Genomic DNA, 57,671 nt, shown 5'->3' on the forward strand with positions numbered 1-57,671 from the left:
AGATACCCTGCCGCTTAGACTCTATTCAATCTAGCTTTAATCCCGCCTTCGGGACGCAAGGTCACGGTCATTAATGGGCGCGGAAAACAGTCATCAGCTACAGTAATATCATATTCTGCCATCAAGCTGGCTAGTCCCATAACGGATTCCATCAGCGCGAAGCTGGCGCCCACGCAAACCCTCGGGCCGGCGCCAAAAGGCATGAAAGGCGCAGCTTTGCTTCGCAGGTCGGGATTGCGAATGAAGCGGTCAGGATCAAAGGCCAGCGCATTCTCCCACAAGGCGTCGCGCCGGTGCATAATATAGGGACAGAGCAGCAAGATATCGCCCGGATTAATCGCCCGCCCCAAAACCTCACAGGCTTCATGGCATTCCCGGTTAATGATCGGCGCGGGCGGGAATAGCCGCATGGTTTCGTCAATCACGGCGCGCGTAAAGGGAAGCTGATCCAGAGTCTCGAAGCTGATTTTGTCTATCCCAACCGCGCGGGCCTCCGCGCGGACGCGGGTTTGCGCGCCTTTATCCATAGCCATCAAATAGAGCGCCCATGTTAAGGTCAGCGCGGTCGTCTCATGCCCCGCAATGAAAAACCCGATCAGATTATCGCGCTGCTCGCGGCGAGACAGGCGCTGCCCCGTTTTGGGGTCCTGCGCGCCGATTAACAGTCCGACCAGATCATCACCGGCGTCACTCTGCCGCGAATTGATCAGGTGGTCAGCAGCAGATTTCAAGCGCCGCAAAGCCGCATATCCGCGCGGCCCGATAGGGCGCGGCGTGCCGCGTGGCCATGGGATCAAGTCATCAGGCCGCAATGTTCCTGCACTGGTCACGACGCGCCGCGTCGCTTTTTTCAAACGATCCCGATCTAATCCTTTGGGATCACCAAGCAAAGCTTTGGCCAGAATGTCAAAGGTCAAATCGGCCATAGCGCCGTTCAGTTCAACATCGCGCCCCGCCCCGAGTCTGGACTTAAATCCGTCAACAACGGTGTGAACGAGCGGGGAGAGGTCCGCCATGTGACGGGCGCGAAATATTGGCGCAACGGCGCGGCGCTGCATCTTCCACTGCTTTCCATGCACTGAGAGCAGGCCTTCTTTAGTGGCGGGGCCAAGGATGCGCGCATCGATCGGGCTTTTGGTAAATTTAGCCGTATGTTTGACCAGAATATCATTCATGCCTTCGGGTGCGGTCACGATATGCATTTGTGTGCCCAGATGTTTTACGCTGGTTATACCCTGTCGGTAAGATAAGGGCCCGAAACCTTCCAGAGGATTACGCATGAACTTCCATGTGGCGTAGGCCAGATTTTCAGTGCCCTTTAAAGGCTGTGCATGCGGAGCAATGAAAAGATCGGTCATAGACACCCAGCGAGAATAGCGTTGAAAAAAAGCAGGCCCGAAAGCCTGCTTATCAATCTTTACTGTTTCGGGGTCAAACGGAGCAGCCGCCCTTCGTCATCTTCGAGCACATAGAGCGCGCCGTCCGGTCCGGTTTCCACTTCGCGTATACGCGTGTCCCACTCATAGCGTGCGGCCTCGACAGGGCCGTCTTCGGCGTCCATGTCAACACGAATCAATGCTGTGGAGCTCAGCCCGCCAATAAAGCCGTCCCCCATCCAGTCAGTGAACAGCGCGCCGTCATAGAGGGTGAATCCGGCCGGACTGATCGCGGGAACCCAGGAAACAGCGGGAGCCTCATAAATCGGAATGTCTTTGTGATCGGGAATATCGACGCCCGAATAATGCTTGCCTTCAGAGACATTCGGGTAGCCATAGTTTTCCGAACGCACGATTTTATTAAGCTCGTCGCCTCCGCGCGGGCCCATTTCATGCACCCAGAGCTGTCCGGCCGCATCGAAATCAATGCCGAGCGGATTGCGGTGCCCTAATGTCCAGACCTGAGCCGCCATTCCGCCATTGTCATAAAAGGGGTTGTCTTCCGGAATGCTGCCATCTTGGTGAATACGGATCACCTTGCCGAGATTCATGCTCATATTTTGCGCAGGTGAGAATTTCTGACGCTCTCCGCTTGTGATAAAGAGATGTCCATTAGGCGAGATGGCGAGGCGGTGTCCATAATGGCCGTTTCCGGTCACTTTTGGATATTGCCGCCAGATGGTTTCGCGTCCGCTCAGCGTTCCGCCGGTCTGCGTTAAGGTCAGCGTCGCGCGCTCAACGGCGGCGCCGGACAGGGCGTCATTACCGCTATCGCGTTCGACATAAGAGATAAAGACTGTGCCATTAGTGGCAAAATCCGGATGAGCAATGATATCGCCCAACCCGCCCTGCCCGCGCGCATCCACGCTTGGGGCATTATCAATTGTGCCCAGCTTCGCGCCATTCGCGCCGAGCAGCCATAAATTACCAGATTTTTCTGTCACAAGCATATGACCGTCGGGCAAAAAGGTCATGGCCCACGCATCGTTGAATTCTGCCAAAGTTTGCGCGTTCAGGCTAACGCCGTCAGAGCCGCGTATCGTCTCGTCCGCCATGGCCGCAGGCGTTACAGCCGCTGCAAAAAAACCCGCCAGAAGCGCTCTTGAAATTTTGGTCATAATCTATCCTTAAATTTATCTATATTTATTATACGGATGGGACGTAAGCAGAGTTCCTATACACTGAAATTTACAGGCAAAACGCAAAATCTTAGGGTTGGGCTTCGCAAGAGTATTGACCCCCGCGCGCCATGGCTTAGGGTAAGGATATGAGTCAAGACTTGATGAAATACGACCAGATGACACAACTCGCGCTTCGCGGCGTTGTCCGCGATGCGATTCGCCGCGTTATCCGTGAGGACGGCCTTCCGGGGGCGCATCACTTTTATATTACCTTCCTGACCCGCTATCCGGGCGTGGATATTGATGAGAGTTTGGCCGGTAAATATGCGGACGAGATTACGATTGTGCTTGAGCATCAATATTGGGACCTCAAAGCGCATGACGAAACATTCGAAGTTACGTTAAAATTTGCGGGCGTGCCGAAATATCTTTCCGTCCCTTATACGGCCATTACACGCTTTCATGACCCTTCTGTCGGCTTTGCCCTACAATTTGACCCGCCGGAGCACATGCAGGAACGTCCACCCACACTCGCGCAGATCAAACCACAGACAAAAGACACCGCGCCGGCTCTGAGACCTGCAGGAAATGCCCCAGCTGCGCCAAAATTGCAGCCTAAACCAAAATCTGTCAAAACTGATCCAGTCAAGGCTGGTGCTAAGGCCCCGCCGTCAAAATCAACTGATAAGGTGTCTGACAAATCAGATGAGAGCAAAGTCGTCAGTTTGGATAGCTTTCGCAAGAAATAATGCGGCACTTGCTAACCCGCTCTAAAAACGCGCATATGACGCTTGTACCGTTAGGCGCGCTGGGCATTTTCATATTTCTATCGCAGATGGGATGTATTTTGCTGGGCACAATTATGCTGATGACCCAAAGTAGACCTGATGAATTTCCCGCTGCGCTTAATTCACCCCGAACAGGCATCATGCTGATCGCTGTAGGTATAGCGCATATTTTTTACTCTTTAATTTTCAAAACGGACTACGCTTATCATGACTAAAATGAGAACTGAAACCGACAGCTTTGGCCCTCTAGACGTGCCCAGCGATAAATATTACGGCGCGCAGACAGCGCGCAGTCTGATCAATTTTCCGATCGGCAATGAGATCATGCCCGCGCCGCTTATCCGCGCGCTGGGCATTATTAAAATGTGCGCGGCTATCACAAATGAAAAACTGGACAATCTTGATAGCGCGCGCGCAGACGCGATTGTTGCGGCTGCAAAAGATGTCGCCGAGGGTAAGCTGGATGATCACTTCCCGCTTTCTGTCTGGCAGACCGGCAGCGGTACACAATCCAATATGAACGCTAATGAAGTTGTTTCCAACCGCGCGATTGAAATCATGGGCGGCAAAATTGGCTCAAAAGATCCGGTTCATCCCAATGATCATGTCAATCGCAGCCAGTCTTCAAACGACACTTTTCCAACCGCCATGCATATTGCGGCCGCCGAAGAAATGCATCACAGCCTGCTCCCCGCTCTGCAATATTTGCGCAATGCGCTCAATGATAAAGCGGAGCAATTCTCCGCCATTATTAAAATCGGACGCACACATACCCAAGACGCGACGCCGGTCACATTAGGACAGGAGTTCTCAGGCTATACTGCGCAAATAAGCAATGGTATCAAACGTGTAGAAGACGGACTTCAAGAACTCCTTCCGCTCGCGCAAGGCGGCACCGCTGTCGGTACAGGCCTGAATGCTAAACCGGAATTTGCCCAAAGCTTTGCCGATGAAGTGGCTAATTACACCCGCCTTGCCTTCACCACAGCAGAGAATAAGTTTGAGGCATTAGCGGCGCATGACGCCTATGTCTCCGCTCACGGCGCGATTAATACGGTTGCTGCCAGCCTTTTCAAAATTGCTAATGATATCCGTTTTCTGGCGTCCGGCCCGCGCTCCGGCCTCGGTGAAATTAGTCTGCCTGAAAACGAACCGGGCAGTTCTATCATGCCTGGCAAGGTCAATCCGACCCAGTGCGAAGCGCTAACTATGGTTTGCACACAAGTAATGGGCAATCAGACGACAATCACCATTGCCGGCAGTCAGGGGCATTTCGAGCTTAATGTCTACAAGCCTGTCATGGCGTATAATATGCTACAATCCATCCGGATAATGGCTGATAGCTGTATGGCGTTTGCCAATCGGTGCGTCATTGGCATTACCGCTAATGAGGATCGCATTGCCGATCTTTTGTCGCGCTCGTTGATGCTGGTTACGGCGCTGGCGCCCACAATCGGCTATGACAACGCCACGAAAGTCGCCAAGACGGCCCATAAAAACGGTACAACGTTGAGAGAAGAAGCGGTTAAACTTGGCTTCGTCACCGAAGCTGAATTTGACGAAGTCGTGCGCCCCGAACTCATGATAAGCCCGCGGTAAAATGAGCGGCGCGCCTATCAATCTGAACAAAGCCCGTAAGGCTAAAGCAAAAGTGGATAAAACCGTCTCGGCCAGTGCTAACCGGGCGAAATTCGGACGGAGCAAAGCACAGAAGGTTTTGGACAAGACGCGGGCTGAGAAGGCCGCATCTAAAATGGACGGCCATAGACGCAATAATGACCCGCATTAAACGCTCCGTTAGCCTGCACGGCCATGCCACATCCGTGGCGCTGGAACGCGAATTCTGGCTGATCATAGACGACCATATCGCGTCATCAGACAAATCGCTCGCGGGGTTTTTAGCGCAGATGGACGATGCACGGGTTGCGGAAAAATATGATGGCGGGCTGGCCGGATATTTGCGGGTCTGGGCTGTGCGCCGGATTATGACGGATTAAAAGCTGTGCGGGTTTTGCAGTTTAGATACGTATGAGCCGTGACGGCTTGCACCATACATCCTTTGGTCTTACACGATGATATGGCTTTAAAGTACCGCACCCGTAAAGTTGTGAAACCCGCAGATCTGAACTCCCGCAATACGCTGTTCGGGGGCCGCTTGCTTGAATGGATAGACGAGGAATGCGGTGTCTATGCCGGATGCCAGATGAGCAGCCGCACGCTTGTGACAAAATATATGTCAGAGCTCAACTTTCTCTCCGCCGCCTATCAAGGCGATGTCGTTGAAATCGGCGTAGACACAGTAGACGTTACCCGCACGACGATTGCTGTGACATGCCATGTTCGCAATAAGGAAACGAAAGAAGAGATTGTTTCTATTGATAAAATTGTTTTTGTGAATGTCGATGAAAAGGGACGCCCCGTGCGCCACGGTAATTTCCCCTATACCCCTGCACAGTCTAACGACAGATAAAAGCCTACTATTTTAAAGCCTTATAGGGGCGGGCAAAGCCGCTATAGGCCTTCGTCAATAACATCATATCTAAATTCACCTCGCCCCTAGCAAGGCCGGAATGTTTTGCCTATGTTCCGGTCATGACTCCGCCCGATTCCGCACGTAATTTATCGATTTCTCAGCAGGCCATGGTAAATATGGCGCGCCCCGCTGAAGGCGGAACACTGTCTTTACTTGATGGCCTGAACCCCGAACAGCGCCGCGCTGTTGAGACGATTGACGGGCCGGTTCTCGTGCTCGCAGGAGCCGGCACAGGCAAAACCCGCGTTCTGACCCATCGCCTCGCTCATATTTTGCGCCTCGGCCGCGCCTACCCGTCGCAAATATTATGCGTGACCTTTACCAACAAAGCCGCGCGCGAAATGCGCGCACGGGCCACCAAATTAATTGGACAGGTCGAAGGCCTGCCATGGCTGGGCACGTTCCATTCTATTAGCGCGAAAATACTGCGTATCCATGCCGAGCTTGTCGGCTTGAAATCGTCGTTTACAATTCTGGATACGGACGATCAGCTCCGCTTAATGAAACAGATCATCCAAGCCTCGGGGCTTGACCCGAAACGCTGGACCGCGCGCCATTTGGCGACCCTTATCGATGGATGGAAAAATAAAGGCCTGACTCCGGACCGTCTGTCTGCCAATGACGGATTTAGCTTTGGTGACGGCAAAGGCCGTGAGCTTTATAAGGTTTACCAAAACCGCCTGAAACAGCTCAATGCTGTCGATTTCGGCGACTTACTTCTGCATTGCGTGACAATCTTTAAGAATAATCCTGAAGTTCTCGCCAAATATCACGCCAAGTTTAAATATCTGCTGGTTGACGAGTACCAAGATACCAATGTGGCGCAATATTTGTGGCTCCGTCTGCTTGCCCAGAATACCGGAAATACGGGGTCTCAAAATCTCTGTGTGGTCGGTGATGATGACCAATCCATCTATGGCTGGCGCGGCGCAGAAGTTGATAATATTCTGCGTTTCGAGTCTGACTTTCCCGGCGCTGCAGTGATTAAATTGGAACGCAATTACCGCTCCACCGAACATATTCTAGCCGCGGCTTCCGGCCTTATATCGGCTAACCAAGGCCGTCTGGGCAAGACATTGTGGACCGAAGACGCCGGCGGTGAGAAAGTCGTCGTGGCCGGCGTGTGGGACGGACAAGCCGAAGCGCGGGCCATATCGACTGAGATTGAGACCTGGAAGAGCAAGAACGGCCACAAAAACGGGGGCCAATATAATGATATTGCGGTGCTCGTCCGCGCCTCTCGCCAGATGCGCGCCTTTGAGGAACGTTTCATCATGCTGGGCCTGCCCTACCGCGTAATTGGCGGGCCGCGTTTCTTCGAGCGTATGGAAATTCGTGATGCCCACGCTTATTTACGTCTGATCGTTTCGGAAACCGATGATCTGGCGTTTGAGCGTGTTATCAACAAACCCAAGCGCGGCATTGGCGACACCAGCGTGCAAAAGCTGCAACGCGCCGCCCGGGCTATGCGCATTCCGCTGGAGGCCGCAGCGCGCGAAGTTGTTAAGACCGACGAAATTCGCGGGCGTGCACGCACCGGTATTGCCGCTTTTATCCGTGACCTTGACCGCTGGCGGGCTGAGGTCGGGGACATTAAACATACAGAACTGGCCGAGCGCATTTTAGACGAGAGCGGCTATACCCAGATGCTCAAGGACGAGAAAGATGCCAAATCGGCGGGGCGTCTGGAGAACCTTAAAGAACTGGTTCAGGCTATGGGCGAGTTCGACACTCTGCCCGCCTATCTGGAGCATGTCAGCCTCGTCATGGATATCGAGACCGAGGAAACCGATGACAAAGTCAGCCTTATGACATTGCATTCAGCTAAAGGTCTGGAATTTCCGCTGGTGTTTTTACCCGGCTGGGAAGACGGCAGTTTCCCGTCACAAAAAAGCATGGATGAGTCGGGTCTGGCCGGTCTCGAAGAAGAGCGCCGTCTGGCCTATGTCGGCATTACGCGGGCGCGTGAAAAATGCATGATATATTTCGCCGCCAACCGGCAAATTTACGGTAGTTGGCAGAGCAGCCTGCCATCGCGTTTTATTGATGAACTACCACCGGATCATGTCACGGCGCGCGCCGAAACCGGATATTATGATAGTGGATCAACTATACAAAGCGATGTTGCCGAGCGGTTTGCGCAAAGCTTTGACAGCGCGCAATCATCTCGGACCAGTCCGGGTTGGGAGCGCTATCAATCCAATAAAAACAAAGTCTTCGGGCGGGAACCTAAAGATATTGAAGGCCACGCTATTCGCCGTCCTGTTAAAAATAAAAATGGGAAAGAGGGCAAGTTTAAAATTGGCGAACGGGTCTTTCATCAAAAATTCGGTTATGGCGCAGTCAAGGCGTCTGATGGCACAAAACTGACTGTCGCTTTTGAAAAAGCCGGAGAGAAAAAAGTGCTTGATAGTTTTGTGGAGCGGCCATGACCTCTGATACACCATTTGCCCTGACTTTAACGACTAATCATGACCATGCCTTCGCGTTGTCCGATGCGCTGGGGTTTGAGGCTCCGATGGAAGCCTTGTCCGTTTCCATATACGATATGCCGGATGGCCAAATGTCAGTTCAGGCGCTTTATAATAGCAAAGCTGAGGCCGAAGCGGCGCTCCAAGCGCTGTCCCTATCCGGCGATATTGACGCACAGGTCGCGCAATTGCCGGACGAGGATTGGGTCTCGCTCTCGCAATCAGGATTGGATCCCGTAGAGGCCGGACCGTTTTTCATCTATGGCAGCCATGATGCGCACCGGATCCCCGAAGGCTGCGCCTTTCCGATTCAGATCGAAGCGGGACTGGCTTTCGGCACCGGGCATCACGGCACGACCAAGGGCTGCCTGCTCGCCTTTGACAGATTAACGTCCCTTGGGTTTGACCCAAAGACGGTTTTAGATCTGGGGACAGGCGCGGGCGTTCTCGCCATCGCCGCAGCGATGAAGTTAAACCGGACAATACTCGCCAGCGATATCGATCAAGATTCCGTCGATGTCACATTAGACAATGCGGGCGTAAACAATGTAGCGGAACATATTGAGGCCATTCGCGCCGACGGATTTGACCACGCCGCCCTTAAAGGCCAAAAATTTGACCTGATTTTTGCTAATATATTGGCCGGGCCGCTCCTGGCCATGGCCGGCGATATAGCCGGCGCGCTGGACGCAAAAGGCCGCCTGATCTTATCCGGCATTCTTGTGGAGCAGGCCGGCGAAATGAGTGACGGTTTCGCCGCCGCAGGCCTGATATGCGAAACCCAGCCTTCGTTAGAAGGCTGGGTCACAATCATCGGACAACACGCCTAAGCGTATTGGTTTCAATTATATCGCGCGGTAAGCTCGGCGGCGCGCGCGTTCACTGCGGCGTGCGATCAAGCTTGTGCGAAATTCTCCGCCATTACGGCGTTGCGCGGTTCCGCGCGGTTGAGTGCGAGTTGCATCAGTCATAGTCATTCCTGTTCATATCATCTTCGTTCGATTGAGCTTTAGATAGGGTATGAAAACGAATTTTAGAACCGACAGCACGCGGCACGAGCTATGCATAAATGCATATGTCAGGTAATAAAGTGTAAACCTTTAGCCCGGGCTTAGCGCCAAGTGCCGTAACGGGGGATATCAAAATCCTCAGGCTTGGCCGCTGTGGAGTCTTCAATATCGACTTTTGCCTTACGATAAGGCGTCACACGAATGTCCTGCTCGACGCGCGCAAGCTTTACACCCTGCACAAGGCGATAACTGTCGTTTGAACGTGACATATTATGATTTGACATGTGAGTGTCTCTGCAAAGAGGCGCGTAAGATGTCAAATTGAAACGCATATTGTCACGTAAAAATACACATATATGCTTAGCATCGCTTTAATACATGGAGAGTGCACATGATTCAGAATTTCAACGTCCAAGGCGGCCCTAAATTTGGCCGGGACAACCTGCCTAAATTGCGCGCAGTCTTGACGCAAATGGATCTGGATGGATTGCTTGTGCCGCATGAAGACGAATATCAAAACGAATATTTGCCTGACTCTAATGAACGGTTGATGTGGGTTAGCGGCTTTACCGGATCTGCGGGCGCGGCAGTTGTTATGACAGATCGCGCGATTATGTTTGTTGACGGGCGGTATACGCTTCAAGTGCGCGCACAGACCGATGACAGCCTGTTCACTTATGAAAGCTTAGAGGGCGGCGGAGTTGCCACATGGCTGGTAAATAATGTCACGGCCGGACAGCGCATTGGATATGATCCGCGCCTGCATAGCCCGGACGCTCTGGATAAATTGCGCAAAGCTATCGAGGGCGCAGGCGGCGCTCTTGTAGCGCTGGACGAAAACCCAATCGACGCCGCATGGGATGATCGCCCGCCTGTTCCGATGGTGCAGATCACTGTGCAGCCTATGAAATTTGCAGGCATATCACATCACGACAAACGCGCGCAAATCGCGCAAAGCCTCAAAAAGGCCAAAGCCGATGCTGCGCTGATCACTGCGCCGGCGTCCGTGGCGTGGCTGCTTAATATTCGCGGCGGGGATGTCATGTGCTCGCCCCTGCCCCTGTCATCCGCCGTCATTTACGATGACGGCAAGGTAGATTTCTACGTCCATGCGCAGAAGGTCAACGATGCTGTGCGCGCCCATTTGGGCAATGAAGTGGCCCTTCGCGAAGAGGACGCTTTGCCGGACGGTCTGGCGGAGCTCTCAGGCAAAACTGTCTGGATTGATCCGTCTACGGCCAGCGCGTTTATGTTTGATACACTCGGCAAGGCGGGCGCGAAAATACACCGCGCTATGGATCCGGTCATGCTGCCTAAAGCGCAGAAAAATGAGGCCGAGATTGCCGGAACCACGCAGACGCATTTGCGCGACGGCGTGGCGCTGGCACGCTTTCTTCACTGGCTGGCGACCGAGGCGCAAAACGGCGAGCAAGACGAGATTAGCGCTGCGCAAAAACTCGAAGAATTCAGATCACTCTATAAAGGCCTTAAAGACTTATCCTTTGAAACAATATCCGGCGCAGGCCCCAATGGCGCCTTCCCGCATTACCGTGTGAATACGGACAGCAATCTCAAGCTGGAGCGCGGATCGCTTTTCCTGATTGATAGCGGCGGGCAATATCCGGACGGCACAACAGATGTAACCCGCACGGTCGCTATCGGCTCGCCCAGCGCGGATATGATCCAGCATTTTACGCTTGTGCTTAAAGGCCATATCGCGCTCGCCGCCATCCGCTTCCCAGAGGGCACGAGCGGGCATCAACTCGATGCGCTGGCGCGTATGTCCCTGTGGAATGCAGGACTGGATTATGACCACGGCACAGGCCACGGCGTCGGCGTTTATCTGGGCGTCCACGAAGGCCCGCAGCGTATTTCCAAAGGCCCGAACGCCATTGCGCTAAAGCCGGGCATGATCGTGTCTAATGAGCCCGGTTTTTATAAATCCGGCGGTTACGGCATCCGCATTGAAAATCTGCAATATGTTCACGCGCCAAAGCCGATCAAAGGCGGCGAACGCGATATGCTCGGTTTTATCAATCTGACATTTGCACCAATTGACCGTACTCTGGTCGATGTTGACCTCCTCAGCCCGGCTGAGCGCGACTGGCTCAACGCCTATCACGCGGAGGTCTTTGAGAAAATCAGCCCGAACGTACCGGATGATGTGGCCGAATGGCTAAAAGAGGTCTGCGCGCCGATTTAAGAAATTAACACGAGCCACTCATCTTCGGTCAGGGTATTCACGCCCAGATCAGCGGCTTTTTTGAGCTTGCTGCCTGCGCCCGGCCCCGCCACAAGATAATCGGTTTTGGCCGATACGCTGCCTGCGACCTTAGCGCCTAGGCTTTGCGCGCGGGCTTTGGCCTCGTCGCGTGAAAACCGCTCCAGCTTTCCGGTGAACACGACCGTCTTGCCGGATACGGGGCTGTCATGTGTAGGGCGCTCAGCATCTATCACGCTGATCTGCGACAGCAATCGGTCGATCACGGCGCGATGCTCTTCGCTCCCAAAAAACGTCGTCAACGACCCTGCCGCCGCTCCGCCGACGCCGTCAATGGATAGTAGATCCAGCCATGCCGCACTTGCGTGGTCCGAGGCTTTGATCGCCGAGTCCGACAGCGCCGCCCAGCTTATATAATGTTTAGCCAGAAGTTCGGAGGTGCCTTGTCCGATATGGCGCAGTCCTAATGCATAGAGTAATTTCGCGGTGTCAATCTCGCGCTTGGCCTTTATAGCCGCGAACAGGTTGGACGCGCTGGTCTGCCCCCAACCTTCCCATGTCTCGAGTTTAATGTCGGGATTGCGCGACTCTAATGTAAAGATATCGGCAGGTTCTTTGACAAGGTCCTGATTATAAAAGGCTTCAATTTGTTTTGCGCCCATGCCGTCAATATCAAAGGCGCGGCGGGAGACAAAGTGGATCAGACTCTCGACCGCTTGTGCCGGGCAGGACAGACCGTTTGTGCAGCGCCGCACGACGTCGATCTTGCCGGTTTTCTCGTCAATATCGCGCACGGCATCCGCGCCGCAGACGGGGCATTGTGTTGGCAATTGATAATCGGCCTCTCGAGCGGAAATATCGGCGTCCACAACGCGCAATACTTGAGGGATCACGTCGCCAGCACGCTGTATCTCGACCTTATCGCCAATCCGAAGGCGCAGGCGGTTAATCTCGTCCTCATTATGCAGCGTTGCGTTAGAGACCAATACGCCACCGACATTAACGGGAGTAAGGCGCGCAACCGGCGTCAGCGCACCCGTGCGCCCGACCTGCACATCTATATCTTCTAATACCGTAATCGCTTTTTCGGCAGGGAATTTATGCGCGGTCGCCCAGCGCGGCGCGCGGGAAACAAACCCCAGACGCTCCTGCAACGCTAAATCGTCGACCTTATAGACCACCCCATCTATATCGTAGCGCAGATCGGCGCGGCGCAATGCGATGTCGCTATAATGGTCCAGCAGTCCTTTGGCCGTCTCGAAGCGGGCCATCAATGGATTGACGTCAAATCCCCAAGTTTTAAACTTTTCAACCGCCTCCATCTGCGTCGCTGCGAAGGGCGCGCTAAGCTCTCCCCATGTATAAGCGAAAAACTTGAGCGGTCGGCTGGCCGTGACATTGGCGTCAATTTGACGAAGACTGCCTGCCGCAGCATTGCGCGGATTTTTATACTCTGCCTGCCCTGCCGCAAGCTGCGTCTTATTCATCGCCGCAAACTCGTCATGGCCAATATAAACCTCGCCGCGTACTTCTAATATTTCGGGCCAATCTGTGCCTGATAGTGTGTGAGGGATGTTATCTACCGTGCGAATATTAGCCGTAATGTCTTCACCGACTCGTCCATCTCCGCGCGTTGCACCGCGTACTAATTTGCCATTTTTATATAATATTCCGGCTGATAAACCATCAATTTTTGGTTCAGCTGTAAAGTATATCTTGTTGTTTATATTCAGATATTTTTTCACGCGGACAAGAAATTCACTTAATTCTTCTTCGGTAAAAACATTATCAAGGCTTAACATGGGTACGCCATGTTTGATTTTAGAGAACTTGGATGAAGGATTAGAGCCGATTTTTTGCGTGGGGCTGTCTTTGACTATGAGTTGTGGAAATTGCGTCTCCAGGTTCACCAATTCTTTGCGAAGCGAGTCATATTCCGCGTCGGACACATTTGGGTCATCACTTTGGTAATAGGCCTCATCATGAGCCCGAATTTCCAGTGATAGAAATTTAATACGTCCCTTCGCCTGGGCTTCAGTCATATCGGACGGACTCATAAATCAGCCCCCTTGTGTACCTATGAGCTGCTTAGCCGCTTCGCGCGCAGCGTCATTAACGCTAGCGCCGGAGAGCATACGCGCAATCTCTTCAAGACGTGTCTCGCCGCTGACTGGTGTAACCTGTGTGTGGGTGCGATCCCCGATGATAGATTTTGAGATCAGCAATTGCTGGTTTGCTTTCGCGGCGACTTGCGGGCTGTGGGTGACCACCAAAACCTGCGCGGCGCCAGAGAGATGAGCCAAACGCTGCCCGACCGCATCGGCCACCGCGCCGCCAACACCGGCATCAACCTCATCAAAAATCAGGGTCAAATCGCCGTCCCCCGCCAGAGCGACTTTGATCGCGAGAGCAAAACGAGACAGCTCCCCGCCAGACGCCACTTTATCCAACGCGCCCAAAGCCGAGCCCGGATTGGTTGCCACAACAAATCCAACCTTGTCTCGTCCAGTAGCGCTGTCGCGGGCGGGCTGGAGATCGGTTTCAAAGCGCGCCCCGCCCATTTTAAGCGGCCCGAGTTCGGCTTTCACCGCAGCGTCTAGCTTTTTTGAGGCATTTTTACGTTTCATCGTGAGGTCGCGCGCCGACGTATCATATTCTGCTGCAGCGCGGGACAGCGACGATTTAGCCTGCGCAATGGCTTCGTCAGCATTATCAATATCGAACAAATCCTGCGCAAACTTAGCGCGAATATCAATTAGCCCGTTAATTGTGGTGTTGAATTTGCGGGCCGCTGCACGCAAGGAAAATAGCCGTTCCTCTACATCATTGAGCTCGTTAGGATCAATATCAAAGCCATAGCTGGCCTCGCTTACAGCCGCGCGCGCTTCGCCCGTTTCAATTAGGGCTTTTTCGAGAGCGTCCACGGCCTTTGTGAGGTTGAGATGCACTTGACTGTCACCAGCGCCAATGCGTGATTGAACACGCTCTAGCCCCCGCAATGCGGCGGCCAAACGGTCTTCATATTCCCCGTCCTCGCCCATCGCATCTTGCGCCGCAGTCAGTTCAGTGAGCGCCCCTTGTGCGTTTTGCAAAAACCGTCGCCGGTCCGCCAGCCCCTCATCCTCGTCCGGTTTAGGCGCCAGACGGTCAATCTCCGCTATTCCGGCTTCGAAAAATTCGCGGTCATCGCTCGCTTGCTGCTGCGTGGACATCAGCGCATCAAGGCGATCCTGCGCGGCTTTTTTTGCTGCATATGCCGATGACACGTTTTGTAAGACGGATTTATACCCGCCAAAGCGGTCTAAAAGCGAGATATGGGTGCGCGGATCTAAAAGGCCGCGCCCGTCATGTTGTCCATGCACTTCCAAAAGCGCGTTGCCGACAGCAGAGAGAAGCGAAACCGAAACCGGCTGATCATTGATGAAAGCACGGCTACGTCCGTCCTCCCCGATAACGCGGCGCAGCAGAATGTCTTCGCCCAGCGGCGCATCGACATCGGCATCTTCGATCAAACGACGCGCCATATGAGAGGCCGGAACATCGAAACTGGCTGTGACTTGAGCCTTATTGCTGCCCGTACGGATCAAGCCTTTATCAGAGCGCGCGCCTGTCGCCATGCCGAGCGAGTCGAGAATGATCGATTTACCTGCGCCCGTTTCTCCGGTCAGAGCCGTCAGTCCCCCGGACAGGGACATATCCAGCGCCTGTATAAGAACCACATCGCGAATAGACAGACCTCTAAGCATATAGCGTCCGGCCCGCCGCGTTAAAACAGACGGTTACGCAGCCTGCGCCAGTATCCGTTCTCACGCGGTTTTTTAATTTCGCTATCCAGATCAACATCATAACGGGCGAGCAATTTATAACTGTCCTGATACCATCGGCTTTGCGGATAATTATAGCCTAGAACCGATCCCACCTGCTTAGCTTCTTCGATCAGGCCGATAGATACATAGGCCTCTACCAGTCGGTGAAGCGCTTCTTCGGTATGAGAGGTTGTCTCATATTGTTTTACCACATTCTGAAAACGGCCAATCGCGGCCAGACTTTGGCCCTCACGTAAATAATAGCGGCCAATGCTCATTTCTTTTCCGGCCAAATGATCATGCGTCAGCTCGAGTTTAAGCCGTGCATCGGCTGCATATTCGCTCTCGGGATAGCGGCGTATGACCTGACGCAGCGCGTTCTCCGCGCTAACGGTCGTGCCCTGATCTCGCCCGACGTCATAGATCTGGTCATAATAATTTATGCCAATCAGATAATAGGCATAGGGCGCGGAATTATTCCCAGGATGCAGGGAAATGAAACGCTCGGATGCCGCTATACTTTCCTCGTAATCGGCGCTCCGGTATTTCGCATATGCGCTCATTAACATAGAGCGGCGAGCCCATTCGCTATAAGGATGCTGGCGCTCAACTTCATCAAACAATAATACCGCATCTGTCCAGTTGCGTTGATCCAGCTTCTCGAAAGCGGCATTATAAAGCGTTTCCGCAGGCCGCTCGACATAGTTCAGCTTAGCGGCGCGCTCTTCACGAAAAGAGGCGCAGCCGCTAACTGTAATGCCGACAAGGACAGCAGCGAGTACGGAGCGAAATACGGATTTTGACAAATTCATGAGTTAACCTAACGCAAATGCAGGCGTCCGAGTCACGAGCGCCTTGAAATTCTCTGCACGGTTTACTGTTAAGCGCTGGCCTCTTCAAGCACAGATGACGGCGCAACTGTGACCATTTCGTCAGAAATCGTCACGCGGTTATTGGTAAAGCGCCATGCTGTAGGGTCTGCAAAGAGCGCAATCAACAATGCGTGGTTTATGGCATGACCGCCGCGATGGGTCGTCACCTGTCCTAAAATTGGTCCTGCTATGTAAAGATCACCCAGTAAATCCAGCGCTTTATGACGTACAAATTCATCATCGAAACGCAGGCCTTCGGGATTTAAAACTCTGTCCTCGTCAACAACAACCGCATTATCAAGCGATCCGCCAAGTCCGAGGCCTGCATCTTGCAGGGCGGCAACTTCATGTTGGCGGGCAAAGGTACGCGCGCTGGCCAGACGGTCACGGAAAGAGCGCGTATCCGGCTCAATAACAACACGTTGTTTGCCAATAGCCGCTTCGGCGTATTCAATCGCCACGTCCAAACGTAAACGGGAATGCGGCGCAATCGATGCCGTGGCGTCGCCTAATTGCACAAAAACAGGTTTGAGCACTTCGACATAACGCCGCGGTGCGTTTTGGCGCTCTATCTGTGCAGCTTCGATTAGTTTTAGATAAGGTTCGGAGCTTCCGTCCATCGCGGGAAGCTCGGGCCCGTCGACTTCAATGATCAGATTGTCAACGCCGGATGCCGCCAGCGCCGCCATTAAATGCTCAATAGTTCCTACGGTTACGCCCGCCGCATTGGAAATTTTAGTGCAATTGCGTACATCACAGACTGCGTCAGGACGCGCCATGATGCGGTTGTCTCTGTCTGTCACATCTGACCGCACAAATATAATGCCTGTTCCAATAGGCGCAGGCTTTAAAGTGAGTTTGACATGTTCGCCCATATGTAGCGCAATGCCGCCGCAAAGCGCGGGGGATTTTAATGTCGCTTGTCTGTTAATCGGGCGCATAAGGTATCTTGTTTGCGGGCGCATTTGCCCTGTGGTTAATATGGTATAACCGCATCTGCACCAATCGCCGCACAACGCTTTGTTTCAGACTGTTACTATTGGTGACGAAATCTTAATAAAAAAGGCGCCCCAAAGGACGCCTATTTAAAAGAATTGCAGAGAAGACTACCGGTTTTGGCGGCGCAGAAAACTCGGAATCTCAAGTTCTGCATCGTCCGAGCCAGGAAATAAGTCGCCATTGCCCTGCGTGCTTGTAGACGGGCGGGACTGAAACTCTGATTTCGGAGCCGGTTTCGGCGTAGACGTCTCAGCATTTTTCCTGCGGCCAAATATTGCACCAAAAGGGCCACGTATGACGCTGGATGACGGCTGTCCGTCCGCATCGCGGCGCACAGGCGCCGGAGCCGGCGCGGATGGCGGCTTGATCGCCTGTGGTCTTGATGATGATGCAGGTTTTGCGGTGTAAACTGGAGCCGCAGCGACTGGTGTTGGGTTTGCTAAAGGCGCAATTTCAGGCTCTGCTGTATGAGCGGCTGGCGTGCTTTGATAACGGTCTTCAATCTGGCGGATCTGTTGATGCACAGGTGATTGCGCAGCGGCAGGCATAATTGTTTCTTCGTCTTTATCTTCTGTAGATTTGCCTTCGCCGACACCTACGCTGGTGGTGACCGTACCGCGTGATGTCTTTACATCATAGCGCGATGTTTGCGCCGTTTTTGCATCAAAATCTTCGCTCTCGACGCCCGTGGCAACCACGGAAACGCGGACAATCCCTTGTAAATCATTATCTAATGCGGAGCCGACAATAATATTGGCATGTTCGTCGACTTGGCCGCGGATTAAACTGGCGGCTTCTTCGACTTCAAAGAGCGTTAGATCGCTACCGCCAGTGATATTAATCAGTACGCCTTGCGCGCCGCGCAAGGATACATCGTCCAAAAGCGGGTTAGAGATGGCGGCTTCGGCGGCTTCAACCGCGCGGCGATCGCCGGTGGCCTCGCCCGTCCCCATCATGGCTTTACCCATACGCGCCATAATTGTACGAACGTCGGCAAAGTCGAGATTAATAATGCCGGGAACAACCATCAAATCTGTAACGGAACGTACACCTGAATAAAGCACTTCATCAGCCATACCAAAGGCATCGGTCATAGTTGTCGTTTCCGTCGCAATGCGGAACAGGTTCTGGTTTGGAATTGTAATTAGCGTATCGACATTAGGCTGAAGGTTGGCAATCCCGTCTTCGGCAATGGCCATACGGTTTGTGCCTTCGAACATGAACGGCTTGGTGACAATTGCAACTGTCAAAATGCCGCGTTCACGAGCCGCGCGCGCAATAACGGGCGCTGCGCCTGTGCCTGTGCCTCCGCCCATTCCGGCCGCGATGAACAGCATATGCGCGCCGTCTAGTTGTTCCATAATCTCGGTCAGGCTGTCTTCGGCTGATTCTTGACCAACTTCAGGCCGCATGCCTGCGCCTAGGCCTTGGGTAATATCCGCGCCAAGCTGGATACGGCGATCTGCGCTGGACAGCGCTAAAGCCTGTGCATCTGTATTCGCGACAACGAATTCCACACCGTTCAGTCCGGAATGGATCATATTATTGACCGCATTACCGCCGGCTCCGCCAACGCCGAAAACGACGATGCGGGGTTTAAGTTCGACTGATTTGGGAATTGAGAGTGAAATCATGTGATCGCCCATAGTAAGAGTTGTTTGCAGGTAAAATGCGCTTGAAACTCTTTAACAACTGTTAACCTAAACAAGGTTTGCAGAAGATTAATTGCGATTGATGCTAAAAATTTTGCTTTAACCAATCCAGCGAGCGCTCTATCGGATTTCCGGCATATCTGCGGCGGCGATATTTACGCCCCGACAGATCCGGCGTACCGCTTATGGCTTCGGCGCGCGCCGTGAACACATGTTTGATAAGCCCCGCAGCGGTCGCGAAATCCGATCCAGCCGCATGTTCGGATAAACCCAAAAGGCCGTGCGGACGTCCAATGCGTACACGCTTACCGAAAATGCGTCCGGCCAGCTCTCCCGCCCCGCATAATTGCGCCGCGCCGCCCGTTAGGACGATGCGCCGCCCCGCAAATTCATCTACCCCGGCGCGGGCCAGACGGTCACGCAGGATTTCAAATGTCTCTTCCAGCCGCGATTGGACAATTGAGGTGAGCAAGGCGCGGCTTTCCTGATGCGGCTGCCCATGCTCGACAATCGCCGGGCATGTAATCATCTGGTAGTCATCTTTGGGACTGCTGAGCGCGGAGCCGTATAGCGATTTTATACGCTCTGCATCTTTTAGATTGGTCGCCAGTCCGCGCGCAATATCGGCAGACACATGATGTCCGCCAATCGGAACCGCATCAACCATAACCAGTGCGCGGTCGCGAAATACACTGGCCGAGGTCACGCCTGCGCCCATGTCAATAACGGTTGCGCCCAGATCCAGTTCATCATCAACGAGCGCGCCTAGGCCCGCCGCATAAGGCGAGGCTATAATATTATTAATTCTGAGATGGCAGCGCTCAACACAATGCGCCAGATTGCGCAGTGGTCCAACTGATGCGGTGACAAAATGCATATCGACGCCGAGGCGTTTACCGAACATACCGCGCGGGTCACGAATGCCGCGCGTGTCATCTACGCTCCAATTAAGCGGCAAAGCGTGCAGTATGGCGTCTTCCGGCTCGCTGAACTCGCCCAATGCGGTGGAGATAACACGCTTCAAATCGCGCTCGGCCACATCGCCGCTGGAAAACCCGGTCTCTACGGTGAGGTGCTGCGACGACAAAGAGCGCACCGCAACATTGACGGAGACAGAGCTGATGGTGAAGCCTGCGGCCCGCTCAGCTTTTTCGACGGCGCAGCGTATAGACAGTTCCGCCGAATCCATATCGACAACGGCGCCGCATTTAATGCCCTGGCTGGCATGGTGGCCAATGCCCATAAGGCGCACGCCAACATCCGGATCAAAACACCCGATAAAGCAGACAATTTTGCTTGAGCCTATATCCAAAACAGCGGCGACTTCACCGCGCTTGGCTTGGCTGGACCCCGCAATTCCAAACGCCATTAGGCTGCCTCGCCTTTACGTTTGACATAGACCGTGGAGCCGGCATCCTGACGCGGGCGCGCAATCATGCGGTCCGGTAGTCGTAGATCAATCGTCTCAATATCTAAATCCAAAATCCGGTGGCTATCGTGATATTTGGACAGGCGCAATAAAGCTTTATCTGCGCCGTTCTCAGGGAGCAAAATGCGTGCGCCACTGTCTTTGAGCTGTAAGTCCCAGCGGCGGTTACCTACGCGAATGATGAGGTCGACCTGTTCAGAAATTAAAGGCGCACTGGTCATGGAAACCAGAAAGGCTTTTGCGTTTTGCGACGCGCCTGCACCGATAAACCGCGGCAGAGCCGCAAAATCTTCGGGCAAAGCGGCTTCAATAATGCGCCCGTCTGTATCAATGACGCGGAGCTGCTGCTCGCTTTGCCACATCGCCATAGGTCTACGCTCTATAATATGGACAACATAGCGATCTGGCCACAAGCGGCGCACCATAGCATCGTTCACCCATGGCAGGCTTTGCACACGCTGCTGCGCTGCGCGCAGATCGGTTTCAAATAGATAATCCCCCGGACGAATACCAAGTGCCGCCTGTACTTCATTTTCGAGAATGCGGCCTTCACCAACCACGTCAACATGGTCAACGACAAAGCCCATCGCAATCAAACGCGTGCGGCTATATTCATCCAGATTGTTACGAATATCAGGTAAGAACCCGCCCAGCCACAGGCCTGAAAACAGAATGAACAATGTAAATGAGGCAATGACGCTAAACATGCGCAGCGCGCCGCGTCTGGAATATGTCGCCGCGCGCATATGGGCGGTGGCCCAATTACGGGCATTGCGAAGCCCCGGCTTAAGGGGGCTCACACGCCGAACCTGACCTTTGCTCGCGCGCGGAGTAGAACTCTCGCGGCGCGGGGCAGGTTTTCGGCGCATTATCGAGGCCATGTGGCATCCTCTACAATCCAGCGGCATAGCCGGTTAAAACTTAATCCTATGAACGCCGCCTGCTCCGGAGCAAGGGAGGTGGCGGTCATGCCCGGCTGTGTGTTCACTTCAAGCATTACCACCTTGTTTACGATGTCCGTTAATACCGCGTTTATATCTGCATTTTTTTCTGAGAATTTTGCCGCTGGAGGATAATTTCCGTCAGGTGCGTAGAACAAATCTGCACGGCTTAGCCCGCGGCAGCCCAGCGCAATATGGGCTTTCTCTGCCCATCGCATACATATCTGCGTAACATCATCGGGGATGTGGGCAGGCACAACATGATGAGAGCCTCCGTCGGCGTATTTGGCTTTATAGTCATACCAGCCTTCGGCGGGAATGATCTCCGTGACAGCCATGGCTTTGCCGTCCATTACTGCCACAGTCAGCTCGCGGCCTTTAATCAGCGGCTCGATAAGTACATATTCGCCCATTTGCGGCATATCCGCGATCTCATTTGGCGGAGTCTTGGCTCCCGCCTCAACCATAAAGACGCCGACGCTGGAGCCTTGGGCATTGGGCTTAATAACATAAGGCAGCGGCATGGGATGCCCGGCGGATAGGCTATCGCGCGCAACAAGCCGCCCCTGCGGTACAGTAATCCCAGCATCGGACAGAACGGCTTTGGCGCGCTGCTTATCCATCGCCAGAGCCGAGGCCATAACCCCGCTATGGGTGTAAGGTTTGCCGTAGAGATCAAGCACGCCCTGCACGCGGCCATCTTCGCCCCATTCACCATGCAGCGCGTTAAATATCACATCGGGCGCGGCGTCACGTAGCTGGTTCATCAGGCTGGTCGTCATATCGATCATGACCACATCATAGCCCTCTTCGCGCAGAGCTTTGCCGCAGGCCGTGCCGGACCTCAGCGAAACTTCGCGTTCAGCAGACAATCCACCATAAAGAACCGCGACCCGGGTCATGACGAAACTCCAATACGCTTAATTTCCCAGTGCAGGTCGACGCCTTCACTGGCTTTGACTTTGGCGCGTATATCCTCGCCTAGGCTTTCCAAATCGCCCGCCGTGGCGTTATTAGTATTGATCATAAAATTACAATGCAGCTCGCTCATCTGCGCGCCGCCCACACGATAGCCGCGTCCGCCCGCAGCGTCGATGACTTGCCATGCCCCCCGGCCGCCGGACTGTTTGGGGTCAGGATTTTTAAATGTCGAGCCGCCGGTTTTTTCGCGAATGGGCTGGCTCTCCTCGCGCTTCGCTGTGATGTCGTTCATTCGGGCCGTTATAGCGGTGGGATCATCGGCGCCGCCTTCAAATGTCGCTTCGATAAAGATCAAATCCTCCGGCGCGCCGCAATGACGATAGGCGTAATTCATCTCGGCCACTTCCATAATCTGGCGACGCCCTCGGCGGTCGAGTGCCGTTATGGTTTTGACGACGTCTTTAGTTTCCGCCCCGTAGCACCCCGCATTCATGCGCAGCGCCCCGCCGATTGTGCCGGGAATACCAGCGTAAAATTCCAGCCCTCCAATACCCGCCCTGGCCGCCGCTTTAGCTGCCATATTGTCCAGCGCCGCTGCGCCCGCCGTAACGGTTATCCCGTCACAGGACACTTTTCCAAATGACGGGCCAAGACGTATGGTGACGCCTGCCACGCCGCCATCGCGCACTAATGTATTGGACGCGACGCCCATAATGTTGACGGGAATATGCGGCGGCAAAGCACCTAGAAACAGCGATAAATCCGCAGCGTTCTTGGGTATGAAAAAGGCCTGCGCAGGTCCGCCGACCCGTAGCCATGTATAAGGCGCAAGCTCCACATTCGCCTTAAGGCTGCCGCGCACCGGCGGAAGGTTGGATATGATATTAGGGAAAGTCACGCTACCCCATCGCTTTGGTTAACGTCTCAGGGAGCTCATGCGCCCAAGCGGTAATATCGCCAGCGCCGAGACAGACAACGACATCTCCCGCCTCGACCTTATCCGCCAATATCTCTGCGAGATCATCTCGCGTTACGGCTGTTACGTCGCGGTGACCATAGGCGCGAATCCCCTCGACCAGCGAGTTGCGGTCTATTCCTTCTATTGACGCCTCGCCTGCGGCGTAAACATCAGCGACGCAAACCCCGTCAGCGGCGTTGAAACAGGTGCAAAAGTCCTCAAACAGATCGCGTAGACGCGAATAGCGATGGGGCTGCACGACCGCCCACACCTTACCTTGCGTGACTTCGCGGGCCGCTTGCAGCACGGCTTTAATCTCAACAGGATGGTGGCCATAATCATCTATAATGCGCACGCCATGAGCATCTCCGACATGGGTGAAGCGGCGCTTGACCCCGCCAAAGCTGGCCAGGCCTTCGCGGACCTGCGTCTCGCCTGCTCCCATTTCGCGCACAACGGCAATCGCGGACAGAACATTTTGAGTATTGTGACGCCCCGCCATAGGCAGGAACATATTGCTCCAACGCGTTTCCTCACGGGTAACTACGTCGCGGAACACGACTTCGAATTTTGTGCCGCCATTTTCACTGTGTAGGTTTTCGGCGCGTATATCGGCCTGCGGGTTAAACCCATATGTGATGACGCGGCGATCGCTGATGCGGCTGACCAGCGCCTGCACTTCAGGGTGGTCAATGCACAGCACGGCAAAGCCATAAAATGGCAAGTTCTCAATGAAGCTGTCAAAGGCGGCACGCAGCGTATCAAAATCGCCATAATGCTCCATATGCTCGGGGTCGATATTAGTGACAACAGCAACGGTAGAGAACAGCTTTAGAAACGAGCCGTCAGACTCGTCAGCTTCGACCACCATCCATTTCGACGCCCCTAATTTGGCGTTAGAGCCATAGGCGTTGATTATGCCGCCATTAATCACGGTCGGGTCAAATCCCCCGCCTTCCATGAGGGCAGCTATCATTGTCGTTGTCGTCGTTTTGCCGTGTGTTCCGCCCACAGCGACAGCCCATTTCAAGCGCATGAGTTCGGCCAGCATTTCAGCACGACGCACGACAGGTATCTTTTGGCGGCGGGCTTCGACCAGTTCAGCATTGTCCGGCTTAATAGCCGAGGACATCACGATCGCGCCTGCCCCCGTAACCTGCTCTGATTTTTGGCCGATAAAGATTGTCGCGCCGCGTGATTGTAGACGGTTTGTGATCGGGGTCTCGCGCATATCGCTGCCCTGCACTGTATAGCCCAGATTGAGCATGACCTCGGCAATGCCGCTCATGCCTATCCCGCCAATACCGACAAAATGAATGGGACCGGGTTCAAATGGCAGGGAGGGTGTCATAACTATCGTTTCTTTTTGGGCTCTCGCCGGAGCCGGATGAGACGCAGACCTAGGACGGGGCTCCGACAACAGCCTTGACCAAGTCGGCCAATCGGGCTGTTGCGTCGGGGCGGGCCGCATTAAGGGCTGCACGGGATGCAGTTTCGAGATAAGTCGAATCACAGAGTTTATCCAAGAGGATATTTTTAACAGTCTCTGGGGTAAACTCCGATTCCGGCAAAAGGTCGGCGCAACCAAGGTTTTTTAGTGCTTTTGCATTTTCTGTTTGATGATCGTCCATCGCTATAGCCAAAGGAACCAGCAATGATGGCAATCCCATCAATGCAATTTCGCTCACTGAACTGGCCCCTGCGCGTGCAATAATAAAATGCGCTTTAGCGAGATAAGTCTGAATATCAGCAAAGAACGGCGCGCACCGGGCGTCAACGCCTGCCGCTTTATAGAGCTTAGTCGCCTCGTCCAAATCAGCCGCGCGGGTTTGCTGCACAATATGCAGCCGCGCGCGCAAACTCTCCGGTAAAGCGCTAATGGCTTTGGGCACCGTGGTTGAAATGATCGTGGAGCCGAGACTACCGCCGACAATAAGCAAGTTAATCGGTCCCGTCTTTCCTGGCGGGGTATAAGGACGTTTCGAGGCGCTCAATACGGCGTCGCGCATCGGATTACCGATCGGCCTGATTTTGGCTTTTGCGGGTGCGCGCAACAGACAGTCAAAGCCGCAGGCGACGTATTCGGCCTTAGCGGCAAAAACGCGGTTGACCCGCCCAAGGACAGCATTTTGTTCATGGAGTATCGTTGGAATGCCCAGCGCTTGCGCCGCGCGAATGGCTGGAAAGGCGGGGTAGCCGCCAAAGCCAATGACAACATCGGGTTTCCAGCTTTTAATAAACCGCTTAGCCTGCCCCACGCCGCGTAGAAGTTTCAATATCCCGCCCGGCACTTTGTGCGGTAAGCGCGGGGAAAGTGTTGCTGCGCTCACCCTGATGATCGGATCGGCCGGAATGCGTCCGGCATGTTTTTCACCGCGCGTATCGGTCATCATGGCGATGTCCCAGCCCTGTGCTTTCAACGTCTCTGCCAGTGCCTGCGCGGGGAACATATGTCCGCCTGTCCCGCCGGCGGCAAGCAAGGCGCGCATTAATAGACTCCATATCCATAAGCGCCCGCGCGTTTACGGGTGAACGCCAGTATCAATCCCATTGAAAAGCACAGCGCGAGCATGGATGAGCCGCCATAGCTGATAAACGGCAGCGTCATGCCTTTGGGCGGCACCATATTCAGATTTACGGCCAGATTGATGATAGTCTGCACCCCGATCATAGTTGCCAAACCCGCCACGGCGAGTTGCGCGAAATGGTCGTTCAGGCGCAAAGCTTTGCGAAAGGCTTGAATCACGAGGGCCGCGAGCAGGGCAATCAAGAGAAGCGAGATGAGAAAGCCGAATTCCTCGACGGCGACGGCGAAGATAAAGTCGGTATGCGCGTCTGGCAGTTGCTCTTTGACACGCCCTTCGCCCGGACCGCGGCCAAATATGCCGCCATTCGAGATCGCTTCCAGAGCTTTATCGGTCTGGTAAGTATCACTGCCCTCGGGATTTAAAAACCGCATCAAACGGTCTTGCACATGTGGCAAAGCGAAAAACGCAACCACTGCACCTGCCATTGACACGCATCCCAGAAACAGCATCCAACCCAGTGATAAACCGGCGAAGAAGAAAATTGCGCCAAAGCATAGGGTCAGTAAGAAACTCTGACCGAAATCAGGCTGCCGGAGCAGCATTAAAACAAGCAGGATGTAAACGCCAAAAACGATTGCAATGCCGGGAAATGTTATGTCTTTTTTGCGCTGCGCAAACATCCATGCGGCAAAGACGATAAATCCGGGCTTGGCAAATTCACTGGGCTGTAGGGAAAACGACCCGATTTTGACCCAACGCGTAGCGCCTTTGACCTCGTGGCCAATAAAATTAAGCGCAAACATAACAATAATCGCCCCCAGCAAAGCCAGCACAGCCAGCCGCCGCGCATTCATCGGCGAGAACATGGACAATATCATCGCCCCGCTTATCCCGACAAAGACGAAAAACAAATGACGCGTAAAGAAATAAAAGGGATCAGTTCCGCCCAATTTCGCTGCAGCGGCAGGGCTGGCTGCCAGTGACAAAATTAAACCGGCCAAGATGAGCGTAGCGAAAATACCTATCAGGACGCGGTCTACACTGCGCCACCATTCGAGCAGAAACGAGCGGTTAGAGCGTTGGGCCGTCAAAATCATGCCGCGTGACCTTTTGCCTTTTCGGCTTCAAACATATCAATTATGGCTTGGGCTTCGCTGCGAAATGCGTCTCCGCGCAGTTCAAAATTCTTGAACTGGTCAAAGCTGGCGCAGGCCGGACTTAGTAAAATAACGGGGTCATCATCGCCGCTAGATAGCGCATCGCGCGTCGCGCATAAAACGGCGCGGCGCAGATCGCCGCTGATTTTATGGGCAATTTTCTGTTTTTTTAATACGCTGCGAAATGCTGGCGCAGCCTCGCCAATCAAATACGCTTTGCGGACGCCGGCAAGCTCAGTGGCCAACGGCGCGATACCGCCGTCTTTCGCCACACCGCCGGCAATCCAATATATATTTCTATAGGCGCGAAGAGCCTGTCTTGCGGCTTCAGCATTGGTGGCTTTGCTATCATTTATATAGCTTACGCTTAGCACTTTGCCGAGGCGTTCCATGCGGTGCGCCAGACCGCCAAAGGACAATATCGCTTTGCCGATCTGTTCTGGATCAAGGCCCAGCCCCTGCACCGCTGCAAATGCAGCAGCTGCGTTTTGCCAATTATGCTGCCCGTCCAGCGCGCGCGCCTTACGCAGATCGCAAATTTCAACGGATGTTCGGTTGATAGAGGCATATAATTTACCGTTAATGACGGAGACTCCGCGGCCTAATGCGCGGCTTCCGGAAATTGGAATAATCCGGCGTCCGTTTTTCGCTATCAGCTCCGTGGCCAGATGCTGTCCGCTTTCATCATCAACGCCGACGACCGCGATGTCATCAGTCTGTTGATTGTCGAAAATTCGCATTTTTGCAGCGCGGTAGCCCGCCATATCGCCGTGACGTTCAATATGATCCGGCGTTAAATTGATAAACACGGCGCTGTTGGCCCGCAGCGAATATGTCCTCTCGAGCTGGTATGATGATAGCTCCAACACATAATGCGTCCCGCTATGCATAGCTTCCAAATCCAGAACGCCGCGGCCAATATTGCCACCGATTTGCGCGTCACGGCCACAGCTATTGAGGATATGGCCGATCAGGGACGTCGTCGTACTTTTACCGTTTGTGCCGGTAATCGCGATAATAACAGGGCGGCGCTCCGGCGCGCGGGCGGCGATTTCTTTCGCGAATATTTCAATGTCGCAAATAATTGGAATATTATTCTCGCGGGCGCGCTGCGCCGTCCAATGCGGAGCGGGCTTATCATGGGCTATGCCGGGCGACAGGACGAGCGCGTCAATTGCGCTCCAGTCTGCCCCGTTCAAATCCGACAGCGTTAGGCCGTCAGCCTGTGCAGCGTCGCGGCTCGCCTCCATATCGTCCCAAGCCAAAACCTTCGCGCCGCCTTTGGATAGCGATTTCGCCGCAGTAATGCCGGTTCGGCCCAGCCCAAAAACGGCAATGGTCTGACCTTTATAACTTTGCGCGACAATCACAATATCCCCCTAGCGCAGCTTCAATGTGGACAGGCCAATTAAGGCCAAAATAACAGCGATAATCCAAAACCGGATCACAATCGTCGGCTCGGCCCAGCCTTTTTTCTCAAAATGATGGTGGATCGGCGCCATACGAAACACGCGTTTTCCCGTAAGCTTAAATGAGGCGACCTGCACGATCACGCTGACCGCTTCGAGCACAAATAAGCCGCCAATGATGGCCAGCACAATTTCGTGCTTAACGGCAACGGCTGCGCTTCCCAAAGCGCCGCCAAGCGCCAGAGATCCCGTATCACCCATAAAGACCATAGCGGGCGGAGCATTGTACCAAAGAAAACCGAGGCCTGCGCCCAGAAGCGCGCCCAGTACGATGACAATTTCCGCTGTGCCCGGCACATAAGGAATGCCCAGATAAGACGAATATACGGAGTTGCCGACCAGATAGGCTATGGCTGAAAAACTGGCAGCCGCAATCATCACCGGAACGATCGCCAGTCCGTCCAGCCCGTCCGTTAAATTAACAGCATTAGACGCGCCGACAATCACAATACAGCCAAAGGGAATGAAGAATATACCCAAATTTAAGGTAAAGTCCTTGAGGAAAGGAAAAGCCAGACCGGTATGATAACCATCCGCCGCCGGCGTCGACTGTACGCAGACATAAACCGCCGCCGCCGCGATTAAAAATTCGAGAATTAATTTGATTTTACTGTTCAAGCCTTGAGGATTTTGTGTCGAGACTTTTAGATAGTCATCAGCATAACCGATCGCGCCAAAGCCAACCGTAACCAACATCACGACCCATAGAAACGGATTGGTCAAATCCCCCCATAGAAGTGTTGATACAACAAGGCTGACAAGAATTAAAAGCCCGCCCATTGTCGGCGTTCCGGCCTTTGCAATAATATGGCCTTCAGGCCCGTCAAGGCGAATGGGCTGGCCTTTACCTTGCTTGGAGCGCAGCACATCTATGAGCTTTGGGCCAAAAATAAAGGCAATCAGCATAGAGGTCATCACCGCACCGCCAACACGGAATGTAATATAATTAAATAAATTAAACATCTGATATTGTTCAGATAATTCTGAAAGTAAGTGATAAAGCATGATTTATTTTCCCCGAAGTTCTTTGATGACAGATCCCAGACCCACGCTATTCGAGGCTTTGAGCAGTACACTATCATTGTCTTTGATTATGGATTTTAGCGCCGTAATAACACCTGATTTATCTGCCAGATGCGTCGCGTGGTATTTTTCGGGTAACGCATCCGCCAAAGCCTGGCTATGCTGTCCGACAGTGATGACTTGACTAAAGCCAGCATCAATCAAGGCTTTGGCTAAGCCGGCATGGAGCTGCACGCTCTGCGTTCCGAGTTCTAACATATCACCGATGACCGCGATCTTGCGGCCCTGACCTGAAACCGCTGAAATAGCTGCCGCTACAGAAACAGGATTGGCGTTATAACTCTCGTCAATGACTGTAAATTTATGACCGGCCAAATTTGCCGTAAACCGTTCGCCACGACCGGCTGGTGGTGTCAGTTTTGATAAAACGGCACGCGCTTGTTTTCTATCTCCGCTCGCAGCTTTCACAGCCGCCATCACCAGCGCAGCATTCATGCGGTTATGCGCGCCGGAAAGTTTTAGCCCCCCTTTAAAATCAGCAGCGTGAACCCCCACAACGGTCAAGCCTTTGGCTTTCGCCTCACTCGACAGATAGTCGAAATAGCTGTCATCTGCGTTCAGGATTGCTACCCCGCCTTTCGCCATACCGTCAAAAATCTCCGCTTTCGCTGCAGCGATATGATCGACACTTTCGAAAAACTCCAAATGCGCCGGCGCGATTTTGGTGATGATTGCGATATCAGGCGCGATTAGACCGGATAAATCACTTAGCTCTCCGGCATGGTTCATCCCCGCCTCAAGCACTGCATATTGAGTGTCGCGTGGCATGGCGGCCATCATCAGGGGGACGCCCCAATGATTATTATAGGATTTGATCGATTTATGGGTCGGGCCGGATGGAGCGAGCGCGGCACCAAGCATTTCCTTAACCGATGTCTTTCCGACGCTTCCCGTTACCGCAATGCGTTTAGCCAAGCAGCGCTCCCGAGAGGCCCTGGCCAGATCGCGTAAGGCCAGTATGGCATCGTTTACACGCAGCGCCGGCACATCGGCAATCGCGCGTTCGCTGATGACAGCAGCTGCACCTTTTTCAAGCGCCATAGGAATGAAATCATGACCATCACGCACATCTTTCAACGGCACGAAGAGATCACCCTCACAAATTGTACGCGTATCGATAGACAGGCCGGACACAGTCCACGGCCCTGTAATTTTACCGCCTGTGGCTGCCGCAGCCTCGTGTGATGTCCAGAGCGCGCTCATGACTGCGCCTTTAATAAGCGGCGAACGACATCAGCATCTTTAAAAGGTATAATGTGAGTCCCGACAATCTGGCCTGACTCATGACCTTTGCCCGCAATGACGAGGCAGTCGCCTGCCTGCACCATATCAAGTCCGGCCAAGATAGCGGCCTCGCGGTCTCCGGTTTCGATTGCGTTCGGACAGCCCGACATGACAGCTTTCCGGATTTTTGCGGCGTCTTCCGTGCGTGGATTATCATCGGTCACAATTTGGATATCAGAATAGTGATGCGCTATCGCGCCCATTTTTGGACGCTTGCCCGGATCGCGATCCCCGCCACATCCAAAGACAACGACAATTCGGCCCTGCGTGTGTGGACGTACGCCGCGTAACAGCTTTTCAAGCCCGTCGGGCGTATGGGCAAAATCAACAAAAACAGGCGCTCCGGTCTTGGTCACGCCCGCCCTGTCCATACGGCCATTAACACCCTTTAAATGGCTCAGAGCTGAAAAGACTGCATCAGAATTAACCCCTGTGGCCATGGCCAAACCCGCGGCGCTTACCGCGTTTAAAACTTGAAACTCTCCGGCAAGCGGAAGCTCGATTGTATGGCGCACGCCCTTATGGATGAGCAAAAGACTTTGGCTCGCGCTGCGCGGGGTGACTTCGGCAATACGCAGATCATCACCGTTCCATCCAGTTGTTATAACCTTCAGTCCAGCTTCACCCGCGAGCTTCGCCATGCGCTGCCCGTATTCGCTATCAACATTGATAATCGCGGGAATGCCCTGCGGTGCGAGCGATTTGAACAGCCTCGCTTTGGACATAAAATAGTCTTCAACATTCGGATGGTAATCAAAATGATCCTGCGTAAGATTTGTAAAAGCCACCGCTGACAGGCGCGCGCCATCAAGGCGGTATTGTTTCAGACCGTGGGAGCTGGCCTCCATGGCGGCATAGGTGACGCCGGAGTCTTTTAAATCGCGCAATGTCATTTGCAGCGCCGCAGCATCGGGCGTGGTATGCGAAAGCGGGGTTACGCCCTTCTGTGTCGCGATGCCCAGCGTCCCGAAACAGGCGGCGTTTAATCCTGCTTCGCTCCAGATTTGGCGTAAAAATTCAACGGTTGAGCTTTTACCGTTCGTGCCCGTGACCGCCACCAAGGTTTCGGGCTGCCCTGCATAAAGCCGCGCTGCCAAATAGGCATATGTTTCGCGCGCGTTTTCGGTTTCAATTACGGGAACGCGCGTCTCTGTCAATCCGGGGCGCGACAGTATAGCAACGGCGCCGTTTTCAATCGCCTGGCCGACATAATCCCATCCATCCGCGCTCACACCTTTTAGCGCCGCAAATAGCGCGCCGGGCTTTACGGCCCGGCTATCTGCCGTAAGTGAGGTGATTTCGACGTCTTTGGCTCCGTCCGGCAAAGGCAATGTCGCGATAAGCATGGAGAGCTTCATCTTTGCCCTCCTGTTGTAGTGGGCAGCAACTCAGCAAGCTGGCGTTCGGGCGGCATTCCAGTCAGCGTAATAACACGCTCGGCCACTTGCCCCGCAGTCGGCGCAGCGTTCCAGCCTGCTGTCGCATATCCATAAGTGCCGGGCGCAGCTTTGGGTTCGTCATAGGTGACAAAAATAAGATATTTGGGCTGGCTATGCGGGAACGCCGCGACAAATGACGTCACTAATTTACGCTCTTGATATCCGCCGCGCCCGGGCTTTTCCGCAGTGCCGGTTTTACCCATCAGGCCGAAACCTGGCACATCAGCATTGCGGCCTGTGCCATCTGTCACCACATAGCGCATCATATCGCGCATCATGTCCGACGTCTCCGGTTTGATAACGCGGCTACGGGGCTGAACCTGTCCGACGCTGCGATATTGCAAAGTTGGAACAATAAGCTCGCCGCCATTAAGCAGTGCAGATAGAGCCGTTGCCAGCGCCAGTGGGCTGACCGCTATGCCGTGACCAAAAGAGACTGTGGCCGTTGTCAGATCCTGCCATTCGCGTGGTAATTGCGGGGCGGCGCTTTCGGCAAGCTCAATCGGAACACGGTCAAACAGGCCAAATTTACGCAAAAAATCCTGCTGCGCCACATCGCCTGCATTTAGCGCATACATCGCCGTCCCGCGATTAGAACTATCAGAGAGGATTTTAAACATGGCCAGTGGAGTTGAGCTTTTATGATCATCACGAATAGATTTTCGGCGGATAACGAGCGGGTTTTGGACGGGCATAAGCGTATTCGGATCCGCGCCGGTTTCCAGCGCCAGCGCCATAGTCAGGGGTTTGAAAGTCGAACCCAGCTCATACGTTCCCATTGTGGCACGATTAAACTTTGTTTGTGGCGATGCTGCGGCGTAACTGTTCGGATCAAAATCCGGCAGGCTAACTAACGACAAAATTTCGCCGCTCTGCACATCAAGAATAACGCCCGCAGCGCCGCTAGCTTTGAACCTGCCCATCCCCCATTGCAGCTCTTCAGTTAGAACATTTTGAAACCGAATATCTATCGAAAGCTTTTTAGGACTGCCAGGCTTTTCCATCAGCTCGGTTTCAAATGCGCGTTCGGCGCCCGCTGCGCCGTTCATGTCGACATCCGTCCATCCCAATACATGGGCCGCGGTCCGTCCGGAGGGGTAAACGCGGCGCGGCTCGACTCTAAAAAATAAACCCGGCTGCCCAAGCTCGAAAACAGCTTGCCGCTCTTTGGGTGTCAGATTGCGCTTAATCCATACAAAGTCTTTGCCGGAAGTCAGACGCTTATACACTTTGTCGTAATTTAGATAAGGCAACACAGTGACGATAAGCTCTGCGGTGTGATCCGCATCACTCACCAATTTAGAATTAGCGTGCAGCGAGAAAGTTTCCAGCGTTGTGGCCAGCAAAACGCCGTTACGATCCAATATATCAGCCCGGGTTTTTATATCGGCCTGAACGCTATCATAAGGCGGTGGTGCGTCATGCCAGACCGCAACCTCCGCCAGACGGCCCAGAATAATCAGAAAGACACCGAAAAACACAAGCACACCTATGATAATGCGCGTGCGACCTTCTCTTACGGCTTTAAACTCCAGATCCTCCACCACTAATTGTCGCGCGGGAATAAATTCTGAAAGCCCCCGCGCCATGCGGGCGTTATTCTTTGAATCGTTCATTTTGTCACCTGCGCTTTAACAGGGACGCGGACAACGAGGTCGTCCAGCGTAATCATTTGATCAGCCTTAGTGGGGCGAAGCTCCAGATAGGTTCTAGACAGATCCGACAAGCGCGCGGGATTTTGCAAATACGCAATCTCGGCCTCTAAAACACGTATTGCGTAAATTTCAGCCTGGAGGTCTGATTGCAGCCGCTCCATATCTTTGCCCACGCTTTTCGCCTCGGTCTTGGTTATATATAGCGCTGCAACAAGTCCGAAGCCGATTAAAATCAGGAGTGCAAAGCCGATCCGCCGCATCACGCCACCTTCCCTAACATGGCCAATGACGGCGCGCGGGGCAGTAAGGTCTCGCCTTCCGTTGGCCATTCCGGCGCATCAGTCCGCACGGCGCTGCGCAATTTGGCCGAGCGAGATCGAACATTCTCGGATAGTTCCGACTTAGACGCCGTCAGCGCAGAGCGGTGCGGCAATATGAAGGAGGGCGCGGGCGATGTATCAGCGCTTTCCGGCATATAGCGTGACTGCCCTTGCGTCTCGCCTGCGCGGCGACGAAGGAAGCTTTTCACAATACGGTCTTCAAGCGAATGAAAGGACACGACAACCAAGCGCCCGCCCGGAGTCAAAAGTGCTTCGGCCGCGATAAGCGCGCGGTAAAGCTCACCCAGCTCGTCATTGATAAAAATACGCAAAGCCTGAAACACCCGCGTTGCAGGATTGATTTTACCGCTCTTACCAAGGGCCTGGGCCATGAGATCCGCGAGTTGAGCCGTTGTTGTAATCGGGGCCTCTTCGCGCGCGCGCATGATAAAATCTGCGCAGCGTTTAGCGCGGCGCTCTTCGCCATACACCCGGAAAATCTGAATAAGATCACTATGGGAAAGATGGGCGATTGCGTCGGCGGCGTCGGGGCCGTCTTGCGCCATACGCATATCTAGAGGTCCGTCTTTTTGGAACGAAAATCCGCGAATAGCCTGATCGATTTGCATTGATGACACGCCAATATCCAAGACTATGCCGTCAACAGCGCGCCCCTGCGCCGCCTCGCTCATGTCGGAAAAAGCTCCATTATAAAATGTGAAGCGCTCGCCGAACTCTTCGCTCATAGCGGCAACCGTTGCAGCGACATTTGGATCGCGATCTATAGCAATGACATAGGCGCCGTCGCATTCCAAAATAGCGCGACTATAGCCGCCATTACCGAATGTGCCGTCTATGAAGAGCTCCCCTGACTTTGGCGATAAGGCGTGCATCACCTCAGGCAGCATGACCGGATAATGAGGCCGCGCGGCGCTCATTGTACTTGGCCGGAGTTGCGCCCTTGAAGCCGTAAACGGTGGCGGTTCTCGCGCGCCATTTTGCGGGCTGTTTCAGCGTGGGATTGGTAGGCTTCAGGAGACCATATCTCAAATCGGCGGCCAAGCCCTATAAATGTCGCGCGGCCGTTAAGTCCGGCATATTCCGCCAGATCTTTGGGCAGCGTAACCCGGCCTGTCCCGTCAAATGACAAGCGGCGGCTTTCGGCAAATATAGCGCGTTCAAATGCGATGCGCGCCTCATCATAAGGATCCATAGTCTCGAGTAAAGATTGATAATCCTGTAAAAGCGCGATTCCGCCGCCCTCAAGATAGGCACCGTCAAAGCTGGGCCAAACAACAATGCCGTCGAAGTTTCCATCACCGACAACGGCGCGAAAATCCGCGGGCACAGATAACCGCCCCTTAGCGTCCAGCGTATTCGTGGCCGTCGATAAAAACATGCAAAACTAACCGTCCCCGCAAGCGCAGCCCTCCCGCGCTTATAGACCTGCCTATCATGGGATATTATGGTATTCAATGGGAAATTAAGGGATAATTAGGTATAAATATAGGTTTATCCATAGCAACTACGCAAATCCGCAATGCGGAAGTCCCTCTATTTATGATATTCGTTAAATTAAACGGCTTGGCGATTTAGCCTTGAGCGGCAAAAAACTCAGACAAGAGGCGCTGCGCAGCGTCTTTATCTTCAGACCAATACGGAATAATCTGTATAAGAGCAGAATAAACACCGCGGTTAATCAAGGCTTTAGGCTGCATATCTGCATATCGCAGATCACAATGCGCCAGCCAATATGTAAAGTGCATTGTCAGGCGTTCCGCAAGCGCCGCCGCTTCAGCGTCCGACATCTCGATAAATTTCCTGCCGAGCAGCGTTGCAATCATGCTGTCGAAAGCGTTTTGCTTGGCAGACAGCAGGCGGGAGAATTGCGGAGCAAGCTCCGGTACTTTTTCAAAAACCCAGCCTAAATTACGATAGAAAAACCGAAAATCATATATCTCTTCAAATATGATATAAAGATAGACCCAATTATCTTCGAGCTGGAGCGGATTGTTAAGCGGCGCACACAGAACCATACGCATTTCAGTTTCGAAGCGCGCGTAAAGCTCCTCGATTATAAGCGGTTTGCCCTGAAAGTGGTAATGTAGATTGCCCGGGCTGATGCCCATCACGCTGGCAATATCGACACTGCTGATTTCTGCCAGACCTTCCTCATTAAAGAGGGTCAATCCGGTCGACAAGATCAGCTCGCGCGTGGGACGGCGGGCCATTACGTCTTAAGCCTTTTTGGACTTTTTCGATGTGGTTTTTTTAGCGGCGGGTTTCTTCGTGGTCGGCTTCTTTACTGCCGCCTTCTTAGCTGGCGGTTTTTTTGTCGGCGGCTTTTTAGCAGCAGTCTTCTTTGCCGCAGGCTTCGACACGACAGGTTTTGCCGGTGTCCTTTGGGTCTTAATCTTCTTAACCGGCTGCTTTTTCACGGCTCGTTTTTTCGCGGCAACCTTCGGTGCGACTTTAACATTGAGCACACGCATGACAGCATCCAGTTTGGCCTCAATAACGTCCAAACGCGACTCTATATCCGTTTTAGCGCTGTCTTTGCGGCCAAAATCCGGAACATGGTCTTCGACCCAATCGGACGATTTTGACCCTGCCTCTTTGATCTTTTCGCGCATGGATTTGATGCGAGAGTCAATATCAATGTCAGGCACCTGGGCTTTTGAAACAATTTCCTTACCCTTGGCCTTACCGACGGCTTCAAACACTTGACCTTTCTGGACAAGTTCGTCAAAAACAGCGCTGGATTTTCCCGTCACATCTTTGATCGCGCCTTGCGCTTCCGTGAAAGCCCGGCCATATGCGCCTATCCCCGCTAGCCAGATACGGCGGGCCGTATCACTTGTGCTGCGTTTTTCAGATCCGGATTTTTCGCTTTTTTTTGCCATAGAATTTCCTAACAGATATTACGCCGCCGCGATAGATGCCTTTACGGACGGGACGCGTTCCAGTTCAACATCGGGCATTGGCACAGCCGGCTCTCCGAAAAAGTCGCGAATATGCGCGACCGTCTCGGCCCGCCGGGTCAGCAGGAACAAATGCCCTGCTCCGTCAATAACTTTCAGGCGAGAGCGGCGGATAAGTGTGTTAAGTATCTTACCGTTAACAACAGGAACAATATGATCATTACTCCCCATAATCACGAGCGTTTTCGCCTTAATACGCCGAATAAAAGGGATACTGGACCAGCCGATCATAGCCGACAATTGGAACAGATAACCTTTAATACTCGGCGGCACCATATTGATCGAGAACGCATCGACGCCCCCATTGGCCGCGTCGCCGTAAAGCGTCTCAAAGTTTTTGGCGAGGAAATCACGGTCAATATATCGTTTTGGCGACATCATCTTAGACAGCGCCTTGGGATTGCCGGGAACCATTGTAAAGCCAGTTGTCGTCGCGCAAAGCACAAGGCGGCCGGTCATATCTTTATTTTGCCACGCAAATTGCTGCGCAGGGCCGCCTCCCCACGAGACTCCCAGTACATCGACTTTGTGATAGTCGTTTTCCTGCAGAATTTGCTTCGCCGCCTTAGCGACCCACCACGGACGGTAAGGCACTGTCGGATCAGGCGAGCCGCCGACGCCGGGCATATCGAATGTTATGATATCGCGACCGGAAAATGTGTCGGCAAAAACCTGCGCTATTTCAAGGTTAGCGCCTATGCCGTTAAAAAATAAAAGCGGCGTGCGTTTGCCACGCCCTTTATCAGCACCCGACCATATGGCGGTGCGAAGCTTTTGATTGCCAACTTTACTAAAAAAGATCTTTGGCAGATTGGGGTGAAAATCGCTCACCGAAAACTCCTTATGTGGAGGCTGCATAGAAAATTATGCAACCCAATAAGCGACCCCCCAACCGCGTATATATTTTAGGTGGGTCGCTTCGCATTCGAAGTAAAGACCCGCTCTGTTATCAACAGCTAAGTAAAAACATATTCACCCGGCGCTTGACTGATAGGCGGATGGGCCTTGTTTCCCAATGATTTCGGCGCAGCTTTCATCTCTCCGGACCGTTCTGACAACCATTTATCCCACCTCAGCCACCAACTCTCATCATGAGTTTGGGCGCCTTTGAGCCAGTCAGTTGCTTTGGGTGGATGATCGGCATTGCTGAAATATCGCGCTTTAGGGTTTCCGGGCGGATTAAGCAGCGATTGGATATGTCCGCTATTGGACAGCACAAAGTCAATCTCGCCGCCAAGGAGGCGGATATTGCGATAACAGGCCATCCACGGCGTAATATGATCGGTCACGCCCGCTACCATAAACCCGTCTTGTGTGACATTGGATAGATCGACCATATGACCCATGAATTCAGTCGTCCGGTCAGGCCGGAAGCTGCGTTCTTTAAAAATATCCAGATAATCAGAATGGAGTTGCGCCGGAAGATTGGTCGTATCGGCATTCCAGAACAAAACGTCATATGGCGGCGGATCGTTACCCAAAAGGTAATTATTGACGACATAATTCCAGATGAGATCATTTGGCCGCATCCATGCAAACATGCGGCCCAGCTCATCCCCGTCCAAAACGCCCTTGCGTTTACTGTGGGCGCGGGACGCTTCGATTGCGGCGTCCGTTACGAATAGACCCACTTCACTGTCTGATTTTTTTCCGTCCAACACGGAGACAAACAAGCTGTAACAATTGACGCTGTCATCACCGCGCGCCGCAAGTTCATTGAGCAGCAGCGCCATCGTCGTACCGCCGGAGCAAGCGCCGATGACATTAACACGCGAAGAACGCGTAATCTTCTTCGTCACGCCGACGGCTTCTATCAATTCCCTGACATAAGCTTCCAGGCCCCAATGACAGTGCTGCCGGCCGGGATTGCGCCACGAGACGGCAAATACCTGATAGCCGCATGCGGTGAGAAACCGAATAATGGATTTATCCGGGCAGAGATCGTTAGCGTAGAATTTATTGATTTGCGGCGGCACAATAATGATCGGAATTTTACGAACTTCGGGCGTAGACGGCTCATATTGCAAAAGCTCGATCATCTCATCTTTATAGACAACCGCGCCTTTGGATATGGCTATATTTTCGCCGATCTTAAACGGGCGCTTGTCGACCATTGACGGCATGCCGCCATTATTGCGTAGATCGTCATAGGCATTTTTCAGCCCCTTCAATACGGATTGACCGCCGCTCTCATAAAACCGCTTCATAGCGGCAGGGTTGCCGAGCAGTGTATTAGTCGGGGCCAGTGTGTCCGCCATAATATCAAGAACATAATTTGCGCGCGCTTTATCCGGCGTCGAAATGCGCGCGTCCTCGATCCAACCCTTTAGCTCGCGACGCATGGCCATCCAGCTTTGCAAGCCGCGCTTGTAGATCGGATTATAGGTCCAAGTCGGGTCTTTAAACCTGCGGTCGCGCGGATCCGGCGCAAGGTCCGATGTGCCCTTCGTAATATCGACCAGCTCTTTGGCATAAGCGCCGACATGTTTTGCAAATGGGATAGGCTGCGCCGCGGCTGTTTTTACTAAAACGCCCAGAGATTTGACAAAATCGGATCGCCTCACGCCTACCAGCGAATTTACCGCCGTCGTTGTTTGCGAAGCTGTGTTGCTGATGTCACTGGGTTTACGCGCCATATTGCTCTCTCAAAAGCTAAGTTTCTCGACATGTTACCGCAAATAACAGTTGAGGCAAAAGAAAAGCGGCACCGGAGACCCGAATGCCGCTTCGCTTCTAAAAATTGGTATCGCTTAAGCGGCTTTTTTAGCCGTCGTTTTTTGCGTCTTCACTTTTTTCGCCTGCGTTGCAGATTTTGCTTTTGCAGCTACTTTTTTATTCAATTTTGCAATTTCATTTTCCAGCTCTTCGACGCGGTCATTAGCAATGACAGGCATGGCTTGACGGGCTTTTGCAGCCATTGCGAAGGCGCGGGTTTTAGCTGTTACGGCGACATCGGCAGCTTGAGCTTCGACAATTTCGCCTTTTTCAACCAGTTCACCGAAAAACTTTTCGGCTTTTTCACCCGTATTAGCTACGATCGGTTTTACGCGGTCATAAGCTGCAACATAAAGGCCGACATAGGCCAGCGCGCTTTTACGCAACATTGTGCCAACGTTACGGGCTTCTGTTTCCACGGTATTTACAGCTTTTTTGGGCGCTGATGTTTTTGTCTTTTTGGTCGCCATGATGGCCTCCTGAATTCTTATTACGGGCACATGCCCTTTGGTTCATGAAAGCAATATAGGCAGCAATATTAGAAACCGCGTCCTAAACCTTATGATTCCTAATAATTAGTGCAGGGCTGCCAGATCAAAGAGAATAAACTCACAGCCACGCCCATGTGTTATTTCAAGGGCCCCGTCGGTCAAAGCGCAGGCGTCTCCAGCGGATAACGAATGTCCATTTATAGCGGCTTGCCCTTTGACAATCTGTACCCAGCCACTACGCCCTTGGGTCACTTCAAATTTTACTGTTTCATCGCCGTCCAGAAGTGCGGAATATATACTTACGTCCTGGTTCATCTTCATGGAGCCGGCACGACCGTCACCGGACAGAAATAGCTGCAACCGGCCACGGCGGAGGCTATCATCAAGCTGCAGGGTCTCATAGCGCGGCGGCGCGCCGGTGCGGTTCGGCAACAGCCAAATCTGTAAAAAATGAACGGCATTTTCGTCATCAGGATTAAACTCGCTATGCGATACGCCTGTGCCTGCCGCCATATATTGAACGCCTCCGGCTCCCACGACCGAGCCATTGCCTAATGTGTCTTTATGCTCAAGCTGTCCGTCAATTATGTATGAGAATATTTCGGCGTCTTTATGGCTGTGGGTTGGAAATCCGCTCCCGCCGGAGACAATGTCTTCATTGATAACCCGCAGGCTTTCGAACTGCATCATGTGCGGGTTATGGTAGTCCGCAAATGAAAACGTATGGCGTGATCGCAGCCATCCGTGATCAGCCATGCCGCGCGACTTGGATTTAATTATGTGTAGCGTCATTTTACGTCCTACTTAACCCAATGATAAGCTGAAATGCGTTTAAGTGCCGATCATTGGCGTTACAATATTTATCCAGATACGGCTTTTAAATCAACCTGGTCCGGCACTCACATATCCATGTAAATAATCACGGCATTTCGCCCGTACCGTAATAATGAAGTGAATCAACGGGCCTATAAGCCGGGTTCTGTACTCTTTGAAAAGAGCAGCGATCATTCATCTGGCCCCGACTTTACAGACGGGGTCTAGCATTCAACCCGGGCAGAGGATGTGACCCCTATAGCTGCCCCTATTTGAATTTGCTCCGGATGGGGTTTGCCATGCCATCTGTGTTGCCACAGATGCGGTGCGCTCTTACCGCACCCTTTCACCTTTTCCATACCCGCGCCGAAGCGCCGGCAGGTAGTTTACTTTCTGTGGCACTTTCCCTTGAAGATTAGCTTTCGCCAATCAACCGCCGGGCGTTACCCGGCATCCTGTCACAATGGAGCCCGGACTTTCCTCGACATTTGCATGCCGCGACCGCCCAGCCCGTTGATTCGCAACGCTTCTGGATTGAGACTTGCAACCTTGTCAACACAGGTTAATGCAAGACTTGCGTTTTTAGCGTTAAAAATACGGAATTGGGGGCGATTCAAGTATAATATGGGCTGGCGAGATTTGATTAATGAAAAGTCGGCGCTGGCAACAGCGCTCGACATTGTGGGTGACCGGTGGAGTCTGATGATTCTAGCCGGAAGCTTTTACAACGCGCATCGCTTTAACGATCTGGAGCGGGCTCTAGGCATAAACCGTAACCTATTATCACAGCGTCTAAGCCGTCTGACTGAGGAATGTTTACTGGAACGGCGTAAGTACCAAAATAAGCCGGAACGCTTTGAATATCACCTTACCCCACAAGGGCTGGCCCTGCGCCCGGTTATTGTTGCATTGGCCCGGTGGGGACGCGATCATTATACAAAAGATGACACGCCCATTATATTGGTTCACAATGATTGCGGAGGGCATGTGCGCTCTGATGTTATATGTGACAAATGCGACATACATGTACCGCATTTGGATATTGAGACTCACTTCCAAGGGACGCCCCCAGAGCATTCCTGGTCGAATTATTTGCAGAGCTTGCAAGCTCAAAACCGGAATATATCTTAGCCTAAGTTAAAATACTGTACAAAGACTGTCGCTAGGCTGTGAAAAAACACATATTGCCATTTACAAGCCGGAAATTCTGCCTATCTAAAATGCACAGAATCGGTACAAAAATTGTACGGCCAATCGGCTTTTTAATTTCATCCGTATATAGAATAGTCAGAAGCGCTAGACGTTATGACTTAGGGCGCGTAACGGCCAAAGGTTGCCCCACATCGGCCTTCCCGTTGCGCGCCCGCTTTACTTCCGGTTTAGGGGTTCCAGCAAACCATTTAATTCGGAGATGACAGCTAACGTCTCGACATCCAGCTTACCGTCAACGCGGTCAGGTCTGAATCGGCGCTGGAAGGCCGTAAATACCTGTTCGGTCCGTAAGTCAAAAATGCCGTTCACAGGCAGGTGATAGCCAATCTGGGCCAGACCACGCTGCGCAACCGCTATGCCGCGATCCCGGTCTCCCGGTTGAAATAATACACGTTGATCCGTTTCGGTCGCAGCTGGCCAGAGTCCTATCCCAATTTGCGCCAGTCGGGCCCATGGAAACTTCTCTCCAGGATCATATTTGCGATCCGGCGCAAGATCGCTGTGACCAATGATGCTGAACGGAGTGATATTATGACGGGACAGAATATCTCTAGACAAAGCCATTACCGCATCAATTTGTATATCAGGGTAATCAGGCAGGCCATAATCATGCCCGCCATTGACGATTTCTATTCCGATTGAAGCGGAGTTCACATCAGTAATCGCGCCCCATTGCCCGACGCCGGCATGCCATGCCCGCTTTTCCTCATCCACCAGTGCGAAGACCCGCCCGTCTTCTTCAACGAGATAATGGGCCGAGACTTGCGCGGCTTGGTCACTCAAGCGCTGGAGCGCCGCGACGCCTGTTTCCATGCCGGTATAGTGATAAACCAGCAGGCTAACAGCGGATTTACGCTCGTTGAAATTCGGGGATGGCGCAGAAATTATGTCCATTTGTCGTCCGGGTATTTTTGCCCCATTATAGCCAAACCCTTTAGGACAATCTCTTCAAAAACCTCTAGATCAACATGCGAGAGACGTTTAATGTACAGGCATGATTTACCGAATTTGTGTTTGCCCAATTGTGAAAGCTCTTCGCTAAGCTCCTCATAACCCGCAATAATATAGATTGATAGATCTTGAGCACGCGGCGCAAACCCGATCCGGAAAAAATCTCCTTCACGTCCGCTTTCATAAATGTAGTGATAGCCACCAAAGCCGACGATCTTGCCCCACATGACGGGCGGGTATCCGGACAGCCGCTCCATGAGGCCCAGAAGGATTTGGCAATCAGCGCGTTTAATCGGATCCTCTATCGCGGCGACGAAATTGGCGGGCGATTGAGGTGTGGGTTTGGTTTTATTCTCTGACATAGCCATCTGCAGTCTCCCCTGCCGCTATTTCGGGTTGTCTCGTAGCGATAATATACACGCAGGGTAAAATGAAAAGCGCGCCCAGCACAAGTTTGGGTGACAAATTTTCGCCCAAAAAAGTCAGGCCTAATAATGCCGTGAAAAGCGGAGTTATAATAGTCAGCGGAACAATGCGGTTTACCGTATAATGTTGCAGTAAGGCAAAATACTGACCATGCGCTACAATAGATACGCCAAGGGCTGCGTACAACCCGGCAATCATTAACGGCCATGTCGCTTGGTTTATAATTTGCGTATGTCCCGTCTCAAAAAACAAGCTTGCCGCTATCATAACCGGCAGGATGATGACGGCAACCCAGACCACATAAATGCGCCAATCCACCCTTCCAACTGTGCGAATAAGCACTGACCCGATTGCCAGAGCAAAATATGCGCCGCCAATATATAAAAGTCCGGTATCCGCCGACAACCCGCCCGGTTCATAAATCATAAGGCAGCTACCGAAAAATGCCCCTATTATTGCCGTGAAAGTGATCACGCTAGGCCGCTCGCGTAAAAATATTACGGAGAGAACCGCGGCGAAAGGCACCAGCATTTGGCTGACTATACCGGCGCCTGTCGCGCTGGCGGTCTGCAGCCCTGTATATAATAAGCCTAAATGAAGCGGCCCGACGCAAAAACACACAAGCATTAATTTTGAAAAGTGTTCAGGGCGCGGGCGAAATAAAAATGGCGTCATGATCACAAAGACAATGACAGCCCGCAATGCCGCCAGCATAAAGGGCGGTACGCCGTGGCGACCCAAAGCCCAAGCGCTGACAGCCAAATTTCCCGCCCAAAGCAGGTTACACATTATGAAAATTAAAAAATCTCGGGCGGCCATAGGCTGCCCATAGAGCGCGAGACTAAGAAGTCAATAAAAGCAATCTACTGACCCACTGTCCAGCCATCCGGCGTTTTACGTGCATCCAGAACGATCTCGTCACCGTCTGCGACGTCACTCTCGGGAGCGCTGAAATGGGCCTGACGTGCACCAAACTTTTTCTCGAGGTCTTCAAAAGCCTTTTCGCGCACTGTCTTGCCAAATATCTTTGCGCGGATCCAAAACCCGGCAAATGCAATAACAGCCAGAAATGCGATGGCTAAGACGACGAACAAGGCCGCCGAAGCCGTAACGAGCAACAGCCCTAAACCGACAATTGCGCCCATAATCAACAGGGCTGTTCGGCCTATACGCTGCATCAACCCAGCAGGACGGGCGTTCTGCATATTTGAAACTCTGATATATGTTGTCATAGTCTAATCGCTCCTACCCCTAATTTGGCGTGATTTTCGCCAAGGTCAAGTCACACCGTATTACAATTCAGTTACGCCTGCGCTTCACTACGATCCCAGACGCGGCCTGTCTCTCAGCCAAAACCTGTGCGTATGCGCCATTTATCATTGCCATTTTATGATTGGCGAGACCTTGAAACTGCTCCGGCAGACCGCGCGCCATCAGGCGGTCAGGATGGTTTGCCGCAGCCTGTCGCCGGTAAGCGCGCTTCAAGTCCACGTCGGAAATATCTTCATCAACACCTAAAATGAGATAAGGATCATCAGCCGCCCGGCCCATATGGGACGCTTTGAGACGGTTAAACTCCCGGTCGGAAAACCCAAAAATATCCGAGGTTTTTTGCAAGAACTCCATTTCCGGCGCACTCAGCACGCCGTCCGCCAAGGCGATATGGAATAGCCCGTCCATAACATCTTCAAGGGCCGCAGGACGTGCGCGGAATTTGCGCGCGACAATTTTGGCATAGCTTTCAAAGCCTGCTGTGGTTTGCTTGGCTAGATCGAAAAACCGTGCAATGCCGTCTTGTGCGTCGGGTGGCACCGTAAAAATACTGCGAAAGGCATCGATCTCTTCGCGCGTAACCACACCATCTGCCTTGGCCAATTTAGCTGAAAGCGCGATAAGCGCAGCGGCAAAACCGGCATCGTCAATCCGGCCGGGCTGCCCGTCTATGTCGGGCCGCGCCGCCGGACCGAACAGTCCGGCCGCAGCAGAGAATATGCGCGTCCAAAAACTCATGACCCGCCCTTGCCGCAATTCCGCATGGCGAGCAAGAGCCTGCCGGAGCGCCTAGGCAATTGGCCGCATTTAAACAGATATTCACCTCTGCAAATCACTCTGCGCTAGATGTGTGATCAGATACGATCTGCCATTGCCCGCCGCTCTTGCGCATATGAAGTGTAAATAGGCCATGGGGGTTATCCGCCGCGCGTGCCAATGACCACCGACCAAAAATCAGGGCATCGATCTCCCCTAATATCTCAATCTCAAGATCAGAAAATGCCAGCACCCCCATAGCTTCGCCGTCCGGGTAGCGTGCCAGATAACGGTCTTTGGTGACCTGCCAGCCAAGATTAATGTTGCCGCCTGAGGCGAAGCGGAGATCATCGGACTTCATATAATCCTGCATGAAGGCGTCAATATCTCCGTCATTCCATGCCGCCTGTTGACGGGCTAGAACCGCTTTAACCTCAGTCTTCGCTGCGGCTATGTCGACGGGTTTAGGCGCCCAGACACTGCGGCCCAGATAGCTGCCACCCGCAATTAATGCGACCGCTAAAATAATGGGCAGTAATATATGTCTTGTGACCGAAAATTTCATGAGTGCCTCCGAAAAACCTCAAATAACAAAGTCAAATGCCTCAATAGTTGAGTATCGGCGAGAGCCAGCGCTCTACATCTGCAATGTCCATATCTTTACGGCGGGCATAGTCTTCAACCTGATCTTTTTCAATCTTGCCGACACCGAAATAAACAGATTCCGGATGGGAGAGATACAAACCTGAAACCGAACTGGCCGGATGCATGGCAAAGCTTTGAGTAAGAGTTATACCGACCTGTTTGGTCGCATCGAGTAAACGGAAAAGTGTCGCTTTTTCCGTGTGGTCAGGCTGGGCGGGATAACCGGGCGCAGGTCGAATGCCGTCATATTTTTCCGCGATCAGGTCATCGCCCGCAAAGCCTTCCTCGGGCGTATAGCCCCAAAATTCACGACGTACACGTTGATGCATATGCTCGGCAAAAGCTTCGGCCAGACGGTCGGTAAGTGATTGGAACAGAATTGCGTTATAATCATCGCCCTTATCTTTGAACGCCTGAATGCGTCCACCTTCTCCCAGCCCTGCAGTGACACAAAAGCCTCCGACATAATCCGCTTTACCGCTCTCAGGTCCCGCGACGAAATCTGAAATAGAATAATTGGGTTTTGCCGCGCTGCCTTTGCTGATTTGTTGGCGCAATCCATGGAAACGCGCTAACACGCCCGTGCGGCTCTCATCTGTGAACATGGTGATATCATCACCATCGCGGCGCGCCGGCCAGAAGCCAATGACGGCCTGCGCCTTAACCCAGTTTTCCGCAATTATTTGATCCAGCATGACGTTGGCATCGGCAAACAAATCGCGCGCAGCTTCGCCATAGCGCGGGTTTTCCAGAACAGCGGGATAGCGGCCCTTGATCTCCCATGTCGCAAAAAACGGCGTCCAGTCGATAAAGGGGCGCAAAGCCTTCAGGTCGTATGACACAAAATTGCGCGTACCCAGAAAGTTGGGCTTAGGGGGCGTGTAGTCTTTGAAATCCGGCTTGAACCGATTATCCTGCGCTTCTTTAAGAGTCAGGCGCGCTTTCTTCGATTGTCCAGCCAGATGGGCTTTGCGGGCCTTATCATACTCGCCGCGCAGGGACGTTTTATACGTCTCTGCGCCCTCGCCCAATAATGTTCCAACAACGCCTACGGCGCGCGAGGCGTCCGTCACATAAACCGTAGAATTATTCGTATAAGCGGGTTCAATCTTAACCGCCGTATGGGTTTTAGACGTTGTCGCGCCGCCGATGAGCAACGGTATATCCATGCCGAGGCGCTGCATTTCTGCGCCGACATAAACCATTTCATCCAGCGACGGCGTAATCAAACCCGACAAGCCGATCATATCAACATCATGCTCTTTGGCCGCCGCGAGTATTTTCTCGCATGGCACCATCACGCCTAAATCGACAACATCATAGCCATTGCACTGCAGCACCACGCCAACAATGTTTTTGCCAATATCGTGCACGTCACCTTTGACCGTTGCCATCAAAATTTTGCCATTGGATTTCCCGACTGTGCCAAGCTCAACTTTCTCGGCCTCCATATAAGGCATGAGATGCGCGACGGCGGCTTTCATGACGCGGGCCGATTTGACAACCTGTGGCAGGAACATTTTGCCTGACCCGAACAAATCTCCGACGACATTCATGCCGTCCATAAGCGGCCCTTCAATGACATGAAGCGGGCGCTGCGCCGCTTGGCGGGCCTCTTCAGTGTCTTCGACGATAAAGTCGGTAATGCCGCGCACAAGCGCATGCTCGAGCCGCTTACCCACCTTAAATTTGCGCCATTCCAGATCCACAACATGAGCTTTGACTTTGGCATCGCCGCGATATTTCTCCGCGACTTCCAGCAAACGGTCCGTCGCATCATCGCGGCGGTTCAAAATAACGTCCTCGACCCGCTCGCGAAGCTCGTCCGGAATATCGTCATAAATAGTCAGCTGCCCCGCATTAACGATGGCCATGTCAAGGCCGGCGGGAATGGCGTGATATAAAAACACACTATGCATAGCTTCGCGCACGGGATTATTACCGCGAAAAGCGAAGCTTACATTGGACAGGCCGCCGGAAATACGCGCGTGCGGAAGCTCGGCCTTGATACGCTTGCAAGCATCGAAAAATGCAACGGCATAATTATTATGCATCTCAATGCCTGTCGCCACAGCGAAAATATTCGGATCAAATATAATATCTTGTGGCGGGAAATTAAGGGTCTGTGTCAGAAGGTCATAAGCCCTCTTGCAACATTCAAATTTATGTTCTGCCGTCTCGGCTTGACCGTTTTCATCAAAGGCCATGATAACCGTGGCCGCGCCCAGATCGCGCACTTTTTTGGCATGGGCGAGAAACTCTTCTTCACCCTCTTTTAGCGAGATCGAATTGACGACCGCTTTGCCCTGCACGCATTTCAGGCCCGCTTCGATGATGGCCCATTTAGAGCTGTCGATCATGATGGGAACACGCGAAATATCCGGCTCACCCGCTATCAGTTTGAGGAAGCGCACCATAGCCGCTTCCCCGTCAATTAATCCGTCATCCATATTTATGTCGATGATTTGTGCGCCGGATTCGACCTGTTGCCGCGCGACAGCCAAAGCGTCTTCAAACTTGCCGTCTTTGATCAGCCGTTTGAACTGCGCCGAACCGGCGACATTTGTGCGCTCGCCAATATTGATAAATTGTGCCGTAGATGTCATTATATATTTCCTGAACCCTTAAACCGCAATCGCAAACGGCTCTAGACCTGACAGGCGAAGAGTCGGCTTAATTACCGGAACAGCACGCGGCGCGGACTGCTGTGCGGCCGTCGCAATGGCGTTGATGTGATCGGGCGATGTGCCGCAGCACCCGCCGATAATATTGATCAGCCCTTGTTCCATCCATGGCGCAATTTGACTGGCCATATCTGACGGAGACTCGTCATATTCTCCGAAGGCATTGGGCAGGCCTGCATTAGGAAAAGACAATATGCGTGTATCGGCGACCTTGGATAAAGTCGCGATATGGGGACGCATTTCGTCTGCGCCCAGCGCGCAGTTCAGTCCGACGGCATAGGGCCGGGCATGAGCGATGGACAGCCAGAAAGCTTCGGCGGTCTGTCCTGACAATGTTCGGCCTGAGCGGTCAGTTATTGTACCGGAAATCAAAAGAGGCCGCTCATATCCAACAGCGTCAAATGTCGTCCGCGCCGCCGCGATAGCCGCTTTGCAATTGAGCGTATCAAACACCGTCTCGATCAATATCGCGTCAACCAGATCAATGAAGGCTTCCATTTGCTCTTGATAAGCCTCCTTGACCTCGTCAAATGTCACATCGCGGTAACCGGGGTCTTCGACCTTGGGCGAGATGGACAAGGTCTTATTCATTGGCCCGACAGAACCGAGCACGGCGCGCGGTTTGTCCGGCGTTTTAGCCGTATAATCATCAGCGCATTTGCGGGCCAGCTTGGCTGACGCGCGGGCAATTTGGGGGGCATATTCGTCAAGATCATAATCGGCCTGACTGATGGAGGTGGCGTTAAAGCTATTGGTCTCGATAAGGTCTGCGCCCGCATCTAAAAAAGCATTGTGGACTTTGGCAACAGCGTCCGGCTTAGTTAGCACCAGCAGGTCATTATTGCCTTTAAGCGGGCTCGGCCAATCGGCGAATTGCGCGCCGCGAAAATCGGCCTCTTCGAGCTTTTGACACTGGAGCATTGTGCCCATTGCGCCGTCCAAGATCAGAATATGCGCCTCAGCCCGCGCTGTAACGGCGTCCCAACGCTGTGTCGTATTTTTTGTCACTATGGCGTCCTCATTCTATTATGCAGGCCCAAAACGCGGCTTACAGCATAAGCCAGCTCTGCGCGGTTGAGCGTGTAAAGATGGAAATGGCGTACGCCGCGGTCATGCAACTCAGCCGTTAATTCAGACGCCAAGGACGCCGTCAAAAGCTGCCGCGTATCTACGTCATCGTCCAGCCCTTCAAACAAATCTTCGTACCATTCCGGCACGGTTACGCCGCACATTTTAGCCATGCGCCTCAGCCCACTAAAATTGGGTTGAAGCATTAGGCCCGGCACAATGGGAATATTAATTCCGGCGTCCAGAACACGGTCTTGAAAACGCATAAATGTATCGGGCGAGAAGAAAAACTGCGTGATAGCACGGCTGGCTCCGGCGTCGATTTTACGTTTCAGATTATCAATTTCGGTGTCCCAGCTGGGGCTTTCGGGGTGACGCTCAGGGTAGGCGCTAACCGAAATTTCGAAATCATGATACTCTTTGAGTCCCGCCACAAGATCAGAGCTATAGGAAAAGCCGTCTCCCGCAGGCTTATAACTTTGGTCAATTCCGGCAGGTGGATCGCCCCGCAGAGCCACGATATGGCGCACGCCGCTCGTCCAGTAATCTTCGGCAATCTGTTTGATCTCGTCACGGCTGGACCCCACACAAGTGAGGTGCGCGGCAGGGCGAAGAGACGTTTCGGCGGCCATGCGCGTTACTGTGCGATGGGTGCGCTTGCGGGTTGAGCCGCCTGCACCGTAAGTCACCGAGACGAAATCAGGGCCGAGCCGTTCCAATTTGCGGACGCATTCCCACAGGCGCTCTTCCATCGCTTCGCTTTTAGGCGGAAAAAACTCATATGAAACATGCACGTCGCTGGCGTCGGCATGGGCCGTGCGCGCGACGGGGCCTAGGTTGCGGTCTACAAAGCGCTGTGTATTGGCGACGCTCGTGTTCATTGGAGTGATCCTTTATTTTCGGTCGATTTAACTGCCAGCCATAACATTACGGCGGGGGCATCATCCTGCGGTTTAACCTTGCGCTCTTCGGTCACTGTCAGCCCGTGCTGGCGGGCAAAGGCGCTGATTTCTGCACTATCAAAGCCCAAACGCCGATGTGCGTAACTATCTCGAAACTCATCACGGTCATGGGCGGCAAAGTCGACAATCAGCAGCTTGCCATTATCTCCGAGCAGCCGCGCGGCTTCGCGTATCGCCTCGTCCGGATCATCAAGAAAGTGCAGCACCTGATGCAACGTGACCAAATCCGCCGTACCCGCATTAAGGGGCGTCTGAGTCAGATCACCGGCCTGTACGGATAAATGATGAAACCCGGTTTGTGCCAGATTAGGCCGCGCCACCCGAAGCATATCATGATTACTGTCTATGCCCGTCCCGCGCTTAGCGATGTCAGCAAAGACCTTTAAAATACGCCCTGTTCCAGTGCCAAGATCGACCATATGGTTAAACGGCCCCGGCCCCGCCATAGCGCGCATATGGCTTTCTATATCGCCGCGGGGCAGGTATTCAGCCGACAAATTATCCTTATCCTGAGCCAGATCCGCAAAGAATTCTGTCGCCGCTTTTGCTCTGTTCGCTCGGACGGACTCCAGACGGCGGCGGTCTGCCGTAATATCTCCATCGTCTTGTGGCAAAGCCGTAATGACAGCGTCCAAAATCCCGACGGTCTGCACATCACTGCGTTTTAGCCGCGAAAATACCCAGCTGCCTTCTTTTAAACGCTGAACAACCCCTGCGGCTTCGAGCGTTTTGATATATTGTGTGACGCGTGGCTGTGACAGGCCGAGAACCTGCGTGATCTCGCTCACCGTTAGCTCACCGCGCGAAAGTAGCGCTACAATGCGCAGGCGCTCCGGATGCCCGAGGGCTTTTAAGGCTGTGGCCAAGTGTTCCATTCGTGCTCGTTAGCAGTCTTGAATGGATATGTATATAAAGAAATCGTTATATGTTTATAATATAAGAATTATTCCACCCGCTTTAAGTATCCGTATTCATACAGAAAATCATAAATCGTATGACGCGCCCGGATTTTATCCGCCTCCGCGACGTCAAAATCTGATTCTTGGTTGTCCAAATTGCGAGTCAAAAGGTGTCCGACATCTTGGAAGGCTTCAATCCGGCACTCCGTATTGAAGGATTTTAATTTTTCGCAATATTCTACAGCATATTTATGCGGCGTTAAGGTGTCAGACATGCCGCTGATTATCAGCGTGGGCGCAATGTTACCTTTGACATTTTGTAATGGAGAATACGCGCTAGGGTCTGACGGACTACCCATTAACCGTAGAAACCAGCCATCTTTAGCTGTATTTATAGCCGGGGAATAAAGCACAAAAAGATCGGGCGGCGCTACTGTTTCCGCACAGCCAACCGTCGCCGTGGACGCGGATAAATGCCCGCCTGCTGATACGCCATAGGCCGCAATTTTACCCGGATCAATATGCAGGTTTTTAGCATTTTTCCTGACCCATTTCAGCGATTCACAAACATCGTTGAAAGCCTGAACAGGCGTGACATCATCCAATGACAAGCGGTATTCCACCGCAATCGTGACGGCCCCTCGGTTTGATAACGCCGTGGCCACATCCGTCATCCAGTCCGGCGATCCATAGCGCCAGCCACCTCCATGGTATATTACAATAGCGGGCGCTTTTTCACCCTCCAACATCTCAGGCCGGATGACATTGACCTTCAAATTGTGTCCCGCCGGGCCGCTGTAGATTTCAGTATAACTAGCGGTTGGAACAACCGGAGGCGTCACTACGCAAGATGAAAGAGCCGCTGATATCATACAGCCCACTGTAATGAGAAAATATTGATACATAAATTTGCTTAAAGCATCCTGTTATAGGGCTACCGATCAAATTTCATAAATTTAAGCTTACGCGGAATATCGGCATCGGGGCCGAGGCGGCGTTTTTTGTCTTCAATATAATCGGCGAAGTTGCCTTCAAACCACTCGACATGGCTGTCGCCTTCATAGGCCAGAATATGCGTGGCAATACGGTCAAGGAAGAAGCGATCATGGGAGATGATAACGGCACAGCCTGCAAATTTCTCCAGCGCGACTTCCAGCGCCGATAATGTTTCGCGGTCAAGGTCATTCGTCGGCTCATCGAGCAGCAGCAGGTTCGCCGGCTTGGACAGCATTTTAGCCAGATGGACGCGGTTACGCTCCCCGCCCGAGAGCTTGCCGACGTTTTTCTGCTGATCCGTACCCTTAAAATTAAACGCGCCGACATAAGCGCGCGAGGGCACGTCGCCGCGCGGGCCCATATTGATCACGTCAAGCCCGTCGGAGATTGCTTCCCAGACATTTTTAGTCGGGTCTAGCGCATCGCGGCTCTGATCGACATAACCGAGCTTAACGGTCGGGCCGACGCGAAAGCTGCCTTCATCGGGCTGTTCTTCACCCGTAATCATTTTAAACAGCGTCGTTTTACCTGCGCCGTTCGGGCCGATCACGCCGACAATGCCGCCGGGCGGGAGGTTGAAGGACAGGTCTTTGATCAGGGTTTTATCCCCAAACCCTTTGGTGACATTTTTCACTTCAACAACGACATTGCCGAGACGCTCGGCCACCGGAATACGAATCTCGGCCACGCCCACAACTTCGCGTTCGGCTTCATCCGCCATTTCATTATAGGATTTAATCCGCGCTTTGGATTTCGTCTGGCGCGCTTTGGGTGAGCTGCGAATCCAGTCCAGTTCGCGCTTTAGCGCCCGCTCTTTGGCATCACCCTCACGGCCTTCCTGAACCATGCGTTTCGATTTCGCCGCTAGCCATGACGAATAATTGCCTTCATGCGGAAGGCCACGGCCGCGGTCGAGCTCCAGCGTCCAGTCTGTCAGATTATCAAGAAAGTAACGGTCATGGGTAATCAATATGATAGCGCCGGGGAATTTAGACAGATAGTTTTCCAGCCACGCGACAGTCTCGGCGTCCAGATGGTTGGTCGGCTCATCCATAAGAAGCAAATCGGGTTTGGACAGCAAAAGCTGGCAAATCGCAACGCGGCGCGCCTCACCCCCGGATAGATTATCGACGGGCCAATCTGCGGGCGGGCAGCGCAGCGCGCCCATCGCCATTTCGATCTTGCTGTCAATGTCCCACGCATCACGCGCATCGACCTGCTCTTGCAGCGCGGTCATTTCTTCCATCAATTCGTCAGTATACTCTTCAGCCATTTTAACGGCGACAGCATTATAAGCATCAAAAATTTGCTTGTCTTCACAGCCGACAATCACATTGCCCCAGACGTCTTTTGTCGGGTCAAGGCGCGGCTCCTGCGGGAGGTAGCCAATTTTGGTGCCTTCGGCGGCCCAATGCTCCCCCGTCACCTCTTGGTCAACACCGGCCATAATTTTAAGAAGCGTCGATTTACCCGAGCCGTTAACACCGACAACGCCAATTTTAGCATCGGGGTAAAAAGACAGATGGACATTATCAAGGATGGTTTTATTAGCGAATTTCTTGCTCAACCCCTGCATATGATAGATAAATTGACGCGCCATGACGATGTCCTGAATTATGGTGATTATATGGCCGCGATATGCGGTCAAAGCGTCACTTTTGCAAGGGCTAGTCGACAGTTAAAGGGCGGGCATAGGGATTATGCGATGGCCCATCGGGTGACCACGAAATAAAAAGAAGGAGGCCTGCGGGGCGGCAGCTCCGAAGGCTGCCAAAGGTTTTTCTAGTGTTTACGAAGATGCCACCCCCGCAGCGATATCTCACGGCCGATACGCGGCTCTCGCTAAGGTCACACTCCGCAGCGCAGAATGCTCCCAAACCCGTTTGATGTGAGCCGTAACCCCACCTCGCCCGGATCCAATACCGTCTTGTGGCAGAAAAGAAACGTCTTCCCCGTCCTGACCAAAAGAACAGTTTAAACATAGGCGGTAATGGAGAGGCGGGGATTATTCTTTTTATTGGTACAGGTCTGTGGGGACAACTGCCAATAAGGGTGAGGATTAGAACCTACAAATCGCTCCACTGTGTTTGGTAAAGATCAAAGCGCCGGTCGCGCAGATTGCGAACTGTGCCATTGGCCCGTGCCCAAGATAGATCGGTGAGGTCCAGATCAGCAATGGCGACGGTTTCCACATTTTCGCTACATTCGGCGGCAATGCCGTCACGCGCAAAGGGGAAATCGCACGGCGTCAGGATGCAGCTCTCGGCGTAATTAACGTCCATATTCTCCACGCCCGGAAGGTTGCCGACATTTCCCGACAAGACCACATAGCACTGGTTTTCAATCGCGCGGGCCTGTGAGCAATAACGCACACGCAGATAGCCTTGACGGTTATCCGTACAGAACGGCACGAATAAAATACGCGCGCCCTCGTCTGCCATACGGCGGGCCAGTTCCGGAAACTCGCTGTCGTAACAGATCAGCACGCCAATCGGGCCGCAATCCGTATCAATTGTTGAAACTTCGTCGCCGCCTTTGATATTCCAGTAATGCCGCTCATTGGGCGTCGGATGGATTTTCTCCTGCGCGTGGACAGAGCCGTCACGCAGGAATACATAAGCGATATTTTGGACATCACCGTCATCGGTACGTGTTGGGTGAGACCCGCCAATAATATTGGTATTATAACTGACGGCCAGCTTGCGCATGGCTTCGATGAAGACGGGAGTATATTCGGTTAGTTTTTCAATTGAATCCGATGGCGACAAGCGGGTTTCGGCAAGCGCCAAAAGCGGCAATGTAAACAGTTCAGGAAAAACCACGAAGTCGGATTTATAAGCCGTTACGCTGTCGACGAAATATTCAATACTGCTCATGAAATCTTCAAAGCTTGTCACCTTGCGCATTTGAAGCTGCACAGTCGCGACGCGGATAACGTCTTTTTGCGCGGCTTCGCTATGCACGCTTTTGCGAACTTCGGGAGCGTAAGCGTTGCGCCACATCATCTGCGCTGCAAAACCGCCGGATTCTTTGTCGACGGGCAAGTAATTTTCTAAAATCGCAAAAGGCTCAAAGCCCTGACGGTATTGAAAATTAACGACAGGGTCAGAGACTTTTTTATCTTTAACCGCGAGCAAATAATCCATCGGATCAGGATAGGCTTTCTTGCGCTTGGCCCAGCCCGGCATACGTCCGCCAAAGACGATGCCTTTCAGCTCCAGACTTTCAACCAGCGCCTTACGGGCATCATAAAGCCGCTCGCCAATACGCAGTCGGCGGCGCGCGGGATCGACGCAGATTTCCATGCCGTAGAGCCACTCGCCATTAGGATTATGCGACGAGCCATACCCGCCGCCGGTTATACCCGCCCAATTATGCGGGGCGAGCGCAACATCTTCGCGCAACATGATACTGGCTGCGTAGCCGACGATCTCGCCCTCATATTCGACGACAAATTGACCCTCGGCGAAGTTGGAAATTTGCCCCTTTAGCATGGGCACGGGATATGTGCCCATAACCGGATAGGCGCGGTCAACAAGGGCCGCAATAGCGCGCACATCTTTGGACGTGGCGGTGCGAATAGTCAGCTGCGCGGTGACGCGTTTTTGTGCCATGAGAATCTTTCAAACCGTCCGTTTAGGCGCGGCCAAGGGTGTAATTTAAAATTTTATAGGCCAGTTTTGCCGCCAGAAAGTCGGGGCCGTGCAGACCGTCAATAGGCGCCAACTCATTAATGTCCGCGCCGACAATCGTGCCCACTTCTGAGGCGCGTTTGATGATCGCCATGGCGTCAGGCCAAAACACACCGCCCGGCTCCGGCGTTCCGGTGGACGGCATAACGGAGCTGTCAAATCCGTCGAGATCAAAGGTCAGATAGATCCGGCGACCTTTGAGCGGGGTAACGATCTGCTCCACATCCCAGTTTTTGATATCCTTACCCCAATGGATTGTGATGCGGTGTTTATTGGCTTCGTAGAACGGAATTTCCTCTTTGGAAATATTGCGAATGCCGCATGATATGATCGGCACGGTCGGGTGATCAAGGACGCGCCGCATTGCAGCGGCATGGGAGAAATGCTCTCCGTCATAGCCGTCACGCAAATCGGCATGGGCATCAAAATGCAGGATGATCAGATCATCATATTTAGCCAGAAACGGACGGATTGCGCCGGGCGTGATGGAATGTTCTCCTCCAAAGACAAGCGGGAACTTGCCGTCATTTAGCACAGCGCCCGTCAGCGCGGCCAGACCGTCCAAAGCCGCCGGGATATCCGACGGATCAATCTTAGGCTCCGTCAGCGTCACAAGCCCGTAGCGGTCAATCGGTTCGTCCCACAGATCCTCGTCAAACAGCTCGACCTCGTGACTGGCGGCAATCATCGCCGCAGGACCGTCTTTCGTCCCGCCGCCATAGGAAACTGAGGCTTCTAGGCCAAATGGAATGATGACAGCTCCGGCATCAGCGTAGCTGATGGCCTTATCGTCTTGCAGCGCCAAAAAGGCGCTGCTTGCGGGCATTAACGGACGGGGAGATTGCATGACTATTTCTCAAATAATTTTGAGAAGTTGCGGCGTGGACGGTTTTTCCAATCACAACTATGATAGGCGTCAGACGCCAAAAGCGGAATGACAGAGCCGGCTTCGGCAAAAACCATTTGTTCCTGCGTGGTCTGCACTTTGCCCCAACTTGCCGCTTCTTTGAGCGTG

The 57,671-nt window shown here is 53.0% G+C and carries 53 protein-coding genes, 1 other RNA gene and 1 pseudogene (1 of these 55 only partly in view); 10 read left to right on the forward strand and 45 right to left on the reverse strand.

Going from position 1 to position 57,671, the window contains the following annotated elements:
* Positions 1–14: 14 nt before the first annotated feature.
* Both H142_RS0104730 and H142_RS0104735 read right to left on the reverse strand, forming a co-directional pair.
* On the reverse strand, positions 15–1,358 hold the full coding sequence (locus tag H142_RS0104730) for a cytochrome P450 (RefSeq protein WP_017930953.1): 1,344 nt from the start codon (positions 1,356–1,358) through the stop codon (positions 15–17).
* Positions 1,359–1,417: 59 nt separating this feature from the next.
* On the reverse strand, positions 1,418–2,554 hold the full coding sequence (locus H142_RS0104735; RefSeq protein WP_017930954.1) for a PQQ-dependent sugar dehydrogenase: 1,137 nt from the start codon (positions 2,552–2,554) through the stop codon (positions 1,418–1,420).
* 149 nt (positions 2,555–2,703) lie between these two features.
* On the opposite strand from H142_RS0104735, the gene H142_RS0104740 reads away from it, so the two are divergent.
* From H142_RS0104740 to H142_RS0104775, 8 genes are all read left to right on the forward strand, one after another.
* A complete protein-coding gene (locus H142_RS0104740; protein ID WP_026147803.1) occupies positions 2,704–3,306 on the forward strand; it encodes an SspB family protein in 603 nt (200 codons plus the stop codon).
* 35 nt (positions 3,307–3,341) lie between these two features.
* Positions 3,342–3,560 carry a hypothetical protein gene (locus H142_RS0104745; protein ID WP_156811889.1) on the forward strand — a complete coding sequence of 73 codons (219 nt, stop codon included), beginning with the start codon at positions 3,342–3,344 and terminating at the stop codon, positions 3,558–3,560.
* Entirely contained in the window at positions 3,553–4,944 is a 1,392-nt protein-coding gene (fumC, locus tag H142_RS0104750; protein WP_017930957.1) for a class II fumarate hydratase, read from the forward strand. Before H142_RS0104745 ends, fumC begins: the two co-directional genes overlap by 8 nt.
* A gap of 1 nt (position 4,945) precedes the next feature.
* On the forward strand, positions 4,946–5,134 hold the full coding sequence (locus H142_RS0104755) for a DUF4169 family protein (RefSeq protein WP_017930958.1): 189 nt from the start codon (positions 4,946–4,948) through the stop codon (positions 5,132–5,134).
* A complete protein-coding gene (locus H142_RS0104760) occupies positions 5,121–5,342 on the forward strand; it encodes a ribbon-helix-helix domain-containing protein (protein WP_017930959.1) in 222 nt (73 codons plus the stop codon). Before H142_RS0104755 ends, H142_RS0104760 begins: the two co-directional genes overlap by 14 nt.
* 80 nt (positions 5,343–5,422) lie before the next feature.
* The gene (locus tag H142_RS0104765) at positions 5,423–5,815 is read left to right on the forward strand and encodes an acyl-CoA thioesterase (RefSeq protein ID WP_017930960.1); all 393 of its coding nucleotides are present in this window, start codon (positions 5,423–5,425) and stop codon (positions 5,813–5,815) included.
* Positions 5,816–5,937: 122 nt separating this feature from the next.
* On the forward strand, positions 5,938–8,310 hold the full coding sequence (locus tag H142_RS0104770; RefSeq protein WP_017930961.1) for an ATP-dependent helicase: 2,373 nt from the start codon (positions 5,938–5,940) through the stop codon (positions 8,308–8,310).
* Positions 8,307–9,179 (forward strand): 50S ribosomal protein L11 methyltransferase, encoded by an 873-nt coding sequence (locus H142_RS0104775; protein ID WP_017930962.1) that lies wholly within the window; start codon positions 8,307–8,309, stop codon positions 9,177–9,179. The genes H142_RS0104770 and H142_RS0104775 overlap by 4 nt, the downstream gene beginning before the upstream one ends.
* Positions 9,180–9,194: 15 nt before the next feature.
* On the opposite strand, the gene H142_RS17135 is transcribed toward H142_RS0104775, so the two are convergent.
* On the reverse strand, positions 9,195–9,320 hold the full coding sequence (locus tag H142_RS17135; RefSeq protein WP_017930963.1) for a hypothetical protein: 126 nt from the start codon (positions 9,318–9,320) through the stop codon (positions 9,195–9,197).
* Positions 9,321–9,460: 140 nt separating this feature from the next.
* Entirely contained in the window at positions 9,461–9,643 is a 183-nt protein-coding gene (locus H142_RS0104785) for a hypothetical protein (RefSeq protein ID WP_017930964.1), read from the reverse strand.
* Positions 9,644–9,750: 107 nt separating this feature from the next.
* Here H142_RS0104785 and H142_RS0104790 point away from each other — a divergent pair, with 107 nt between their 5' ends.
* A complete protein-coding gene (locus H142_RS0104790) occupies positions 9,751–11,562 on the forward strand; it encodes an aminopeptidase P family protein (protein ID WP_017930965.1) in 1,812 nt (603 codons plus the stop codon).
* Here H142_RS0104790 and ligA read toward each other — a convergent pair.
* From ligA to rnpB, 27 genes are all read right to left on the reverse strand, one after another.
* A complete protein-coding gene (gene ligA / locus H142_RS0104795) occupies positions 11,559–13,637 on the reverse strand; it encodes an NAD-dependent DNA ligase LigA (protein ID WP_017930966.1) in 2,079 nt (692 codons plus the stop codon). The two genes, H142_RS0104790 and ligA, sit on opposite strands and share 4 nt — an antisense overlap.
* Positions 13,638–13,640: 3 nt before the next feature.
* Positions 13,641–15,326: a DNA repair protein RecN gene (gene recN / locus H142_RS0104800; RefSeq protein WP_017930967.1), complete on the reverse strand. Its 1,686-nt coding sequence runs from the start codon at positions 15,324–15,326 to the stop codon at positions 13,641–13,643.
* Between the two features lie 20 nt (positions 15,327–15,346).
* On the reverse strand, positions 15,347–16,198 hold the full coding sequence (locus tag H142_RS0104805) for an outer membrane protein assembly factor BamD (protein ID WP_017930968.1): 852 nt from the start codon (positions 16,196–16,198) through the stop codon (positions 15,347–15,349).
* A 68-nt stretch (positions 16,199–16,266) separates the two neighbouring features.
* A complete protein-coding gene (gene lpxC / locus H142_RS0104810) occupies positions 16,267–17,199 on the reverse strand; it encodes a UDP-3-O-acyl-N-acetylglucosamine deacetylase (RefSeq protein WP_051048571.1) in 933 nt (310 codons plus the stop codon).
* A gap of 165 nt (positions 17,200–17,364) precedes the next feature.
* Positions 17,365–18,891 carry a cell division protein FtsZ gene (gene ftsZ, locus H142_RS0104815; protein WP_033314991.1) on the reverse strand — a complete coding sequence of 509 codons (1,527 nt, stop codon included), beginning with the start codon at positions 18,889–18,891 and terminating at the stop codon, positions 17,365–17,367.
* Between the two features lie 103 nt (positions 18,892–18,994).
* The gene (gene ftsA / locus H142_RS0104820; RefSeq protein ID WP_017930971.1) at positions 18,995–20,278 is read right to left on the reverse strand and encodes a cell division protein FtsA; all 1,284 of its coding nucleotides are present in this window, start codon (positions 20,276–20,278) and stop codon (positions 18,995–18,997) included.
* On the reverse strand, positions 20,278–21,219 hold the full coding sequence (locus tag H142_RS16155) for a cell division protein FtsQ/DivIB (RefSeq protein WP_017930972.1): 942 nt from the start codon (positions 21,217–21,219) through the stop codon (positions 20,278–20,280). Before H142_RS16155 ends, ftsA begins: the two co-directional genes overlap by 1 nt.
* Complete coding sequence (locus tag H142_RS0104830; protein WP_017930973.1) at positions 21,207–22,181, reverse strand: D-alanine--D-alanine ligase; 975 nt, start codon at positions 22,179–22,181, stop codon at positions 21,207–21,209. The genes H142_RS16155 and H142_RS0104830 overlap by 13 nt, the downstream gene beginning before the upstream one ends.
* A complete protein-coding gene (murB, locus tag H142_RS0104835) occupies positions 22,178–23,098 on the reverse strand; it encodes a UDP-N-acetylmuramate dehydrogenase (protein WP_017930974.1) in 921 nt (306 codons plus the stop codon). The genes H142_RS0104830 and murB overlap by 4 nt, the downstream gene beginning before the upstream one ends.
* Before the next feature lies 1 nt (position 23,099).
* The gene (gene murC, locus H142_RS0104840) at positions 23,100–24,509 is read right to left on the reverse strand and encodes a UDP-N-acetylmuramate--L-alanine ligase (RefSeq protein WP_017930975.1); all 1,410 of its coding nucleotides are present in this window, start codon (positions 24,507–24,509) and stop codon (positions 23,100–23,102) included.
* Between the two features lie 49 nt (positions 24,510–24,558).
* Positions 24,559–25,647 (reverse strand): undecaprenyldiphospho-muramoylpentapeptide beta-N-acetylglucosaminyltransferase, encoded by a 1,089-nt coding sequence (gene murG, locus H142_RS0104845; protein WP_017930976.1) that lies wholly within the window; start codon positions 25,645–25,647, stop codon positions 24,559–24,561.
* Positions 25,647–26,783, reverse strand: a complete 1,137-nt coding sequence (gene ftsW / locus H142_RS0104850; protein ID WP_017930977.1) for a putative lipid II flippase FtsW — start codon at positions 26,781–26,783, stop codon at positions 25,647–25,649. Before ftsW ends, murG begins: the two co-directional genes overlap by 1 nt.
* On the reverse strand, positions 26,780–28,213 hold the full coding sequence (gene murD / locus H142_RS0104855) for a UDP-N-acetylmuramoyl-L-alanine--D-glutamate ligase (protein WP_017930978.1): 1,434 nt from the start codon (positions 28,211–28,213) through the stop codon (positions 26,780–26,782). The genes ftsW and murD overlap by 4 nt, the downstream gene beginning before the upstream one ends.
* 9 nt (positions 28,214–28,222) lie before the next feature.
* Positions 28,223–29,317, reverse strand: a complete 1,095-nt coding sequence (gene mraY, locus H142_RS0104860; RefSeq protein ID WP_017930979.1) for a phospho-N-acetylmuramoyl-pentapeptide-transferase — start codon at positions 29,315–29,317, stop codon at positions 28,223–28,225.
* A gap of 3 nt (positions 29,318–29,320) precedes the next feature.
* Positions 29,321–30,598 carry a UDP-N-acetylmuramoyl-tripeptide--D-alanyl-D-alanine ligase gene (locus H142_RS0104865; protein WP_017930980.1) on the reverse strand — a complete coding sequence of 426 codons (1,278 nt, stop codon included), beginning with the start codon at positions 30,596–30,598 and terminating at the stop codon, positions 29,321–29,323.
* A complete protein-coding gene (locus tag H142_RS0104870) occupies positions 30,595–32,037 on the reverse strand; it encodes a UDP-N-acetylmuramoyl-L-alanyl-D-glutamate--2,6-diaminopimelate ligase (protein WP_017930981.1) in 1,443 nt (480 codons plus the stop codon). Before H142_RS0104870 ends, H142_RS0104865 begins: the two co-directional genes overlap by 4 nt.
* Entirely contained in the window at positions 32,034–33,734 is a 1,701-nt protein-coding gene (locus tag H142_RS14360; protein ID WP_017930982.1) for a peptidoglycan D,D-transpeptidase FtsI family protein, read from the reverse strand. The genes H142_RS0104870 and H142_RS14360 overlap by 4 nt, the downstream gene beginning before the upstream one ends.
* Positions 33,731–34,033, reverse strand: a complete 303-nt coding sequence (ftsL, locus tag H142_RS0104880) for a cell division protein FtsL (protein ID WP_017930983.1) — start codon at positions 34,031–34,033, stop codon at positions 33,731–33,733. Before ftsL ends, H142_RS14360 begins: the two co-directional genes overlap by 4 nt.
* The gene (gene rsmH / locus H142_RS0104885; RefSeq protein ID WP_017930984.1) at positions 34,033–35,031 is read right to left on the reverse strand and encodes a 16S rRNA (cytosine(1402)-N(4))-methyltransferase RsmH; all 999 of its coding nucleotides are present in this window, start codon (positions 35,029–35,031) and stop codon (positions 34,033–34,035) included. Before rsmH ends, ftsL begins: the two co-directional genes overlap by 1 nt.
* On the reverse strand, positions 35,028–35,492 hold the full coding sequence (locus tag H142_RS0104890; RefSeq protein ID WP_017930985.1) for a division/cell wall cluster transcriptional repressor MraZ: 465 nt from the start codon (positions 35,490–35,492) through the stop codon (positions 35,028–35,030). Before H142_RS0104890 ends, rsmH begins: the two co-directional genes overlap by 4 nt.
* A gap of 193 nt (positions 35,493–35,685) precedes the next feature.
* A complete protein-coding gene (locus H142_RS14365; protein ID WP_017930986.1) occupies positions 35,686–36,324 on the reverse strand; it encodes a TetR/AcrR family transcriptional regulator in 639 nt (212 codons plus the stop codon).
* Between the two features lie 6 nt (positions 36,325–36,330).
* A complete protein-coding gene (locus H142_RS16160) occupies positions 36,331–36,996 on the reverse strand; it encodes a phasin family protein (protein WP_017930987.1) in 666 nt (221 codons plus the stop codon).
* 18 nt (positions 36,997–37,014) lie between these two features.
* Positions 37,015–37,905: an alpha/beta fold hydrolase gene (locus tag H142_RS0104905; RefSeq protein ID WP_169331805.1), complete on the reverse strand. Its 891-nt coding sequence runs from the start codon at positions 37,903–37,905 to the stop codon at positions 37,015–37,017.
* A 125-nt stretch (positions 37,906–38,030) separates the two neighbouring features.
* On the reverse strand, positions 38,031–39,710 hold the full coding sequence (locus tag H142_RS0104910; RefSeq protein ID WP_017930989.1) for an alpha/beta fold hydrolase: 1,680 nt from the start codon (positions 39,708–39,710) through the stop codon (positions 38,031–38,033).
* A gap of 114 nt (positions 39,711–39,824) precedes the next feature.
* On the reverse strand, positions 39,825–40,259 hold the full coding sequence (locus tag H142_RS0104915) for a hypothetical protein (RefSeq protein ID WP_017930990.1): 435 nt from the start codon (positions 40,257–40,259) through the stop codon (positions 39,825–39,827).
* Between the two features lie 105 nt (positions 40,260–40,364).
* Positions 40,365–41,072, reverse strand: a complete 708-nt coding sequence (locus tag H142_RS0104920; RefSeq protein WP_017930991.1) for a pirin family protein — start codon at positions 41,070–41,072, stop codon at positions 40,365–40,367.
* A 160-nt stretch (positions 41,073–41,232) separates the two neighbouring features.
* Positions 41,233–41,610: RNase P RNA component class A (gene rnpB, locus H142_RS16230), an RNA gene on the reverse strand.
* A gap of 122 nt (positions 41,611–41,732) precedes the next feature.
* On the opposite strand from rnpB, the gene H142_RS14375 reads away from it, so the two are divergent.
* A complete protein-coding gene (locus tag H142_RS14375; RefSeq protein ID WP_169331806.1) occupies positions 41,733–42,224 on the forward strand; it encodes a winged helix-turn-helix transcriptional regulator in 492 nt (163 codons plus the stop codon).
* Positions 42,225–42,461: 237 nt separating this feature from the next.
* Here H142_RS14375 and H142_RS0104930 read toward each other — a convergent pair whose 3' ends face one another.
* The 14 genes and pseudogenes from H142_RS0104930 to H142_RS0105000 form a co-directional block, all read right to left on the reverse strand.
* Entirely contained in the window at positions 42,462–43,199 is a 738-nt protein-coding gene (locus tag H142_RS0104930) for an N-acetylmuramoyl-L-alanine amidase (protein ID WP_017930993.1), read from the reverse strand.
* Positions 43,190–43,618, reverse strand: a complete 429-nt coding sequence (locus tag H142_RS0104935; RefSeq protein ID WP_017930994.1) for a DUF1801 domain-containing protein — start codon at positions 43,616–43,618, stop codon at positions 43,190–43,192. The genes H142_RS0104930 and H142_RS0104935 overlap by 10 nt, the downstream gene beginning before the upstream one ends.
* Entirely contained in the window at positions 43,605–44,501 is an 897-nt protein-coding gene (locus H142_RS0104940; protein ID WP_017930995.1) for a DMT family transporter, read from the reverse strand. The genes H142_RS0104935 and H142_RS0104940 overlap by 14 nt, the downstream gene beginning before the upstream one ends.
* A 44-nt stretch (positions 44,502–44,545) precedes the next feature.
* Positions 44,546–44,914, reverse strand: a complete 369-nt coding sequence (locus tag H142_RS0104945) for a hypothetical protein (protein WP_017930996.1) — start codon at positions 44,912–44,914, stop codon at positions 44,546–44,548.
* Between the two features lie 67 nt (positions 44,915–44,981).
* Positions 44,982–45,692: a TerB family tellurite resistance protein gene (locus H142_RS0104950; RefSeq protein ID WP_017930997.1), complete on the reverse strand. Its 711-nt coding sequence runs from the start codon at positions 45,690–45,692 to the stop codon at positions 44,982–44,984.
* Positions 45,693–45,786: 94 nt separating this feature from the next.
* Entirely contained in the window at positions 45,787–46,275 is a 489-nt protein-coding gene (locus H142_RS0104955) for a YybH family protein (protein ID WP_017930998.1), read from the reverse strand.
* Between the two features lie 40 nt (positions 46,276–46,315).
* A pseudogene (gene metH / locus H142_RS0104960) lies at positions 46,316–50,047 on the reverse strand (methionine synthase).
* On the reverse strand, positions 50,047–50,988 hold the full coding sequence (gene metF, locus H142_RS0104970) for a methylenetetrahydrofolate reductase [NAD(P)H] (RefSeq protein WP_017931001.1): 942 nt from the start codon (positions 50,986–50,988) through the stop codon (positions 50,047–50,049). Before metF ends, metH begins: the two are co-directional and overlap by 1 nt.
* Complete coding sequence (locus tag H142_RS14380) at positions 50,985–51,944, reverse strand: ArsR/SmtB family transcription factor (RefSeq protein ID WP_017931002.1); 960 nt, start codon at positions 51,942–51,944, stop codon at positions 50,985–50,987. The genes metF and H142_RS14380 overlap by 4 nt, the downstream gene beginning before the upstream one ends.
* Positions 51,945–52,012: 68 nt before the next feature.
* A complete protein-coding gene (locus H142_RS14385) occupies positions 52,013–52,744 on the reverse strand; it encodes an alpha/beta hydrolase (RefSeq protein WP_169331807.1) in 732 nt (243 codons plus the stop codon).
* Positions 52,745–52,902: 158 nt separating this feature from the next.
* Positions 52,903–54,564 carry an energy-dependent translational throttle protein EttA gene (gene ettA, locus H142_RS0104985; RefSeq protein ID WP_017931004.1) on the reverse strand — a complete coding sequence of 554 codons (1,662 nt, stop codon included), beginning with the start codon at positions 54,562–54,564 and terminating at the stop codon, positions 52,903–52,905.
* Positions 54,565–55,030: 466 nt separating this feature from the next.
* Positions 55,031–56,578 (reverse strand): bifunctional GNAT family N-acetyltransferase/carbon-nitrogen hydrolase family protein, encoded by a 1,548-nt coding sequence (locus tag H142_RS0104990; RefSeq protein ID WP_017931005.1) that lies wholly within the window; start codon positions 56,576–56,578, stop codon positions 55,031–55,033.
* A gap of 22 nt (positions 56,579–56,600) precedes the next feature.
* Positions 56,601–57,503, reverse strand: coding sequence for an agmatinase (speB, locus tag H142_RS0104995; RefSeq protein WP_017931006.1), 903 nt, complete (start codon positions 57,501–57,503; stop codon positions 56,601–56,603).
* Positions 57,504–57,505: 2 nt separating this feature from the next.
* Positions 57,506–57,671 carry the final stretch of a 1,9-bis(guanidino)-5-aza-nonane synthase gene (locus tag H142_RS0105000; protein WP_017931007.1) on the reverse strand. Its footprint extends 869 nt past the window's final position, so 166 of the gene's 1,035 nt are visible here — the last part of the coding sequence; its start codon lies off the right edge, out of view; the stop codon is at positions 57,506–57,508.

The organism is Robiginitomaculum antarcticum DSM 21748 (assembly GCF_000365025.1).
Lineage (GTDB): Bacteria > Pseudomonadota > Alphaproteobacteria > Caulobacterales > Maricaulaceae > Robiginitomaculum > Robiginitomaculum antarcticum.

What these genes read in the sequence shown, in the direction of transcription:
- H142_RS0104870 (WP_017930981.1), bottom strand. Translation starts at nt 32,037, where the DNA reads ATGAAGCTCTCCATGCTTATCGCGACATTGCCTTTGCCGGACGGAGCC.
- H142_RS0104740 (WP_026147803.1), top strand. Translation starts at nt 2,704, where the DNA reads ATGAGTCAAGACTTGATGAAATACGACCAGATGACACAACTCGCGCTT.
- H142_RS0104805 (WP_017930968.1), bottom strand. Translation starts at nt 16,198, where the DNA reads ATGAATTTGTCAAAATCCGTATTTCGCTCCGTACTCGCTGCTGTCCTT.
- speB (WP_017931006.1), bottom strand. Translation starts at nt 57,503, where the DNA reads ATGCAATCTCCCCGTCCGTTAATGCCCGCAAGCAGCGCCTTTTTGGCG.
- H142_RS0104830 (WP_017930973.1), bottom strand. Translation starts at nt 22,181, where the DNA reads ATGACCCGGGTCGCGGTTCTTTATGGTGGATTGTCTGCTGAACGCGAA.
- ftsW (WP_017930977.1), bottom strand. Translation starts at nt 26,783, where the DNA reads ATGATTTTGACGGCCCAACGCTCTAACCGCTCGTTTCTGCTCGAATGG.
- H142_RS0104745 (WP_156811889.1), top strand. Translation starts at nt 3,342, where the DNA reads ATGACGCTTGTACCGTTAGGCGCGCTGGGCATTTTCATATTTCTATCG.
- H142_RS16160 (WP_017930987.1), bottom strand. Translation starts at nt 36,996, where the DNA reads ATGGCAAAAAAAAGCGAAAAATCCGGATCTGAAAAACGCAGCACAAGT.
- H142_RS0104775 (WP_017930962.1), top strand. Translation starts at nt 8,307, where the DNA reads ATGACCTCTGATACACCATTTGCCCTGACTTTAACGACTAATCATGAC.
- ftsZ (WP_033314991.1), bottom strand. Translation starts at nt 18,891, where the DNA reads ATGATTTCACTCTCAATTCCCAAATCAGTCGAACTTAAACCCCGCATC.
- H142_RS0104730 (WP_017930953.1), bottom strand. Translation starts at nt 1,358, where the DNA reads ATGACCGATCTTTTCATTGCTCCGCATGCACAGCCTTTAAAGGGCACT.
- H142_RS0104790 (WP_017930965.1), top strand. Translation starts at nt 9,751, where the DNA reads ATGATTCAGAATTTCAACGTCCAAGGCGGCCCTAAATTTGGCCGGGAC.
- fumC (WP_017930957.1), top strand. Translation starts at nt 3,553, where the DNA reads ATGACTAAAATGAGAACTGAAACCGACAGCTTTGGCCCTCTAGACGTG.
- H142_RS0104990 (WP_017931005.1), bottom strand. Translation starts at nt 56,578, where the DNA reads ATGGCACAAAAACGCGTCACCGCGCAGCTGACTATTCGCACCGCCACG.
- murG (WP_017930976.1), bottom strand. Translation starts at nt 25,647, where the DNA reads ATGCGCGCCTTGCTTGCCGCCGGCGGGACAGGCGGACATATGTTCCCC.
- ftsL (WP_017930983.1), bottom strand. Translation starts at nt 34,033, where the DNA reads ATGCGGCGGATCGGCTTTGCACTCCTGATTTTAATCGGCTTCGGACTT.
- H142_RS0104920 (WP_017930991.1), bottom strand. Translation starts at nt 41,072, where the DNA reads ATGACGCTACACATAATTAAATCCAAGTCGCGCGGCATGGCTGATCAC.
- H142_RS14360 (WP_017930982.1), bottom strand. Translation starts at nt 33,734, where the DNA reads ATGAACGATTCAAAGAATAACGCCCGCATGGCGCGGGGGCTTTCAGAA.
- H142_RS0104930 (WP_017930993.1), bottom strand. Translation starts at nt 43,199, where the DNA reads ATGGACATAATTTCTGCGCCATCCCCGAATTTCAACGAGCGTAAATCC.
- H142_RS14365 (WP_017930986.1), bottom strand. Translation starts at nt 36,324, where the DNA reads ATGGCCCGCCGTCCCACGCGCGAGCTGATCTTGTCGACCGGATTGACC.
- H142_RS0104890 (WP_017930985.1), bottom strand. Translation starts at nt 35,492, where the DNA reads ATGTTTTTATCGACGGCCACGAATACGCTGGACGCTAAGGGGCGGTTA.
- H142_RS0104945 (WP_017930996.1), bottom strand. Translation starts at nt 44,914, where the DNA reads ATGACAACATATATCAGAGTTTCAAATATGCAGAACGCCCGTCCTGCT.
- H142_RS0104915 (WP_017930990.1), bottom strand. Translation starts at nt 40,259, where the DNA reads ATGGCGACCAAAAAGACAAAAACATCAGCGCCCAAAAAAGCTGTAAAT.
- H142_RS0104765 (WP_017930960.1), top strand. Translation starts at nt 5,423, where the DNA reads ATGGCTTTAAAGTACCGCACCCGTAAAGTTGTGAAACCCGCAGATCTG.
- lpxC (WP_051048571.1), bottom strand. Translation starts at nt 17,199, where the DNA reads ATGCGCCCGATTAACAGACAAGCGACATTAAAATCCCCCGCGCTTTGC.
- H142_RS0104785 (WP_017930964.1), bottom strand. Translation starts at nt 9,643, where the DNA reads ATGTCAAATCATAATATGTCACGTTCAAACGACAGTTATCGCCTTGTG.
- metF (WP_017931001.1), bottom strand. Translation starts at nt 50,988, where the DNA reads ATGAACACGAGCGTCGCCAATACACAGCGCTTTGTAGACCGCAACCTA.
- H142_RS0104755 (WP_017930958.1), top strand. Translation starts at nt 4,946, where the DNA reads ATGAGCGGCGCGCCTATCAATCTGAACAAAGCCCGTAAGGCTAAAGCA.
- ftsA (WP_017930971.1), bottom strand. Translation starts at nt 20,278, where the DNA reads ATGGCGTTTGGAATTGCGGGGTCCAGCCAAGCCAAGCGCGGTGAAGTC.
- H142_RS0104910 (WP_017930989.1), bottom strand. Translation starts at nt 39,710, where the DNA reads ATGGCGCGTAAACCCAGTGACATCAGCAACACAGCTTCGCAAACAACG.
- H142_RS14380 (WP_017931002.1), bottom strand. Translation starts at nt 51,944, where the DNA reads ATGGAACACTTGGCCACAGCCTTAAAAGCCCTCGGGCATCCGGAGCGC.
- H142_RS0104770 (WP_017930961.1), top strand. Translation starts at nt 5,938, where the DNA reads ATGACTCCGCCCGATTCCGCACGTAATTTATCGATTTCTCAGCAGGCC.
- H142_RS0104955 (WP_017930998.1), bottom strand. Translation starts at nt 46,275, where the DNA reads ATGAAATTTTCGGTCACAAGACATATATTACTGCCCATTATTTTAGCG.
- ettA (WP_017931004.1), bottom strand. Translation starts at nt 54,564, where the DNA reads ATGGCGCGTCAATTTATCTATCATATGCAGGGGTTGAGCAAGAAATTC.
- H142_RS16155 (WP_017930972.1), bottom strand. Translation starts at nt 21,219, where the DNA reads ATGGCCTCGATAATGCGCCGAAAACCTGCCCCGCGCCGCGAGAGTTCT.
- H142_RS17135 (WP_017930963.1), bottom strand. Translation starts at nt 9,320, where the DNA reads ATGACTGATGCAACTCGCACTCAACCGCGCGGAACCGCGCAACGCCGT.
- H142_RS0104865 (WP_017930980.1), bottom strand. Translation starts at nt 30,598, where the DNA reads ATGAGCGCGCTCTGGACATCACACGAGGCTGCGGCAGCCACAGGCGGT.
- H142_RS0104760 (WP_017930959.1), top strand. Translation starts at nt 5,121, where the DNA reads ATGACCCGCATTAAACGCTCCGTTAGCCTGCACGGCCATGCCACATCC.
- murC (WP_017930975.1), bottom strand. Translation starts at nt 24,509, where the DNA reads ATGACACCCTCCCTGCCATTTGAACCCGGTCCCATTCATTTTGTCGGT.
- H142_RS0104950 (WP_017930997.1), bottom strand. Translation starts at nt 45,692, where the DNA reads ATGAGTTTTTGGACGCGCATATTCTCTGCTGCGGCCGGACTGTTCGGT.
- ligA (WP_017930966.1), bottom strand. Translation starts at nt 13,637, where the DNA reads ATGAGTCCGTCCGATATGACTGAAGCCCAGGCGAAGGGACGTATTAAA.
- mraY (WP_017930979.1), bottom strand. Translation starts at nt 29,317, where the DNA reads ATGCTTTATCACTTACTTTCAGAATTATCTGAACAATATCAGATGTTT.
- H142_RS0104940 (WP_017930995.1), bottom strand. Translation starts at nt 44,501, where the DNA reads ATGGCCGCCCGAGATTTTTTAATTTTCATAATGTGTAACCTGCTTTGG.
- rsmH (WP_017930984.1), bottom strand. Translation starts at nt 35,031, where the DNA reads ATGAGCGCCGCGCGGCCTCATTATCCGGTCATGCTGCCTGAGGTGATG.
- H142_RS0104935 (WP_017930994.1), bottom strand. Translation starts at nt 43,618, where the DNA reads ATGTCAGAGAATAAAACCAAACCCACACCTCAATCGCCCGCCAATTTC.
- recN (WP_017930967.1), bottom strand. Translation starts at nt 15,326, where the DNA reads ATGCTTAGAGGTCTGTCTATTCGCGATGTGGTTCTTATACAGGCGCTG.
- H142_RS0104735 (WP_017930954.1), bottom strand. Translation starts at nt 2,554, where the DNA reads ATGACCAAAATTTCAAGAGCGCTTCTGGCGGGTTTTTTTGCAGCGGCT.